The organism is Marinobacter sediminicola (assembly GCF_031157525.1).
GTDB lineage: Bacteria > Pseudomonadota > Gammaproteobacteria > Pseudomonadales > Oleiphilaceae > Marinobacter > Marinobacter sediminicola.
In genome coordinates this window covers 403,194-460,864 of sequence record NZ_JAVIXR010000001.1, presented here as the reverse complement: position 1 = coordinate 460,864, position 57,671 = coordinate 403,194, and the positions used below count along the sequence as shown (strand labels likewise).

The 57,671-nt window shown below is 51.4% G+C and carries 44 protein-coding genes and 1 riboswitch (2 of these 45 cut by a window edge); of the genes, 17 read left to right on the top strand and 27 right to left on the bottom strand.

Annotated elements, in window-relative coordinates:
* The 3 genes in view from RG807_RS02045 to RG807_RS02035 are tightly spaced (at most 20 nt apart) and all read left to right on the top strand, a layout consistent with a single transcriptional unit that may run on beyond the window.
* Positions 1 to 289, top strand: partial view of a D-hexose-6-phosphate mutarotase gene (locus tag RG807_RS02045; RefSeq protein ID WP_309043363.1) — the 3' end only. It extends 638 nt beyond the left edge of the window; only the last 289 of its 927 coding nucleotides appear in the window; its start codon lies beyond the left edge, outside the window; the stop codon is at positions 287 to 289.
* 20 nt (positions 290 to 309) lie between these two features.
* Positions 310 to 1,125, top strand: a complete 816-nt coding sequence (locus tag RG807_RS02040; protein WP_309043362.1) for a lysophospholipid acyltransferase family protein — start codon at positions 310 to 312, stop codon at positions 1,123 to 1,125.
* Positions 1,125 to 2,084, top strand: a complete 960-nt coding sequence (locus RG807_RS02035; RefSeq protein WP_309043361.1) for an SDR family oxidoreductase — start codon at positions 1,125 to 1,127, stop codon at positions 2,082 to 2,084. Before RG807_RS02040 ends, RG807_RS02035 begins: the two co-directional genes overlap by 1 nt.
* Positions 2,085 to 2,147: 63 nt before the next feature.
* Here the strand turns inward: RG807_RS02035 and RG807_RS02030 are convergent, their stop codons facing one another.
* Positions 2,148 to 2,864, bottom strand: coding sequence for a PEP-CTERM sorting domain-containing protein (locus RG807_RS02030; protein ID WP_309043360.1), 717 nt, complete (start codon positions 2,862 to 2,864; stop codon positions 2,148 to 2,150).
* 250 nt (positions 2,865 to 3,114) lie between these two features.
* Between RG807_RS02030 and prsK the strand changes: the two genes are divergently transcribed.
* The 10 genes from prsK (at position 3,115) to RG807_RS01980 (ending at position 19,180) form a co-directional block, all read left to right on the top strand.
* A complete protein-coding gene (prsK, locus tag RG807_RS02025) occupies positions 3,115 to 5,247 on the top strand; it encodes an XrtA/PEP-CTERM system histidine kinase PrsK (protein ID WP_309043359.1) in 2,133 nt (710 codons plus the stop codon).
* Positions 5,248 to 5,349: 102 nt separating this feature from the next.
* Positions 5,350 to 6,723 carry a PEP-CTERM-box response regulator transcription factor gene (gene prsR / locus RG807_RS02020; RefSeq protein ID WP_309043358.1) on the top strand — a complete coding sequence of 458 codons (1,374 nt, stop codon included), beginning with the start codon at positions 5,350 to 5,352 and terminating at the stop codon, positions 6,721 to 6,723.
* Between the two features lie 50 nt (positions 6,724 to 6,773).
* Positions 6,774 to 9,413, top strand: coding sequence for a tetratricopeptide repeat protein (locus RG807_RS02015; protein ID WP_309043357.1), 2,640 nt, complete (start codon positions 6,774 to 6,776; stop codon positions 9,411 to 9,413).
* A 191-nt stretch (positions 9,414 to 9,604) separates the two neighbouring features.
* Positions 9,605 to 9,687: riboswitch (cyclic di-GMP riboswitch) on the top strand.
* A gap of 40 nt (positions 9,688 to 9,727) precedes the next feature.
* Positions 9,728 to 10,471 carry a PEP-CTERM sorting domain-containing protein gene (locus RG807_RS02010; RefSeq protein WP_309043356.1) on the top strand — a complete coding sequence of 248 codons (744 nt, stop codon included), beginning with the start codon at positions 9,728 to 9,730 and terminating at the stop codon, positions 10,469 to 10,471.
* 118 nt (positions 10,472 to 10,589) lie between these two features.
* Positions 10,590 to 12,026, top strand: coding sequence for an exosortase/archaeosortase family protein (locus RG807_RS02005; RefSeq protein WP_309043355.1), 1,437 nt, complete (start codon positions 10,590 to 10,592; stop codon positions 12,024 to 12,026).
* On the top strand, positions 12,023 to 13,471 hold the full coding sequence (locus tag RG807_RS02000) for a lipopolysaccharide biosynthesis protein (RefSeq protein ID WP_309043354.1): 1,449 nt from the start codon (positions 12,023 to 12,025) through the stop codon (positions 13,469 to 13,471). Before RG807_RS02005 ends, RG807_RS02000 begins: the two co-directional genes overlap by 4 nt.
* Positions 13,472 to 13,570: 99 nt before the next feature.
* Positions 13,571 to 15,787: an RIFT barrel domain-containing protein gene (locus RG807_RS01995; protein ID WP_309043353.1), complete on the top strand. Its 2,217-nt coding sequence runs from the start codon at positions 13,571 to 13,573 to the stop codon at positions 15,785 to 15,787.
* A 375-nt stretch (positions 15,788 to 16,162) separates the two neighbouring features.
* Positions 16,163 to 16,786 (top strand): acyltransferase, encoded by a 624-nt coding sequence (locus RG807_RS01990; protein WP_309043352.1) that lies wholly within the window; start codon positions 16,163 to 16,165, stop codon positions 16,784 to 16,786.
* On the top strand, positions 16,786 to 18,159 hold the full coding sequence (locus tag RG807_RS01985; protein ID WP_309043351.1) for a phenylacetate--CoA ligase family protein: 1,374 nt from the start codon (positions 16,786 to 16,788) through the stop codon (positions 18,157 to 18,159). The genes RG807_RS01990 and RG807_RS01985 overlap by 1 nt, the downstream gene beginning before the upstream one ends.
* Positions 18,160 to 18,217: 58 nt before the next feature.
* Entirely contained in the window at positions 18,218 to 19,180 is a 963-nt protein-coding gene (locus tag RG807_RS01980) for a glycosyltransferase family 2 protein (protein WP_309043350.1), read from the top strand.
* Here the strand turns inward: RG807_RS01980 and RG807_RS01975 are convergent.
* Complete coding sequence (locus RG807_RS01975; protein WP_309043349.1) at positions 19,149 to 20,324, bottom strand: hypothetical protein; 1,176 nt, start codon at positions 20,322 to 20,324, stop codon at positions 19,149 to 19,151. The two genes, RG807_RS01980 and RG807_RS01975, sit on opposite strands and share 32 nt — an antisense overlap.
* Before the next feature lie 556 nt (positions 20,325 to 20,880).
* On the opposite strand from RG807_RS01975, the gene RG807_RS01970 reads away from it, so the two are divergent.
* Together RG807_RS01970 and RG807_RS01965 are read left to right on the top strand one after the other, a co-directional pair.
* A complete protein-coding gene (locus RG807_RS01970) occupies positions 20,881 to 21,348 on the top strand; it encodes a hypothetical protein (RefSeq protein ID WP_309043348.1) in 468 nt (155 codons plus the stop codon).
* Positions 21,349 to 21,355: 7 nt separating this feature from the next.
* Positions 21,356 to 22,294, top strand: coding sequence for an aminoglycoside phosphotransferase family protein (locus RG807_RS01965; RefSeq protein WP_309043347.1), 939 nt, complete (start codon positions 21,356 to 21,358; stop codon positions 22,292 to 22,294).
* A 74-nt stretch (positions 22,295 to 22,368) separates the two neighbouring features.
* Here the strand turns inward: RG807_RS01965 and RG807_RS01960 are convergent, their stop codons facing one another.
* The 17 genes from RG807_RS01960 to RG807_RS01880 form a co-directional block, all read right to left on the bottom strand.
* A complete protein-coding gene (locus tag RG807_RS01960) occupies positions 22,369 to 23,361 on the bottom strand; it encodes a hypothetical protein (RefSeq protein ID WP_309043346.1) in 993 nt (330 codons plus the stop codon).
* 102 nt (positions 23,362 to 23,463) lie between these two features.
* Entirely contained in the window at positions 23,464 to 24,903 is a 1,440-nt protein-coding gene (locus RG807_RS01955; protein ID WP_309043345.1) for an oligosaccharide flippase family protein, read from the bottom strand.
* 9 nt (positions 24,904 to 24,912) lie between these two features.
* Positions 24,913 to 25,824 (bottom strand): glycosyltransferase family 2 protein, encoded by a 912-nt coding sequence (locus tag RG807_RS01950; RefSeq protein WP_309043344.1) that lies wholly within the window; start codon positions 25,822 to 25,824, stop codon positions 24,913 to 24,915.
* On the bottom strand, positions 25,817 to 27,163 hold the full coding sequence (locus RG807_RS01945) for an O-antigen ligase family protein (protein ID WP_309043343.1): 1,347 nt from the start codon (positions 27,161 to 27,163) through the stop codon (positions 25,817 to 25,819). The genes RG807_RS01950 and RG807_RS01945 overlap by 8 nt, the downstream gene beginning before the upstream one ends.
* A complete protein-coding gene (locus RG807_RS01940) occupies positions 27,156 to 28,352 on the bottom strand; it encodes a glycosyltransferase (RefSeq protein WP_309043342.1) in 1,197 nt (398 codons plus the stop codon). The genes RG807_RS01945 and RG807_RS01940 overlap by 8 nt, the downstream gene beginning before the upstream one ends.
* Positions 28,349 to 30,244 carry an asparagine synthase (glutamine-hydrolyzing) gene (gene asnB, locus RG807_RS01935; protein WP_309043341.1) on the bottom strand — a complete coding sequence of 632 codons (1,896 nt, stop codon included), beginning with the start codon at positions 30,242 to 30,244 and terminating at the stop codon, positions 28,349 to 28,351. Before asnB ends, RG807_RS01940 begins: the two co-directional genes overlap by 4 nt.
* Entirely contained in the window at positions 30,244 to 31,416 is a 1,173-nt protein-coding gene (locus RG807_RS01930) for a glycosyltransferase family 4 protein (RefSeq protein WP_309043340.1), read from the bottom strand. Before RG807_RS01930 ends, asnB begins: the two co-directional genes overlap by 1 nt.
* Positions 31,413 to 32,600 (bottom strand): glycosyltransferase family 2 protein, encoded by a 1,188-nt coding sequence (locus RG807_RS01925; protein WP_309043339.1) that lies wholly within the window; start codon positions 32,598 to 32,600, stop codon positions 31,413 to 31,415. The genes RG807_RS01930 and RG807_RS01925 overlap by 4 nt, the downstream gene beginning before the upstream one ends.
* Positions 32,597 to 33,712, bottom strand: coding sequence for a FemAB family XrtA/PEP-CTERM system-associated protein (locus RG807_RS01920; RefSeq protein WP_309043338.1), 1,116 nt, complete (start codon positions 33,710 to 33,712; stop codon positions 32,597 to 32,599). Before RG807_RS01920 ends, RG807_RS01925 begins: the two co-directional genes overlap by 4 nt.
* Complete coding sequence (locus RG807_RS01915) at positions 33,702 to 34,808, bottom strand: GNAT family N-acetyltransferase (protein WP_309043337.1); 1,107 nt, start codon at positions 34,806 to 34,808, stop codon at positions 33,702 to 33,704. The genes RG807_RS01920 and RG807_RS01915 overlap by 11 nt, the downstream gene beginning before the upstream one ends.
* 42 nt (positions 34,809 to 34,850) lie before the next feature.
* On the bottom strand, positions 34,851 to 36,677 hold the full coding sequence (locus RG807_RS01910; RefSeq protein WP_309043336.1) for a carbamoyltransferase family protein: 1,827 nt from the start codon (positions 36,675 to 36,677) through the stop codon (positions 34,851 to 34,853).
* The gene (locus RG807_RS01905; protein WP_309043335.1) at positions 36,674 to 37,669 is read right to left on the bottom strand and encodes a polysaccharide deacetylase family protein; all 996 of its coding nucleotides are present in this window, start codon (positions 37,667 to 37,669) and stop codon (positions 36,674 to 36,676) included. The genes RG807_RS01910 and RG807_RS01905 overlap by 4 nt, the downstream gene beginning before the upstream one ends.
* Before the next feature lie 59 nt (positions 37,670 to 37,728).
* The gene (locus RG807_RS01900; RefSeq protein WP_309043334.1) at positions 37,729 to 39,090 is read right to left on the bottom strand and encodes a hypothetical protein; all 1,362 of its coding nucleotides are present in this window, start codon (positions 39,088 to 39,090) and stop codon (positions 37,729 to 37,731) included.
* A gap of 4 nt (positions 39,091 to 39,094) precedes the next feature.
* Complete coding sequence (locus RG807_RS01895) at positions 39,095 to 39,973, bottom strand: P-loop NTPase family protein (RefSeq protein ID WP_309043333.1); 879 nt, start codon at positions 39,971 to 39,973, stop codon at positions 39,095 to 39,097.
* Positions 39,973 to 41,550: an XrtA system polysaccharide chain length determinant gene (locus RG807_RS01890; protein ID WP_309043332.1), complete on the bottom strand. Its 1,578-nt coding sequence runs from the start codon at positions 41,548 to 41,550 to the stop codon at positions 39,973 to 39,975. Before RG807_RS01890 ends, RG807_RS01895 begins: the two co-directional genes overlap by 1 nt.
* Positions 41,550 to 42,188 (bottom strand): XrtA/PEP-CTERM system exopolysaccharide export protein, encoded by a 639-nt coding sequence (locus RG807_RS01885; protein WP_309043331.1) that lies wholly within the window; start codon positions 42,186 to 42,188, stop codon positions 41,550 to 41,552. Before RG807_RS01885 ends, RG807_RS01890 begins: the two co-directional genes overlap by 1 nt.
* Before the next feature lie 49 nt (positions 42,189 to 42,237).
* The gene (locus RG807_RS01880) at positions 42,238 to 43,644 is read right to left on the bottom strand and encodes a TIGR03013 family XrtA/PEP-CTERM system glycosyltransferase (protein ID WP_309043330.1); all 1,407 of its coding nucleotides are present in this window, start codon (positions 43,642 to 43,644) and stop codon (positions 42,238 to 42,240) included.
* A 302-nt stretch (positions 43,645 to 43,946) separates the two neighbouring features.
* Here RG807_RS01880 and RG807_RS01875 point away from each other — a divergent pair, with 302 nt between their 5' ends.
* Both RG807_RS01875 and RG807_RS01870 read left to right on the top strand, forming a co-directional pair.
* Positions 43,947 to 44,855: an XrtA system polysaccharide deacetylase gene (locus RG807_RS01875; protein ID WP_309043329.1), complete on the top strand. Its 909-nt coding sequence runs from the start codon at positions 43,947 to 43,949 to the stop codon at positions 44,853 to 44,855.
* Between the two features lie 31 nt (positions 44,856 to 44,886).
* A complete protein-coding gene (locus RG807_RS01870) occupies positions 44,887 to 45,924 on the top strand; it encodes an ExeA family protein (protein WP_309043328.1) in 1,038 nt (345 codons plus the stop codon).
* A gap of 16 nt (positions 45,925 to 45,940) precedes the next feature.
* On the opposite strand, the gene prpD is transcribed toward RG807_RS01870, so the two are convergent.
* The 8 genes from prpD to mdoH all read right to left on the bottom strand — a co-directional run.
* Positions 45,941 to 47,425: a 2-methylcitrate dehydratase gene (prpD, locus tag RG807_RS01865; RefSeq protein ID WP_309043327.1), complete on the bottom strand. Its 1,485-nt coding sequence runs from the start codon at positions 47,423 to 47,425 to the stop codon at positions 45,941 to 45,943.
* A 98-nt stretch (positions 47,426 to 47,523) separates the two neighbouring features.
* Positions 47,524 to 48,702: a 2-methylaconitate cis-trans isomerase PrpF gene (prpF, locus tag RG807_RS01860; RefSeq protein WP_309043326.1), complete on the bottom strand. Its 1,179-nt coding sequence runs from the start codon at positions 48,700 to 48,702 to the stop codon at positions 47,524 to 47,526.
* A 17-nt stretch (positions 48,703 to 48,719) separates the two neighbouring features.
* Entirely contained in the window at positions 48,720 to 51,332 is a 2,613-nt protein-coding gene (gene acnD / locus RG807_RS01855) for a Fe/S-dependent 2-methylisocitrate dehydratase AcnD (protein WP_309043325.1), read from the bottom strand.
* Positions 51,333 to 51,356: 24 nt separating this feature from the next.
* On the bottom strand, positions 51,357 to 52,487 hold the full coding sequence (gene prpC, locus RG807_RS01850) for a bifunctional 2-methylcitrate synthase/citrate synthase (protein ID WP_309043324.1): 1,131 nt from the start codon (positions 52,485 to 52,487) through the stop codon (positions 51,357 to 51,359).
* Positions 52,488 to 52,504: 17 nt separating this feature from the next.
* On the bottom strand, positions 52,505 to 53,392 hold the full coding sequence (prpB, locus tag RG807_RS01845; RefSeq protein ID WP_309043323.1) for a methylisocitrate lyase: 888 nt from the start codon (positions 53,390 to 53,392) through the stop codon (positions 52,505 to 52,507).
* A gap of 32 nt (positions 53,393 to 53,424) precedes the next feature.
* Entirely contained in the window at positions 53,425 to 54,105 is a 681-nt protein-coding gene (locus RG807_RS01840; RefSeq protein WP_309043322.1) for a GntR family transcriptional regulator, read from the bottom strand.
* 122 nt (positions 54,106 to 54,227) lie between these two features.
* Positions 54,228 to 55,814: an OpgD/OpgG family glucan biosynthesis protein gene (locus RG807_RS01835; RefSeq protein ID WP_309043321.1), complete on the bottom strand. Its 1,587-nt coding sequence runs from the start codon at positions 55,812 to 55,814 to the stop codon at positions 54,228 to 54,230.
* Between the two features lie 55 nt (positions 55,815 to 55,869).
* Positions 55,870 to 57,671: the 3' portion of a glucans biosynthesis glucosyltransferase MdoH gene (gene mdoH, locus RG807_RS01830; RefSeq protein ID WP_309043320.1), read on the bottom strand. Its footprint extends 304 nt past the window's final position; the window shows 1,802 of its 2,106 coding nt (coding positions 305-2,106); the start codon falls outside the window, past its right edge; its stop codon occupies positions 55,870 to 55,872.

The window sequence follows — 57,671 nt, the reverse complement described above, 5'->3', positions numbered from 1 at the left end:
GGACGGCCCCGTCTATTTTGATGGTGAAATCGACCGGATTTACGAAAGTGGTGAATCGCTAACCGTAGTGACACCCAACGCAAGCCGCAAGCTTACCGCCATTGGTAGCGACTCTACTGTGGTATGGAACCCCGGCCCGGACAAAGCCATAAAGCTAAGCGACTTCCCCGACCCTGCCTGGCAGACAATGCTGTGTGTCGAAACTGCCAATGCAGCAAGCGATTATAGAGTGCTTAATAGTGGTCAGAGCCACACACTTGGCGTTCTCATCGGGCGTGGCAAAAACTGACAACAATAAAGGGAGTGCGCATGAGCTTGTTGTCCTTTGTGAAATCCCTACTGATCTCATCGGAACTGGACGAGCAAATAAACCGCATCCGAAAACCCATAGGCACACTGGGTTACGACCCCTGGGGCTATAATAACGAGGCCGTCAAATTCGGGTTCTCGCTGGTTAAGCCGATTTACGAAAAGTACTTTCGCACAGAAGCCCATGGCGTAGATCACATTCCTGCCGAGGGGCCTGTTCTGATTATAGGCAACCACAGCGGGCAACTCCCGATTGACGGCATACTTGTTGGTTATGCCCTGGCCTCCCGCAAGAAAAACCCCCGCATCCCCCGCGCCATGATCGAACGCTTCTTCCCGACAGTACCGTGGCTGGGCAACCTGTTGAATGAAGTAGGCGCTGTACTGGGCGACCCGGTTAATTGCGCCAGAATGCTTGCCAACAACGAAGCCATCATAGTGTTTCCGGAAGGTGTGCGCGGCTCTGGCAAGCTCTACCGGGATCGTTACAAACTCCAACGCTTTGGCTCCGGGTTCATGCACCTGGCCATGAAATACAATGCGGCGGTCGTGCCTGTTGGCGTAGTGGGCTGCGAAGAAACCATACCGGCCATTGCCAACATCAAGCCCTTGGCCAAAACCCTGGGTGTACCCTACGCTCCGCTTGCGCTGCCGATCGTACTGCCGGCCAAGGTTCACCTGAACTTCGGCCCGCCCATGTACTTTGAGGGCGGAGACCTATCAGATGCCGAAATAGACAAACGAGTTGAGAAGGTAAAAACCCAAATCAACCGCCTTATTGAAAAAGGCCTGACAGAAAGAAAAAGGTTGTTCTGATGAAGGCTCACACTAGCCAGCCACCCAAGCCCAACGTTCTGGTGACAGGCGCCGCCGGGGCGCTCACCCAGCAAGTGATTGAGCGGCTACGGAATACGTGCAACCTAGTGGCAGTAGACGCCCGTAAACGAGTTGAACTTGGCGACGACATTCCAAGCTACTGCATCGACTTCAACAAGCGCACATTCGAAGACCTGTTTCGCCGTTATAAATTTGATAGCGTTATCCATTTGGGTCGCATCCGCTCAAGCCAACTCTCCCGCATGCGGCGCTACAACGCCAATGTGCTGGGCACGCAAAAACTGCTGGACCTCAGCCAGAAGTACGGCGTACGCAGGGTTGTTGTGCTTTCCACTTACCACGTATATGGGGCCATGGCCTATAACCCGGCCTTGATTAACGAGTCCGCGCCCCTCAAAAGCGCAGGCTTAAGCGCCGATTTGATTGATTCGGTAGAGCTCGAAAGCCTTGCAAGCATCTATTTGTGGCGCTATCCAGAGTTGAACATCAGCGTTCTGCGCCCTTGCAACATTGTCGGGCCCAGCGTGCGCAATACAATGGGCAGGCTACTCGCCAGCCCTCTGGCACCAGTAATGGCCGGCTTCTCCCCCATGATGCAATTTATCCACATAGACGACATGGCAGATGCCATAGTGTTGGCGAGCCAAAAGCCAACCCGGGGAATATTCAACGTGGCACCCAGCGATTGGGTAGCCTACCAACGAGCACTGGATCTGTGCGGCTGCACACGAATCCCCATCCCGTCTATTCCCCCGGTATTGCCTCGATTGATACTGCGCACCATGGGGCTAAAACGCTTCCCTGCCTACCTGATGGACTTCTTCAAGTATCCGGTGGTGATAGATGGCAGAGCCTTTGAGAAGGAGTTTGGTTTTACGCCAAAGCGTTCACTTAAGGAGATTTTCCGGTTTTACAGAGATAACAAAACGTCTTTATAACCAGTGAGCCACAATGCAAAAAGCCACCATAATTTGGTGGCTTTTATCCTTGAACCAAAAATGTCAGGCTTTTTTACGGCGCGCAACCAGCCCCGCCAAACCCAGTCCCAGAAGGGCGAGAGTGCCAGGCTCAGGCACACTTACTGGAGGCTTTGGTGTGAACACCAACAGGTCTTGGGAATCCTTACCGTCGGGAACGGTAACCGCATCCAGAACATACATTACGTAGTCCTCAGACTGGCCCGCCAACCCCGCTAGCCACCCGTCAGCCATTGTGCGGGAACCACTAAAACCGGTATCAGCCTGGAAGTTACCGTTTTGAAGGCCATAAGAACCACCTGTCTCATAGATAACTTCCCACAAAGCGAGCTGGAAAGCCGCAGATGAATCTTCATCAACGACGCTGCTTTGGTATCCGGTATAAAGCTTGCCGATAGAGGACACCAGGTTTGCGTTATTGAAGTAACTATCAGCTGTTTTGAGCTCGTAAGTTCTGTTGGTCTTGTCCAAAAACACATCAAGATCGATACAAAATGCATCGAGTGCACCTGTCCAAGCAACTGGCGAGGCTCCGACAGCATTGCTGGTCGTGAAGTTAAACATACCCGCGTTATAGTTGCTGTAGGTGCTACTGGTAGCCGTGTTCGACATGCTTCCGTTATTGAAACCGTGCGTGGCGCCCTGATAATCCAAATCAATGGTGGGGCCGGCGGCCACATTACCCGTAAACATGGCTCCAGACAGCGTAACAATAGCCAGACACTTCATTTTTATTTTCATAGCGCGATCCTTTGGCGTCCCGTTCATTTATCACAGCCTTAACTAAGCAATCGTCAAACCACACCGGATAAACTGCCCGCTTTTCATTCGCATAGAATGAACCAAAAGACGAAAATCATTCGAAACCCATCAAAACTGTAAGAATTACTGACATATATTAATTGATTGCATGTTAAGCATGCACTCATAGGAGTTGCACAGAACCGCCGCCCACCTCAAACTACACGTATCCATGGAATAGGTAGATTGCATGCTTCCAGATATGAGCGTGATAAGCCACGGCGCGGCGGCTGTGGTATTTGCAATACTTTCGGTGCTTGTAGGCACTCGCTACCTGCGTCGCGACATAGATCGGGCCTTATTCCTTGCTGCCACGGTCACCACTCTTTGGGCATCAACCCTGGTTACCCAAAGCCTGTGGGGCCACCCCGGCTTCTTTATTCGCTATCTATTGGAACTGCTCCGCGACACCGCCTGGATCCTCCTTCTGTTCGCCATGTTGCGAGACACCTTTCGCCATGGGCGACTTAGTGGGCAATTAAAGAAATTCCTTGGGGGCGCGACAACGGTCCTGCTCATCACACTACTGCTCCTTGGAAGCCTGGAATTCATATTTGGCATCGCCTTGGTGGATGGTAAAACCAAGCTCATCGGACAGATTGCACTGTCGCTTCTCGGCCTCTCCCTGGTGGAACAAATCTGGCGCAATGCACCCGCGTTCGGGCGCTCCAGCATGAAGTACCTGTGCATCGGCACGGCAACTATATTTATCTTCGACTTCCTGATGTACGCCGACGCATTGCTCTTTGGTTCAATTGCCGATTCCTTCTGGAACGCGCGAGGCTTCGTTAACGCTGCACTGGTGCCATTGTTTGCAATCAACGTTGTCAACACGCGCAAACAACCGATCGATTTCCAACTATCCCGCTCAGCAGTATTTCATGCCGGCACGCTAATCATGGCCGGCGCTTATTTGCTGCTTCTATCTGTGAGCGGATATTACGTGCGCATTCTCGGTGGCGACTGGGGCGAAGCCTTACAAGTGCTCCTGTCTGCCGTTGCTCTGGTGTTCCTGACAACGCTCGTCCTCTCCCGTCGAATTCGGGCAAAACTTATGGTTCTGATCAGCCAGAACTTCTTCGATTACAAATACGATTACCGGGAAGAATGGCTAAAACTGACCAAAGAGTTGGCGTACCTGAGCGATGAGCCCCCGTTGGCGCAACGCGTTATCCGCATTCTGGGGGGGCTGGTGGAGAGCAACGCCGGCGCTATCTGGCTTAAAAGCGACCAGGGCTCCTACACATTGAGAGAGTCCGCCAATCTGGCCACGCCCAGATACACCGTTATCGATGAAGATGCCGAACTGGTGCGCCTGTTTAACGAGAAAGAATGGATCGTCAATCTCGACGAATACAGAGCCGACCCAGTGAGCTACGACCTGCTGGAAATTCCTGACGCCATTGCCAAAACTCCCGACGCTTGGCTGATTATTCCCTTATATCTCAGCAACGAGCTCTACGGCATAGCAATGATTGGCCGACCTTATGCCCGGGTCGACCTTAACTGGGAAAACTTTGACCTGATTAAAGTGGTCGCCCGACAAACCTGTAACCTATTGGCTCAGGCCGATGCGCAGAACCGACTATCCCGTGCCATGCAGTTTGAGGCCGTCAGCAAAGCGTCTGCATTCATGGTGCACGATCTGAAAACGGTCGTCGCGCAACTGACACTGCTGGTCAACAATGCCCAGAAACACAAGAACAACCCTGCGTTTATTGAAGACATGATCAACACCACAGATCATGCGGTTCGCAAAATGTCCAATCTGTTAGCCCACATTCGTAAACCAACAGCAGATGACATGGAAATTAACAACAAGCTGGATCTGACAGAGTTGGTAAGCGGACTTGTTGATCACTACAGCAAGCAACAACCAGCACCGGTACTTGATGGCGCCCAGCCACGAATAATTGTCAAAGCCGACCCCGAACAACTAAGAAGCGTGCTGGGCCACCTTATTCAAAACGCCCAAGATGCCACCCCTCCAGACGGGGAAGTCAGCCTGTCGCTAAAAATTGCCAAGGGCAATGTTGTGCTATTTATCCAGGACACCGGATGCGGCATGAGTGATGACTTCATTAATGGCCGACTGTTCAAAGCATTTGAAAGCACCAAAGGGCTTACTGGCATGGGAATTGGCGCCTACCAGGCCAGGGAATACATACAAAAACTGGGCGGAACCATAGATGCCACTAGTGAACCAGGCGTGGGCTCATGTTTTTCTGTGCGCATACCCCTGGCGGAAAAGTCGGAACACGGTAATCAGACCAATAAACACCTGATTATCGACCTACCGAACCCGCCGGAATTCGTCAATTAAATGGCGACCAGACACAACAACTGAATCGATCATTGCAAAGTGTCAATGTTCAGTTAAGAATCAGATATATTGGAACATTAAAACAAAGGACTTGTTGCTGTTGTGACTAGACGACTACTGATAGTAGAAGACGACCCGGGCCTACAAAGCCAGATGCGCTGGTGCTTCAGCGACGATCTGGAGGTGACTGTCGCTTCAGACAGGGAAGCCGCCCTCACCGCGCTCAGGCGCGAAGAACCCCACGTGGTAACGCTGGACCTCGGCTTGCCGCCCGACCCCGGCGGCGCAACAGAAGGATTCGCCCTACTGGAAGAAATTCTGCGGCTTGCGCCTTTAACCAAAGTGATTGTCGTCACCGGTCGAGAAGACAAAGAAAATGCCGTCAAGGCGATCGGCATGGGCGCATCCGACTTCTATCAGAAACCCCTGGAAGCCGACATCCTCACCTTTGTGGTCAACCGCGCGTTTCGTTTAGCTGAATTGGAACGGGAAAACCAGGATCTATCACAGCAAAACAACGGCACCAGCATCAAAGGCATCATCGCCGCCAGCCCGCAAATGATGGCCGTATGCCGCACACTGGAGAAGGTTGCACCTACCGATGTAACCACCCTTATTATTGGTGAAACCGGCACAGGCAAAGAAGTACTCGCCCGCGCACTGCACGATCTAAGCCCTCGGTCCGGCAATGTGTTTGCCGCTATTAACTGCGCCGCCATTCCTGAAAACCTTCTGGAAAGCGAGCTGTTCGGTTTCGAAAAAGGCGCCTTCACCGGGGCTACGCAAGCCAAAAAAGGCAAAATTGAAAGCGCCAACGGCGGCACCCTCTTTCTTGATGAGATTGGCGACATGCCTATGTCGCTTCAATCCAAGTTGCTGCGTTTCCTGCAAGAGCGTGTTGTTGACAGGGTGGGCTCTGTAAAACCCATACCCGTGGACGTACGGGTAGTGTGCGCCACCCACCAAAAGCTTGCCCAACTGATTGCCAGTGGCGATTTTCGTGAAGATCTATACTACCGAATCAGCGAGATAACCCTCGATGTTCCCGCTGTGAGGGAAAGAGAGGGAGATGCATTGGTTATTGCGCAATCCCTGCTCAAATCCCTTAGCAAACAGATGGACAGACAAAACCTGTCCTTTTCAGACGACGCTGTGAACGCCATAAGCAGCTACTCGTGGCCAGGCAACGTTCGGGAAATGATCAACAAAATAAAGCGGGCCACCATCATGGCGGATGGTAAGCGCATAACCGCCGGAGATCTTGAGCTCCCAGGGTGCGATGAGCCTGCCGTAAGCCACCTGAACCTGCGCCAGGTTCGGGAACAGGCCGAAAGCCGAGCAATAATGCAGGCGCTTCAAACGAGTGGCTTCAACATGACTCAGGCTTCCCGGCTTCTGGGCATTACCCGCCCCACTCTCTACAACCTTACCGACAAATATAAAATCGACACATCGGCAGTGGCCCCGGAAGTATAAATAGCCCTCCGGCACACGATGGCAGCGCAAAGCTCAAGGAGCAGTTTTACATGATCACAAGGCACACAAAAAAGAAAACACTTCCCGGGCTGGTACTGGCAGGCAGCCTTATGCTTGCAGTACCGCTGCTAATATCCGGCTGCAACAGTGGGCCAGATACATCAGAGGCGCTCTCTCACATTACGCGTGCAGAGACATATTCCAACCAGGGCCAATTCCGATCGGCCCTGCTGGAAATCAAAAACGCCATACAAAAAGATCCGGACAACGTTGAGCACATTGTGCGCCTTGCCGATCTGTATCTGGAACTAGGCGCCGCCAAAGAAGCCGCTGAACTCCTTGCCCCCTGGGTAAAGGAACAGCCCAACGCGGTAGGCCTCACCCTTGCCCGCGCCTATGTAGAACAAGGAAAACATCTCTCAGCCATTGAAACTCTGGCACTGCAAACCCCAAGCTCCCCAGAAGACCAGCTGGAAGCATCGTTGATCCGCGCAGAAGCCTTGCGCAGATCCGGCGAAGTAGCCGAAGCCCTTGCGCTGTACACCAGCCTGGCCACAAGTAACGGCTCTAATATCCCGGCAATCACCGGTGTTCTCCAGGCTCAGATCAATCTGGGTAAAAACCAACAAGCCGTAGAGGCGGCCAGGAATTGGCTTGCAAAAAATCAAGCAGCTCCAGAAGTGCTGTACTGGAAAGGACAGGCTCAATACCGGCTGAATCAACTTGACCAAGCGGCCGCCACATTGACGGATGCGGTTGGCGAACTACCAACATCGGATATTTTCCTGCCCATCCGGCGCAATGTACTGACCACCCTCTCTCGAGTACTTACCGAGCAAGGGAAAATAACCGAAGCCCAAATTTATAACCGGATACTCGCCGAAAACATCAACACCGGCGCCCGGGAACAGGCTGAAGCCGCGGTTGCGGCCCTTAAAGAAGGGAATTTTGAGGAAGCTAAAGCCATATTGCGAGACACGCTGAAGCTTGATCCTGAAAACGAACAGGTCGCCCTGATGCTGGGTGCAATATCCGCCGGCACCGGCGATCTGGATGAAGGTGCCCAGTTACTCAAAGAAAACCTCGACCCGGAAACAACCCCCGTACAGTTCATACGGGCCGCCACCATGGCCCAGATTGATACCGGCGACAGAGAAGCTGCCCTTAAAACCTTAACCCGTGCGATAGAAGCTCGCCCCAATGACAACGAGCTGCTGGCCATGCACGGCATTCTGGCCCTTAGCCTGCCCGGCCACGAAAGCGCGGGTATCGCCAGCCTCAGTAAAGCCATTGGCAACGAACCGGGGCGCGTAAGGCTGCGCCTCGCCCTTGCAAGGCACTATCTACAGAACGATCAGCCTGAGCAGGCCCTAGGCCAATTGCGCATGGCATTCACCTCCGACCCTTCAGACTGGTCGACCACCAGCACCTATCTGAACGTGCTGATCCAGCAGGATGAAAAGCTGGAAGCGGCAGAAATCCGCGACTCACTCATCAACGGTTATGCAGATCAACCCAGGGCAATATTACTAGCAAGCCTTGCAGATGCCAGGCTTGGAAACCCCGATGCTGCAATAGCAAGGCTCGAAAAACTATCAAAAGAAAGCCCCGACCTACAGGCTCCGAAAGTGGCGCTAGCAAGCCTCTATGCGCAAACCGGCAAACGCAATGATGCCGTTAACCTGTTGGTAGCAGCTGCTGTCATGACCCCCGACGCAATACGTCCGTTACAGCAAGCCGGCCAAATTTACATGCAGGACCACACAGTGCCGGAGGCCAAAAACTGGTTGGCCGATGTCGCAAAAACGCACCCGGAACTCGAACGGAACACAGACACACTCACCGCACTGATCGAAATAACCCAAGGCGAACTGGCATCCGCCAGAGAAACTCTATCGCAATGGAAAGACAGCGACTCCATCACCGTAAAGCGAGCTCACGGTCAGTTGCTGCTGGCAGAGGCAAAGGCTGCCGCCGACAAAAACGACTGGACAAAAGCCCGAGCGAAAGCGGCCGAAGCCATAGCTCTTGAGCCAGAGAACATAGGCTTTGCGCTCCTTCCCGCAGGCATCGCACAGATGGAAGGCAAACTCGACGATGCGTTTACCGCGCTCGATGGTGTAGAAAAGATACACGGCGAACTGCCCGCGACAATTCTCTCGCGCACCAGGCTTTTGCAACAACAAAAGGGCCCCAAAGGCGCCTACGACTATCTTGCAGACAGATGGCAAGCCACCAAAGATCTTAACTTGATGCCATCCCTCATTGTGCTTGCACAAGCGAGCGCACCCGACTCAATGGATGGTTTAACCCAAAACTGGGTACAGGAAGCACCGCAAAGCCTTGCCGCACACATGGCGCGAGCTGATTGGCTACTGACTAACGGCCAGGAGGCAGCTGCTGTAAACCATTACGAGCAAGTGATAGCCAAACAGCCAAACAGCGTGGCTGCACTCAACAATCTGGCTTGGACCCTTCGTGAAGAAAATCCCGAACGGGCACTCAACATGGCCAAGCGAGCCAGCGATCTCGCACCAAATAGCCCAGCCGTATTGGATACCTATGGCTGGATACTGCACCTGACCGGAAAGCATGCCGAAGCCAAAACAGTGATAGAAAAAGCACTGGATCTCGCACCAGGCAATGCAGAGATTGAAGCCCACCTTGAGACTGTAAAAAAAGCAATGTAAAGAACCTCGACAGCCCTGTCGGGTTCGAATACACAAAAGGCCTGAGGCAATAGCGCTTCAGGCCTTTTTTTAAAGCGCTCGTCGATTTTTTTTACATATCGCTGACGCCGATTACGAAATAGACATACACATCAGTACCTTAAAAACTTGGCACGCGAATCGCTTAGTATTACCCATAGGATCGGGTACTACCGGTCGTATGCCAAACCATCTGTGAGGGTGGGACGGAAAGCCAAGGATCTCGAAAACAACAAGAGACAGCCTGGTTGCAAGCAAACTACAAGGAATTAGAGCTAGACAACCGGAGAATTATTATGAAAATTAAACTCTTAGCAGCTGCTGTTGCATTATCGGCCAGCGCATTCGCAGTAAACGCGACGCCTGTGGATGTTAGTGGTGCCAATGGCGAAGCAACTTTGCAAGACATCATCAACGGCATTACCGTTGGCGGCGTTTCTTCGATCGACGTAAACCTAAATCAGGCTGCTCCAGACGAAGTTTGGGTAAACACTGACTCAGGTCAAACGCCTACTCGTTTTGTCGCAGAAATAGCCGGCAACGCTGCAATTAACAGCTTTGGCATATACGACCCCAACGACATCACGAAGAACTACACTCTCTTCGGTGGCAGCGCTACTGCCGGTGCTATGACTTCTTTCGGTATCGACAGTGATGGCAGTGTATATGCCGACATCGGCGGATTCTCTGATACCGGCATTGACTTCTCATCGACATCCTTTGGTTTCTTTATGACCAATGGCACCGACACCTTCTACTCTGAGAAGAGTAAGAACGGTGGTGAAGACCAGATGGTTGCCTTCCAAGGCACTGGCGCCGATACCATTAACCTTCCAGGCTTTGGTGGTGACGCAGCATGGACGGCCGGCGGTTGGTTGCTAGCGTTCGAAGACCAGCTCTATAGCAATTCTGACAAAGACTTCAACGACCTTGTAGTCTTCATTGAATCGGCTATGCCGGTACCAGAGCCCGGCACCCTGGCCCTCCTCGGCCTTGGCCTTGCAGGACTTGGTGCAGCTCGCCGTCGTCAGAAAGCCTGATTTCGGTTGAGTAATGAAAAGCCAGCTTCGGCTGGCTTTTTTTTGTTTTGAATTTGAGTTCTATGTAGTAGCTATACACAGTATCCTGTCGATTGGTCAGTAGTGCGGCGGAGAAACGATGTTAAGGAAGACATTAGACAACCTACCTCTTTCCAGGCCTTACTTGGTCGTTACCGCTATTGCGGTGCTTATTTTTTATCCGACCTGGATCCGGCTCGCACAAGCATGGCTGGAATTCGAGCAAGTTCTCGCCCATGGCTTGGCTACTGCCCTGATTTTTATCGGGCTACTACTAATCCACCCGCCCAAAAGCGCAACCAACCACACACAGCTCAAGCCCTATCATCTCATAGGTGCCATTCTGCTGGTTGTAACAACACTAGCGTGGGCACTGCTCGAACTCGTTCGCATCGACACCCTTGCCTACCTGATGCTCCCAGCTGGCGTAATAGCAGCTGCCTGGGCACTGCTCGGGCTCGCACGAACCCTTAGCTTCCTCCCCTACGTTTTGCTTTTGTCGCTATCACTGCCTATATGGGCAGACATGGTTCCCGCACTGGTAGACCTGGCCAGCATAGTAGTAGGAACCTGGGTTAGCTGGTTTGGTATGACAGCCCTGATTGAGGGCAACAGCATCACCCTACCCTACGGCCGTCTCCTCATTGCCGATGGCTGCTCCGGCATCCGGTATTTTGCAATTTCCATATTACTGGCAATGATGACCTCCATTCTTAACGACTATCGCTGGCGTGATTGGCTGACCACTCTGCTGATAGCCGTGACACTCGCCCTTATCGCGAATTGGGTGCGCATTACGATTCTAGTGGTGGTTGCCTACGAAACCGACATGCAAAGCGACATGCTTTCCGATCATGAAACCATGGGCTGGGTTGTGTACGGATTATTCGTTTTGCCGGCGCTGTACTTCTCACCCGTCCGTAAAAGAAATTCAGAATCGGCTGAGCCCCATACAAAGCTCGGCTTTCAAAAGACTGGCATCGCCGCCGTAATTATCGCCATAGTATTAGGCCCCATCGCCCTAACCATCATTCAGCCTTCAAATAAAGCAGTTTCCCCCTGGATCCTTGAACTAGCCAGCACCACACCGGCAAGTGCTGACAAGATGCCAATACCGCTCACACTGCCAAGCACGCTTACCCAGCAGGTATGGAATTTCGATGGAGCTTGGATATCCCTCGCCCAAAGCCAGAAAACCACCGCTAAAGAAAAGCTTGTGCCCTACTTGCGGCCACCATTCGACCACTCACTCTGGCAGATTCAGGAAACCTACGCCCCAGGGCTAGTGCGCGTTCGGAATATCCTCAACAGGAAGCAAGTTATTGTTGGGCAGTGGTATCAGGTTGGTTCATATCGCGCTTGGACATACAGCGAGGCAAAGCTATTACAGGTTTTAGCAATGCTGAAAGGAGAACAGCGGTTTGCCCTTGTGACGCTACAGGCTGAATGTGGACAAACAGAGTGTGACAGAGCGGTTGCAAAGCTGGATCACCAAATGCCGCTTATCAATAGTCGCCTGACACCCAGCAAGCAATGACAACCAGCTTGAGAGTGCTTAAAAGCGCTGGCCTGTTGCTAGGCATGCAACTTGTGCAGCGCGGCCTCGGCATAATCAGCACCCTGATTCTCGCCCGACTACTCTTACCCGAGCACTTCGGTGTTGTCGCCCTCGTTATCATTGCGCTGCAGTTCTTTGAGCTGCTGGTTGAGATCGGCAACCAGCAGTACATCATTCAAAAAACCGATGTCACAGAAGCAGACCTCAACACCGCATGGAGCATGGACATTGTTATCAAGTCCACCATGTTCGCGTTAATTCTCATTTTGGCGCCCTTTCTAGCCGATTTCTTTGGCACCCCGGAGCTCTCAACAGCATTAGCCGTTGCCGCAATTACGCTGCCGCTCAGAGCCCTAAAAAGCCCTGGCATGATGTTGTTAGCACGAGAAATAAACTATCGCCCAATCTTTAAGCTCACACTTTGGCAAAAAGGACTCTCGTTTATCGTTGTGATCGGCTGGGCTTTCATCAGCCCAAGCCACTGGGCAATCATATCGGGCACCGTTGTATCAGGGCTGATCTTCACCATAGGGTCGTATGGTGTTCACGACTTCCGCCCCCGCTGGACTCTCATTCACTTTCGCCAACAGTGGCAGTTTTCTCAATGGCTGCTTTTGCGAGGAATCGTTGGTTTTACACGATCCCAAATAGACAACTTGATGGTTTCACGCCTATTTGGCACCGCACAACTTGGTGGGTACAACCTGGTACGCGAGGTCAGCCTCCTGCCAGCACTGTCAGCCATAATTCCGATGAGCGAACCGTTGCTCGCTGCCATATCAGAAAGCAAAGCGGACAAGCAGGCACTTGCCTACCGTATACGGTTGAGCCTTGCACTTATGATAACCGTGCTCACCCCGATAACTGCTTTCATAATGATGTACCCAGAACTCATCATTCGTGTTCTTCTGGGACCAGACTGGAATGAATTCGCTTCTTTACTGGAACCCTTCGGATTGTTCTTCTTTACCTTCTGTCTTTTTGCATTGATTAGCGATGCCATCATCGCTCAAGGACGAGTAAAACTGCTCTTCTGGTTTGATGTCATCTCAACTGCCATCATCATTGTAACCCTCTGGTTAACGGCCACAGGTGGTCTGGAAATCATGGCTTGGGCCCGGGGTTGGTTGGCTGTCGCAACCACTATCGCACTGCTACTCATCCTGGAACAACAAACCGGATTCTCATCCGCCAAACTTCTGTTCTTGTGCATTCCCGCTCTTACAGGAACATCGCTAGGGATTTTGGCAGTTCAGTCAATAGACCTTTCCGGCAGTCATTTCCTGGTGCAGTTTATAGCGTTAGGCACCCTGCATGTCACAATCGCGGCACTCGTTACAGGTATTACCGGACTGGCTTTACTTAGAGGAACTGAAGAGTGGGGGCAACTCCGCTATCTTCTGAATCAGGCCCGCGGTAAATGAGTGGAAACAAGTTCCTGCACCAGCAAAATGGGGCTTTATGTTACTTCGCGGGCAGATTATTCTAGGCATCAAACAGGGAGTTAAGCAGTAGGCAAGCTTATGGAAAAAGTAGCCATTCAAATAAGGGAACAAAACGGTACGACTCGTATTAGAGAGCCTGTTGGCCTAGGCATCCCTCTGCCTAAAGGCACCGTGAGAATTGCACAGCAACTCACACTGATGGATGGTGATAAGCCTCTTACTGTGCAGCTACAGCCCCTTGCCCATTGGCCAGACGGCAGCATACGCTGGGTTCATGTAAGCACTTTGGTAGATCTGACCCTAAACAACCAGAAAGACTTGGTGCTTGCCCACCTGCAAACACCCTCCCCCAGCCCAACTAAACCAGTTAGCAACCAAACAGCAGGTGGTCTTCAGATTACTACAGCAACCGGCAGCATTATTCTGCAACCGGGCAGCTTGGCTTGGCAGGTTCGTAACCCAAACGATGAAGTCGTGCCCTCTTCGGTAATCCTCAGTGACGACGCAGGAGCGACCTGCACAGCAAAAGCCGAGTCCAACTGGGAAATCACCCACAAAGGGCCCGTTTTTGTAGCGGCCACATTGAAAGGCCAATGGCTAAAGCAATCCAGCCAACCGCTTGCAAGATTCGAATGCGAACTGCGTATTTTTCTGGAAACCGGGCTAGTACAAGTTGAGCTGATAACACACAACCCCAAGCGGGCGCGCCACCCTGGCGGATTGTGGGATTTGGGGGATCCAGGCTCCGTACACTTCCGTGAACTCGCTGTAGAAACAATAATTCCAGGCTCCAGTACCGCCAAGGTCACACCACAGGCAACAGATGTAAGCCCAAGCGTTTTAAATCTTGCTGACTTCAACCTTTATCAAGATTCTAGCGGCGGCGAAAACTGGCAAAGCCGAAATCACGTAGACGCGAACGGTGAAATCACTGCCCAATTTTGTGGTTACCGTCTCACTAGCGCAGGCAAACTCGAACTCGAAGGTAAGCGCGCCAATCCACTAGTGAGCATTGAGCACGATTTTGGACAGCTACAGCTTGCAGTACCTCACTTCTGGCAGAATTTTCCAGCAAGTCTGCGAAAAGAAGGAGGCAAAGTAACTGTTGGACTCTTTCCGAAAGATTCCATGAGTTCCTACGAGCTACAAGGCGGCGAAAGAAAGACTCTGCGCTGCCTTATGAGCCACCAGTGCAACACCAGCTTATCTACATTGGCCTACACACCTCTGACACCAATAATCGCCCCAGAGTGCTACGAGCGAGCTGAGGCTTTCCCTTGGTTTAAAGCCAATGCACAACCCGGCCCACTAGACCAACTTATTGCCGAGGGCCTTGAAGGCGAATCCAACTTCTTTGCTAAAAGAGAAGTAATTGACGAGTTTGGCTGGCGCAACTTTGGCGATATCTTTGCAGACCATGAAACCCTTTACCAAGCCGCAGGTGAAGAATCGTTTATCTCCCATTACAACAATCAGTACGACGCCATATACGGCTTCGCACGACAGTTCGCGCTGACCAGAGATAGGCGCTGGTTCGAGTTGATGGACGACCTCGCCAGCCACGTTTCAGATATAGACATCTATCATACTGAGGAAGACCGAGCGGAATACAATAACGGCCTGTTCTGGCATACCGACCATTATCTGGATGCCTACACAGCTACTCACAGGACCTTTTCCAAGCACAATGACACCAGCTCAACGCCCGGCCAGACCGGCGGCGGGCCAGCGGCTGAGCATTGCTACACTACCGGATTGCTTTACCACCATTACATGACAGGCTCGCAAGCCTCACGGGATGCAGTTCTGCAACTAGCTAATTGGATTCGCACTTCCCACGAAGGCCAAGGCGGGCTATTGGAGCAGATCCTGGCCCTGAAGAAAAACGAACTGCCAATGCTGAAAGCTCTACTGAAAGGACAGCGCCCCTCCGCACACCAATACCCGTTTACCAGAGGCACTGGTAACTATCTCAATGCCTTGCTGGACGCATCACTACTGGAACCTGGCAAGGACTGGCTGAAACAGGCAGAGGTGGTCATTAGCAAAACCATCCATTCAGCAGATACTATAGAAGATCGCAACTTGTTAGAGGTGGAAACTGGCTGGTCATACCTGATACTGATGACAAGTATTGCACGCTACCTGCACATCAAAAGGGAATTCGGCGATACTGATACCCACTTCACCTATGCGTACGATGCGTTCATGCATTATGCGAACTGGATGCTGGAGAATGAGCGCCTTTTCTGTCCGATCCCGAGCAACTCGAATTCCCCAACGACACATGGGTAGCCCAGGATATACGCAAAGCGATGCTGATGTTTCAAGCAGCAGAGCTAAACCCGGCAGACGCAAAAAGCTTCCAGAATAGAGGGCGGCTGTGGTTAACAGAGACCTGTGAAACTCTAACCAAAGGCGAACAAAAGCACTATTCACGGATACTGATTATATTGATGCAGAATTATGGGCCTCATCAGTCGTGTTACAGGGAAGGCGTGTCCGAAGCACTAACAGGCGAGCGTTCAAAAGCAACGCCCAATAAGCTTCCGGTACTTACATTGGGGGAGCTGCTAGCTAGAGTAGTAACCAGATTAGTAAGAGGCGCACTCACGTTCAGGCCTGCAAAGGAGCGCGCTTGGATTCAAGCTCGATTGGATCGTACTTAATATGCGAACTTTAAAACGTTTCCTGAAGCTAGCCTTTCTGGCACTTGCATTCCCGCTGTATTTGCTCTTCTTGCTGTTCGCTCAACTGGGCAGCATCGATAGCGTGTTCATGTCATTTTCGCAGGGTCTAAGCCTTATACCCGGAAAATTCGGAACCTACGTCCGCGCTGCGTTCTACCACCTCTCCTGCCCAGCCACCTCTGACGAAATCTCAGTTGGCTTTTTGACGATACTGTCCCACCGCAACACCAGTATCGCCAAAGGGGTGTATATCGGGCCACAGTGCAATATTGGCATGTGCTCCATTGGGGAAAACACTTTGATTGGCAGTGGCGTGCATGTTCTTAGCGGTAGTCGCCAACATGAGTTCACAGATATTACAAAGCCCATTCAGGAGCAAGGCGGCACTTTTGAAAAAGTCCGGATAGGAGCAGACTGCTGGTTGGGAAACACTGCACTAGTGATGGCGAGCCTAGAAGACCACAGTATACTTGCAGCTGGCAGTGTCCTGACAAAACCTTCTGCCAAGGGAGATATTCTCGTGGGCAACCCCGCGAAATGTATCAGCAATCGATTTAAGCCCAGCTCACCCTCTGCACACCAGCAATCAGAGGTGGCCGAATAATGAAGGGCATCATAGAAGCAATTTACTACCGCTCACCGGTCTTCCTACAGAACCTATTGGTGTCTGCGTATGGATACAAGCTATATCATAAACGCTACTCAGGACCACTCTATCGCGAGATTATGGAGAAGGTTCGCCTCTGCCGTTCCTGGAACTCCGAAGAGATCGAGGCATATCAAAGCGAACGTCTGCATGAAATGGTAAAGCACTGTCGGCTAAACATCCCTTACTACCAGCAACAATTTGCTGAACATGGGATCCACGAAAATGATATTACTTCGACAGAACACATTACACGCTTGCCCATTCTCGAAAAACAGAAGCTAAAAGAACACTCTCAGCTATTTACCGAACCCGGCACAAAACCCTTCATGCTTCAGCACACAAGCGGTAGCACCGGCACACCTCTTGCATTAATGGTCAACGAAGAAACCTACAAGCTTGCAATGGCGTTGCTCGTGGATCATGAAGAACACCACGGCGTTCCATTTGGCGCAAAGCGGGCAACCTTCGCTGGAAGAATGATTCAACCAGCAACCGATATGACGCCACCGTTTGCCAGGATGAACCGGGCAGAAAACCAGAAGTTGTTTTCCAGCTATCACCTCAACAGCCAAACCTTTCCTTGGTACCGAGCAGAACTGGACCGATTTCAACCTGCTGAACTTATTGGCTATCCCTCAGCAATCTGCGATCTTGCGACACGGTACAGAGAAGCAGGCGTTTCGCCAGCGTTCCGCCCTGCCGCTATCGTTACTAACTCAGAGACCCTCCTCGAATGGCAACGAGCAGTCATTGAAGACGTATTCGGCTGTAAAGTCAGCGACTATTATGGCACCGCGGAATACGTGCTTTTTGCTGGCCAGGACAAGAATGGGATTTATCTCTTAAACCCACTAATAGGGATAACCGAACTCCTAGCGCAACCTGGCGATAGTGAGGCAAAGAGACTAATTACAACGACCATAACCAATACAAAAATGCCCTTACTCCGCTATGACCTTGGCGATACAGCTGAAAGCCCATCAGAACACCATTCAGGAACTGTCGTTCATCAACTCAGAACCATCAATGGCCGGATAGATGATTATGTTGAAACTCCAGATGGAAGAAAGATTGGCCGTATAGACCACATTTTTAAAGGGTTAGGGGGTATTTCGGAAGCCCAGGTTATTCAGGATGCCCCAGACCATTGCACCATTAAGATCACCAGCCAGTCAGCCTTATCGGAGATGGATAGAGAGGCCCTAAAAACCAACTTTTCAGCCCGTACAGGTGGAGCATTTAAGCTTACCGTAGAGACTGTTTCCTCAATACCGCGGGGGCCCAATGGGAAATTCAAAAGCGTCCTTAGAAGTATCTCTCCGAGTTAGTTGAACAAACCTTATATCGACCACAGGTCCGAAAAAGAGAGCATTGTAGGATTAAAAAATGGATTTCAAATTTATTAGTGTCATAGTACCTGCGCACAATGAAGAACAATATATATCACATTGCCTCAAGTCTCTTGCTGCTCAAGATTACCCAAAACACAAATACGAGGTAATTGTTGTAGATAATAATTCAACCGATCAAACCAGTGAAATAGCAAATAATTTCGAAGTTAAAGTAGTACAGCAGACATCTGGGCCTGTCGGCGCGGTAAGAAATACTGGCGCGAAGTTGGCTAACGGCGAGTTGCTGGCCTTCATTGATGCAGATTGCGTTGCGCCCGTTGATTGGCTTTCTAAAGGAGCCAACCTACTAAATACGCATGGCACGGTGTACGGAGGTGATTGTGATCTCCGAAAGCAACCTCACTGGATAGAAAAAGCTTGGTTGTTGGAAAACAAGTCGCCACCCAAAGATCTCTTGGGATGTTGCATTTTTATAAGAAAAATTGATTTTTTAAAAGTAGGATTATTTGACGAGAAAATCACATCCGGTGAAGACACCAAATTATCTAATTATTTAAAAGCTCAAGACTACAATGTAATAATGACAAAGGAAATTAACATTATCCATCTCGGTAATCCGAGCACTCTCAAGAATTTTTTATTAAGGCAAGTATGGCACTCAGAGAATTACCTACAAAACTGGAGTGGAACTAGATCAGATCCAACATTCTATTTTATTATTCTATTTCTAATAGCTATAATGTCATTTATTTCGAGCTTAATTGATCGAAACATATCCAACGCTCTAATATCAATGCCTTTTATTTTCGGCATTCCTTTAATCTTTACACTTAAGAGATTACGCAGGTCAAAGAACTTAGAGAAAAACCTGCGTAATCTATTGGCTATCTACTTCCTCGACGCTGTCTATCTATCTGGTCGTATTCTTGGGCTCTTCAAAAGCTTATGGAAAACAGCCTTACAATTCACCTCACGTCAAAGCCAGCGGGTGGATTAGGGGGAACAACAATGGTACCGCTTCCAGAATCAACATAATCGGGTATATCATTGCGGATAATCAGATCGTCTATTGAGTACCACTCCTCATGGCGCTCTTCATTGGGATAGGTTTGGAAAAAATCATTGCCGCCGATTGCGACTAAATTCCACTTTGCATTTTCGTCACGAGTCTCCGACGGACGAATCCAAGGAATCTCAGTGCTCACAAATATTTGCTTATCATTCAGCCATTGGCGGAAAACACCGTCCTTTACACCGGGAGCCGAGTTCATTTTTACGTAAAACGCCATCTTCGTCCACGAGTCGCCGGGGCCAAAAATCTGATCATGCCCCACCAAACCTGACGTATTTTTGGTTATAAAACCGCCGTTAAGACGATCAGCAATAACAGGATCGGCTCCAGTGGGCCCCCTCCCCGCCAGGCTACTGGAGAAGTTCAAATTAAAGTCGCCCAGACTTCCGGAGATAATGGAATTTCCTACATCCGGGATGTCAGCGCCGGTGAGTTTGTAATTATCACTGTGGGGGCCCCCTCTGAAGGCCAATGCGTTACGAAGGCCGTATTTGTTAACCGAGTGATCCCACAACGCAATAGGGCCAACATTACCGTCGGAAAATGCACCATATTCTTCCCCATCACCACTCCAACTGGATACCCTAAACATTTTTGAGGCAGCGCTGGGTCTGCCAGGGACTTGTTCACGCGTCCAGTTAGGGTCGAATCTAATCCAAAACTCAACGTAAAGCTCGTCATAACCCTCTGGAAAATATTTGAGCAAGATTGACTCAGAGGCCCAGTAATTCCATCCTCTATCATAAGAGTCTCGCCAACTCACAAAACTTTTACCTTTACCCCCACGGGCCTTGTTAGCATTGGACGCAAGTATCTCGATTGTTTCATGCTTGTCTTGATAGCCTTTGGATGGTGCCCATGTCGGGTCTTGCCGAATGGAGTACCAACCTTCTGGAATTGTGTGAGTTGTTGCCCTCTGTACGGTGTCCGTACTATGCATGGCACTAGTCCAATCTGGCTGGCCGTCGAAACTTTCTTTAAAAATCACTTCTGAATGCAGCACCGGAGATACCAGAAGAGCGCCAAACGTTAAAAGCCCATGAACAAAATGCTTTTTCAACAAGAGCATAGCTATTTCCTTTACCAAGCTTTCAGCCGAACTCTTGAATGGGATTATCTCCCCCATTTCTTGTCCGATACGGAAAACTCATCAACCAATGTAATGTTGGGCACAACACAGTAGGATACCGCCAAACCCAACCAATATGTACCAATGCTAGCAGAGAACCCATAGGCAATCATATTGTAAAATAGCGTCAAATTGCGGGGAATCGTTTCAGTAATGATGGTGAGTCGCATCCTTTAGTAACATTTCGTTATAGCATCATCTGTACGGACAAGTGTCGATAGGACATTTTGATGCATTTCCGGATGTGAGGTGTTCTGTTGCAAGCGCAGAGCTTGGGGTTCACAAGCCTGAAATGGCTGAATGATTCCAAACGTCAAGCCAGCATAGAGGTGATACTACCAAATGTAATCCCCCCAGTATCAAGGCGGGGTTATACTTTCTATCTATAACTTAACAACTGGAACTGGAGATGCGGTGAACAAGCTTCTAGTATTGGCGATACGACAAAACGTCATATTTTCCATTCCTTTTCAAAATTTCATATTTCGAGCTCTCTATGCCTGACCACACTGCAAAGGAAGAGCAGTTTTCCCAACTTGAAGATGTATTACAAAGCCCTGTTGTAATGCTGCAACTCGCTGATTCTGCGGCAACTACTCTTAAAGTCCGACAACTTCTTCAAGCTTCCAAGCGCTGCTGCATCATTACTAATACCAGTACGAGCAACCGGAAATTAAAAAACATCAAAACGCTCTACCACAGTTTGGCTACGCTCAACAAGCTACAACAGGATTTTTCTCACGAAGACCCCCTGACGAATGCAAACCTTGTTGGTATTTATCCCTCACTGGATTACCCAGCATGCGTTTATGAGCTTAACACCAGCGCAGATCTGTATGTTTCAGCCAACATTTTGCCGTACGATCATTCTAACTTGGCAAGAATGATCAGAAATGTGGTCGCGAAGCTTCTCGGAGCCAATCCAGCAATTGGCGGCTTAGGCCTCATTTTGAGCAGGGAATAGAATAGCCATGTATTTCATTAAACATCTGCTGTCCACCGCTGGCTTGCTGGATGACCATGCAGATACATACTCAATTGCGTGCGTAAGTACCAGTCGGCCAATTTATCTGGTCTTCAATATAAATTCTGACTATCCAGCCTACGTAGTTCGTAAGCTAGACGACGCCCACGCTTTCCACTCCAACCATATTCACAGCGAACTCTATAGCCTAGTGGGCAACCTAGTTCCCGAGCCTGTGGGAATTTATGAACATGCCAGCGAAAAGTATGATGTGCAACGCGGTGTAAAAGGTGCCCCCTGGTTTCAAGTAAAATCAAAAATCCGTTCTGAGGATGAAAGGAAACTCCTCGAAACAAGAATGTGGCAAACACTTACGAACTTTCACGCGGCGATTAGGGCGAAAGAGAAGATCGAGAACAAAACCAACAAGCTCAAGCCTCACGAAGAACTACGTAAAGCCTTTTTGGAATATCAGAGCACGGGCGAGACGGAGAATACCGAACTCGAAAAGCTCGTCGAACTTGCGATTAACGATCTCTCACAAATGCCCAATTGCTCATCGATACCTCAACATGGCGATTTTTGTCTGAACAATCTGATTATCGACACTGGTCATATCACTGTGATTGATTTTGAGGATTTCGCCATTACGGCAATGCCAATGTATGACCACTTTACCCTGGCTCTATCACTTCCCTCATGCGGACCATCGCCATTTAGTGCGGCTCAAGTTATCACAAACAGAAATCTGGTCAACAATGCGCAAATTATTGATATTCCAGAGAACACTATAAAATGGCATTTCCTTCACCACCTTCTGCTGAGACTAGGCCCATGGAGTACAGGGGTAAAAAGAAAGTCTTATCGCATATGGCTTATAAAGGTACTAGAAAGCTTTCTCTTCAATCAAAAATATGAGAAAAATGACTTGACCAACGAGCTTTAGAAGTGCGTCAATATATACGGCCAACCCAGAAAAAAATTCAGGCCTTGGTGTTCGCAATTGGATTTAAAGATCGCTTATCGAAACACTTCCTTAGCGATCTTTCCGTATAGCCCACCTCTGTGCTTACAAATAAAATGTATATATTTTGCCTTATTCAAGTCGGGCATAAAATTATTTTTCTGATAATACGGAGTAATTAAGGGATAAAGATCAAATGAAAGTGGCTCAGAAGGAATTAATGAGCATACAGCCCTCCAAAAGCACTCATCACCAAGAATTGGATAATCTTTCTCTGAAATCAACTTTCTCACAACATCCATCAAGAATTCTGAACTGACATCTTCCTTTTTGTAGCCGTACAACCCGCCATTAAAGCTATTAACAGGCGTTCCGTTTGGAAAAATTCTGCTGAAATTTTTGGGCTCTACCTTCAGGTTTGGAAATTGTGGAATAGAGTAAAACGCACTACTTTTCTCAGATTTTATCCAATCAATTAGTTCATCCGGCCGCTTAACAAATAAGATATCAGAGTCCATAACAATTATTTTCTTTGCTTCTGATAGAACATGAAAGTCAAAAACCTTTAATGCCCAAGCTCTGCGCTGCTTCTCATATCCTGGAGGCAGCTCAAATCTTCCAGCAATCTTTTGCCTTAACTGGAAGACATCAGTGTTTGGTTTTATTATATCCTCTGCGCCTTGATAGCTGATGCACCTCGATGAAGGGATTGCGGATTTTATCAAATCAGACATGCTCTCATCTAAAGACTCATCACCATGAAACACTACTGATATATCGGGATAATACCTTAAAAAAGACTTACAAGCAGCTATCGCCATATATAAATCTCTTTCACAGGTTAGCATATGCAATTCGGTATCCGCGTTCTTAGCACACGCTATAGGTGGACCGTCAGAAATATCACGTAAGATTTTGGTTAGCCGATTAGCGTATAAAAGTTTTTGGTAACGATGCTCGATAGATATCGGAAGCCGCCTTTCGACCAAAAAAACACGATAGAGTTTTTGAAAGATGTTTTCTTCTTTTTCAATATCATTATTCAACATACTCTATTACCCCATACATTAAAGTAAAATTAGCGCAATTTAACAATTAATCTGGCCTAAGATTTTTCATAGATCTGGAGTTAATAATAGCTCACTTTTATTTTATGAAAAGTTATCAGGAAATGCTTTAATAAGCTCAGTTCGCAACGGATGCCTGAAAACAAATAAAGATAGAAGCCATATAAAAGGTAATAAGAAAATTATCTGAAGGAACGAATAAAATGGTGCTATCTCCCTGAAGGGCCAAGCGTACGCAATTCCCTGAACAGCCGACCAACAGCATATCGCAACCATTAAACTAGGAACTAAAGAGAGAAAGTGCTTAAAAATTTTAATATTTATTCGAGTTTTCACAAAAAATGCCGAAACTACAAAATCGGCAACACCACCCACTATAAAACCATAGGCAGCTCCCTGCATTCCATCTTTGTGGTAACCTAAAATGACTGCTGCTAAAAACACAATAAAAACGATAAGCTCTTTAGCAAACATTGAGCTTTCATAGCCAAGTGTAATGAGCGCCTGTGGAGCAAGAATGTGCGGTGCCCTCAGCATCGCCCATACTGCTACGACTGACGCAATCGGTGCCGCAGCATCCCACTGATCGCCAAACATCAGCCTTATCGCCGGGAGGCTGGCAACACTCCCAACTGCGAGTACAGGCCATAGAACACCGGTAATAAGCTGTGAAGCATTAAGATACGCTTTCACAACATCGCCACCGCGATTATTTATGTCCGCCAAATAGGGAGCCGCCACAGGATATATACCAGACATAATCGTTTCCGTCACAAAAACCATCAGCCCAAGTCCTCGCGAAAACATTCCGACCTCTGCTGGAGTTCCCATTTTTCCCAACACCATATCCGGGGCTGTTTGCTGGGCTTTTCGAATCACGTGCCCTAACGAAGTATATACACCTACTTTGGCAATAACTCTCATATTATTGAACTTTGGTCGATAGATGCTCACATCACGACTAGCGTATAGAAACAAGACAGCTTGAACAAACACTGCCGCCAAGTTACCAATCGCCAAAGAGTAAAAGCTAAATCCAAATAAAATCAATATTACCGTTATGGCAAACTGTGAAATTGACGCAGCGATATATACATTGGAAATCAAACCAAATTTGTATTTTCGGCTTAAAATAGCGTGGGGAATGCTTATGTAGGGTGCTATAAAAAAACTCACAGAAAGCAGCACAAAAAGCCCACCCAACTCTTCTATTTCGAAAAAATCTGACAGAGGGAAAGCTGCAATAACAATCGAAATACCCATAAACCATGAAACGAGCAGGGTAAGCCCATAAGATGACCGGATCTTATCGTTGGTTAGCTCCTTCTCCCTAACAAGGTAAGCGTTTGCTCCCAACACCCTGAACTCTGCCATTATCATAACTAAAGAACTGGCAACAGCAAAAACGCCAATCTCAGTGGGCGTTAATAGCCTTGCAATGACCATCGAACTGGCGAGTCCGATAAACATCAGGAGATACCGTCCAAGAGACGAAAAAATTACAGCACGCCTGACATTAGCCATTTATAACCCTTACTTAAGACCGCGTAGTAACTGGTTGCCTCGTTGGCCTAACAGGGTGCGAGCAAGGCGCATCCATGTGTCCTGATAAAAAAGTGAAAATCTCAGCACAGAAATAAACTCCTTCCTGGCTCGATGAAACTCCCCACCCGAAAAAAAGTGCAAACCCTCACGGTAGTGATAGTCTGCATGCGCCAAGCGAGAATAGCGGGCAATAACAGCATCCTTTGAGCCCAAATCACAGTGTTTCTCCATGATTTTTAGTTTTGCATTGAGCATCAACTGTGTGTCCCCGGACATGTTGTCACTATGAATCCTGTACTTGACCAGTGGTTCTGCTACAACTCGAGCTTGGGAAACCTTGCATATGCGCAACCACAGGTCCCAATTTTCAGCAGCTTTAAAATCAGTTGAAAACACCCCTACTCGATCCAGAACTTCTGCCGTAACCACAACCGTTCCACCTGTCATGCGGTTTTTCACTAATAACTGAGGGTAAATATCACCTGACATGCTTTCATCCGCAAACTCGACCCGAGTTGTTTGGCCGCCTTCGTCAATTATTTCTGTTCCGGAGTACACTAACCCTACGCCAGGCTCAAATAGAGGTATTTGACGTTCCAACTTTTCCCTTAGCCAAAGATCATCGCTATCGAGAAACGCAATATAGCTACCTTTGGCAATTTTTATTCCGTTGTTCCTAGCAACGATTTGTCCCTGATTTACCTGATCAATCACACGGATTTTTTCAGGAAACTTTCGCTCAAAGTCGTTTAGGATAGCTAAAGACCCATCTGTAGAGCCGTCGTTGATCAGAATAATTTCAAAAAAATGGTAGGTTTGGTCAAGAATGCTTTGAATGGTTGCTTGCACGAGGTGTGCCCGGTTATAGACCGGCACAATAACGGACACCAAGTTATTCATCTTCACCGCCTCCAACTGCACTGCGAGATTTCATGTTTTTTCGCTTTGGTTCCGTGAATCGTAAATAATAAATATTAGAAGCGATCGCTATAAAAAGAATTAACCAGTAAAGCATCTCAGCTCTTGCACGATTTATAAAACTCGCCGCAACCAAAAAACTTAGTAATGCTCCCTCTAGCGCCAACATTTTGAAGTATGCATTATAGCTCTTATTCGCTATTAGATGCTGCTTTGTGTTCCTGGACAGCCTGAACGTCGAAATAAGAAGCATTAATAGAAGTGCAAATCCAAACCAGCCAACTTCGCCGAGAGCTTGAAACCATGTCGAGTGAACTGCTTTTCCAGTTTTTCGACCTTCGAAATAGTGTTCGGGAAGGTAGTTAGGGCTTAGCTCAATATAACCTTGAATGCCTACGCCCATTGGATAGTCTTCTAACACATCAAATGTTGCAATCCAAAAATCGATTCGATGGGAGCCACTTTTAGATCCATCATCAATATTCTCGAGCGTCTCCATTCGTGACCAAAAGGCCTCATCGGCAACATAAGCAGTGCCAGCCATGCCGATAAGTATAATTAAAATAGCCATACCGCGCTGCCCTTCGCGCTGATGCCTTGAAAAGATCATAAAAAAGAGAAAGAAAAATGCTCCGACCACCACTCCAAGAAAGGCACCTCTACTATTAATTAGGACAATACCATTCGCAATAAAGGCACCACAAAAGATCGCAAGGAATTTTATTTTTTTGCTTCCCATCCAAGCCATGTAGGTCAAAATAATCAATGCGGGCGCCATCGCTGCAGCAGTCATGTTTCCATCACCGCCAGTATCTATCATACCAATACCTTCTACCCGTCCTTGCCCATCACGGCCTACTGAGTACGCGATATAGCCAAGATATGTTACACCCAGAACATAGGTCCAAAGGCACGCATCCAAAGCCTTTTCTGAGTTAACAAGTTTGTACACGGCAAGCATAATAATTATTAATTTCGCGAAATCATAAGTGAATGGTTTATGGACTTCTGGAACGATGGCAAAAAATATCATCAAACCATAAATTGCTAACAGCCCAAACATCCACTTGAATACAGGTTGTTTTCCCCACGGAGAAATTTCAGATAGCTCTTTGTAGCGCATCATTAACATAAACAGCATCAGTAGAGCTGCTATAAAAGAGTATTGCAGGCCAGGAATGCTTGCCGCCCACCAACTATTATCCGGGTTTACAAAATAGATTAATTGGTAAACAAGCACTGATAAGACAGGTGCAAAAAATAGAGCGCCGAAGATACCTGCGAAAAACAGAAAAATGAAAAGTAGTGCAAACTTACCCATTCTCTATTTCATCCGTACTGCCGTGTAGCGAATAGGGGGCTGAATCGGGGTCTCCGTATATTTTGCTGTATTGATAGACCATCGCGTTTGCACTAAACCGCTTATCAAAGCTCAGCCTTGCTGCCTGTCCCATACTCTGCCTGAGAATCGATTTTTGAAGAAGTTGCTCAATACATTCTGCAAAAGGGTATGCCATGTCTGGCTCGACCAGAATTCCCGTTACGTTATCCTCTATTATTTCAGGGTTTCCCCCCACCCGAGTAGCAACCGCCGGCATTTCTAGACTCATCGCTTCCAGCAATGTCATCGACGTGCCTTCTGTATGAGATGACAGTAGAAACACATCCATAGCAGCCAGATAGTGAACGGGGTTGTTAATGAAACCAGTAAATATAACCCTCTCGCTGATACCATACTCTTCCGCCAGCGATACCAACTTAGCCTTATCTGGGCCATCTCCAACCATCAACAAATAGCTGCCTGGCTCTTTCTCAGAAAACTGCTTAAACGCTCTGAGCATCATGGCTTGATTTTTAACCGGGTCTAACCTGGAGACAGTGCCAACGACAAAGGCATCTTTTGGGATACCCAAACTATCCCTGACCTTTTGCGCTTCCTCTTTGTCTCGCACCAACGGGGCAATGCCGTTGTAAATAACCTGGATCTTATGCCTTGGAATAAACTCATACTTTACGAGCGCATCCTTGGTCGCCTCCGAAATTGCGACGATAGATGGAGTGAACAGCGCCATTATGGGATTAATGAGCATGGCTTTATAGCGATACCTGTCCGGATAAAAACGGCCGTGCTCGGTAAATACCACTTTGGCGCGTGTAGGCAATGCCGCTAACCATCCATACATCCAGGGCGTGTACTGATGGCAATGCACCACATCAAACCGCCCTTCCCTCAAGCGCTTGCGGATGGCTTTTATCAACGCCCAGTCAAACCCCTGCTTGCGTGCAAGTTTATGAACCAGAACACCAGACTGCTGAAGTGCTTCGCCAATAGGCCCTATGTGACCATCGATACATAGAATTTCAGACTCGACGCTTTCATTGGCCATTCCTTGGACAAGCTGGCGTATAACCTGTTCTGTACCGCCAATCCCCATATTGAAGGTAATGTGTAGTACCCGCAGCGGCTTTTTGGCTGGTTTTGTTGTTGGCTTGCTCTCTTCGACTGTCATACACCCACCTGGTACTGCTGCCACCAAAGCTCAAAGGCCAATAGCGACCATAGCTCCTGTGTGAACTGGTCGTCCCCTGCCAAGTGTTTTTGCCAGAGTTTGTGGATACCTGCAGGTTCAAAGAAGTTGGCCACACCGCTATTTGAAGACAGCAAAAGCTGTTCAACCGTAGGCCTCAGTTCATGGCGCAACCAATGGGCTAAGGGCACCGAAAAGCCCATTTTCTTTCTATACAAAATGTCTTCCGGCAACATCCGCTCAAAGGCTTTTTTCAGAATGTATTTTTTTTCTTTGCCGTTGAGTTTGAGCGCCGAAGGTATCTGGGCCGCGTACTCCACCACTCGGTAATCCAGCAGCGGTGCTCTGGTTTCCAGAGAGTTTGCCATGCTCATTCGGTCTACTTTCACCAGAATATCGCCGGGAAGGTAGGTTTTTATGTCGGTGTACAGAATGCTTGATAGGTGGTCGTCCGTGTCCGCATTCTTGTAATGGGCGCGGGTGATCTCCGCAGGGTCGTAGTCTTGGGTTTCTCGTTTCAGCTCCCCTGTAACTAGATCATTCCACACATCTCTACGAAAAAAACTGTTTGTTATATAAAATGCTTCGTCCGGGTCAAGCGCCAGAGTTCCGAGAAGGGATTTTGCTTTTCGCGTAGGGCCGGAGTTGATCAAGCCTGCCAGGCGGGCGAGCCCGGGGAATAGATTGTGGCGAATTCCGGCAGGAAACAGGCCCCTTAGTCGGTTTTCAACGTGATCTGTGTAATATTTGCTGTAGCCCGCAAAGTTCTCATCGCCACCATCTCCCGCCAGCGCCACCGTTACTTTTTGTCTGGCTAACTGCGATACAAAATACGTGGGTACAAACGAGGGGTCGGCAAAGGGCTCATCGAAGAACCGTGCAATGCTGGCAAGGCTGTCTGCGACATTGTCTTTCACAGTGAATTCGTGATGATCGGTTTTGAATTGCTGGGCAACCTTCTTGGCCCAGTGCACTTCATCAAACCGTTTTGAATCAAAGCCGATAGCGCAGGTTGTCACGGGTGTGCTGGTGTGGCCTGCCATCAAGCCAACCACAGCGCTTGAATCAATTCCGCCACTGAGGAAGGCCCCAAGAGGCACATCGCTCACCATGCGCAGGCGAACGGCATCGTCAATCAGGTTGTAGAGGCCATCCTGCAATTCATCCAGGCTGGCATTTGAAGGCGAACCGAAAGACACATCCCAGTACTGTTGCTGGTGTGTGTGGGTGCCATCTGTTTCCAACCAATAGCCGGGCGCCAGTTTGTGCACGTTTTTGTAGATGGTTTTGGGGTCTGGCACGTACTGGTAAGCGAAAAAGTCCTTGATGGCATCGTGCCGCAATTCGGTTTTAACGAAGGGGGCGGGTGTTAGAGCTTTTAACTCCGATGCGAATACAAACTGCCCATTGGCTTCGTAAAAGTACAGTGGCTTCTTGCCAAGGCGATCCCGTGCCAGGAATAGTTTTCGGGCTGAGCGATCCCAAATGGCCAGAGCGAACATGCCATTCAGTAGTTGGAGGCAATCGGGGCCATGAATCTCGTAGAGCGCGAGTAGAACTTCGGTATCCGTGCGCGTGCGGAAGCTATGGCCCTGGCTAACCAGGTCGTCGCGCAGTTCCTGAAAGTTATAAATCTCGCCGTTGTAGGCAATCACGTAACGCCCGGAGGTGGATACCATGGGCTGGGTGCCGGCATCGCTGAGATCAAGAATACTCAGCCTGCGATGTACCAGGCCTACTGCGTCGTCGAGCCACGTTGAGCCCGCATCTGGGCCCCGGTGAAGGATTGCCTGCCCCATGGTGTCGAGCCAGCCCTGATGGGCTTCTCTACCAGGTGTTGAAGCAGTGCGAAGGAAGCCGGCGAACCCGCACATTAGCCCACCTCTCGCTTTTCTGGGGACTGTGTCGCGGCTACGGGTTTGGCTTTGCCAGTCAGCTCTCGGAACAAGGCTTCATATTCATCGGCCATACGGGCAGCGGAGTAGCGCACATGCACCATTTCCCTGGCATTTTGACTAAGGGTGGCCGCCAGCGCGGGATCTTCCAGAACCTGTTTGCAGCATCCAGCCAGCGCAGCCTTGTCACCAAAGGGCGCCAGTAAGCCTGTTTTGCCATGCTCTACTAGCTGATCAACGCCGGGAATATCATAGGCGACTACAGGAATGCCCACTGCCATGGCTTCCATCATGCAGCGGGGAATACCCTCCAGTGAGGAGGTCATGACGAACAAGCTGAATTTGGAAAGCAGTTCCAGTCGGTCACTGCGAAAGCCCAAAAATTCTATGGCATTAACGCTCTTCAGTTGTGCGGCTTGCTGTTCCAATTCTGATCGTTGACTGCCATCGCCCAGCAGTTGCAATCGAAGGTTTGGCTGCGCTTGATAGATCCTGTCAAAAACCTCTATAAGATCCGGTATTCCCTTGCGGGGAATCATCTGGCCGATAAAGCCAATGACGGGGGTTTCTTTATCAGCGGTGTTTACCTGAGGCAGGGCTGCCAGAGCCGCATCAATCTCTTTGAGATCTACGCCATTGCGAATGAACGATGTTCTGGCTTCGGGCACTTTGAATCGCTTCATGTCGTCCATCAGTTCCTCCGACAGCGGGACAACCCGGTCGAAGTAGCGAAGCATGTAGGTGCCGATGCGAATGAATGTGGCGAGCTTGAAGCCAACGTTACCGGAGAATCCGTGTGGTGTGCTGACACAAGCAATGCCCGCCCGCTTGGCAGCCAGCAGCCCTAATATGTCGGATTTGTATCCGTGGGTATGGATAACGTCGATTTTGTTGTTGCGGATCACTTCGCACAACCTGCTAACTACCCGAAAATCAAAACGGCCTTTCATGTCCAGGTAGTTCACCTGCTGGCCATCGGTGCGTGGGTAGTATTCGGCAACGGAAAGATCCTGATCCGGAGATTCCCGGGTGACAGCAAGATCGCAGATCACATCATCGTGGTTGATGTTGTTGGCCAGCGCGAGAACCCAACGTTCTGCCCCGTAAAAACCCGCTGGGGTAATGAACTGAAGTACTCGTAGCTTACTCACTGGTCTGACACTCCGGAATTCCTTGTTTCGTTGTTTCTGGCGCTACTCCAGGTTACTTGAGTCTGCCCCTGTAGCGCCTTAACAATGCCTCGGACTGCATAGCCGTTAACCATTACGAAGTAATACGGCGTAGCAATCCAGGTTGGCAATTCGTTGCGATTTTGCGAAAGATGCCCCACGAGCGTGAGCACTAACATAAGTACCGTGCCTGCCGTAATGAGCTTGAATAAGCCCAGCCCTGAAAACGCGAGAAGTACACTGCCTGCGACACCTACTAGCAGAAACAAGGGAATCAGCCAGCGCAGTAATTTGTGAGAGATAACCTCAAAGGCAAACACGCCTGATTTTCCTGGGTTCATTACCCGCCCTACTCGCATCAACCCACGAATACTGCGGTTTACGATGCGTTCTTTGCGAGCCACTTCCCGATCAAAATCGCCGGCGGTTTCTTCAAAGCACTTTGCATCTGCATCGAACACGCCACGGTAGCCTTTGGCGATGATTTGCAGGGGGTTTACGAAATCGTTGATGTCTTGCTGCTGCAGCGGCTCCCACAGTTTGGTGCGAATAGCGTATATGGCGCCATCTCCGCCCACTACAGAATGCAGGCGGGATTCCATGGCTTTGATGGCCAGCTCGTAGCGCCAGTAGAGGTTTTCATTGCGGGCGCTGGCGCCCTCGTTGCCGTCGGTGTACAGGGCTGCGCCCACCACGTAACCCACATCGAGATCTGCAAAGTTGCGTACCAGTTTGCTGATGGCATCGCTGGCGTACATGGCGTTGGCATCGCTGAACACGGTGATGTCGGCTTTCACCTGTTCCATGGCAAGGTTGATGCCCATGGTTTTGCCCAATCGGCCTTCCTGACGGATCAAAAGGATTCGATCGTTTTCAAACTCTTTTACGGCCTCATCGGTGCCATCGTCTGAACCGTCTGACACCACTATGATCTGAAGCAGCTCTTGCGGGTAGTCCAGCTCCAGTGCGTTTAGAAGCTTCTCCCGAATTACGTCTGATTCGTTGTAGCAGGAAATAATCAGCGCCACTGAAGGTTTGTGCTCGCCCCGGCGGTGGGTGGTATCCGGCAGGCCCCGGGTGAGCAACCACAATATGGCCGGGTACCCGAAATACACGTACACGGGCACGGCAAGGCAAAGCAGAGTTAACAGCAGTACTAACGTCATAAGGTAATGTATCGTCTCAATTTTGGGCCAAGCCAGTTGGCAAACGACAGCGGTAGGCGTCGCCAGATATTTTCTATGAGGGGCCGCAGCTGGGAGGCAACGGATGCCCCGGTGCTATAAGATTCGTTGCCCGGCAGATTTACCATGCCGCTGCGGTATTCTGTCCAGATCAGCTCATAGGGCTGAGCGCCCCACTGTTTCTTGAATCGGTAGGTGCCTTCATTCAGTGTTGAGCGGCCAAAGTCGAACCGGGTGTATCCCAGATCGCACACATGGCTTAACAAGGTCCAATACAGCAGCATGTTGGGCGCAAGCCGGTTGAACTCCTCCAGGGTGGATGCCCAGGGAATGCAGGCTTCTTTACCCCCCAGCAATACGATGCCCGCGCCCACGGGCTTATCGGCCTGGAAAACAATACCAATCAGCATGTGCTCGCCGTAGGCGGCTTTCAATTCCTGAAACCACTGCAGGCTATGCACTGGTGAGCCCAGCCTGCGCATGTTCTGGGCGAATACCTCATAAAACAGATCGACCGCATCCGCTTCTGTGCGCAATTCAGCTCTCAGCCCATTTTTCTCAGCCTTGCGAATCTGGCTCCGCAGCTTGGGTTTGTAGCTTTTGAACAGGGCTTCGCTGTTTTCCGGTAAGTCACACAGCATTCGTACTTTTGTGCTTCCGGGCAGAGCATCAACGCTCTGTTTTTTTTGTTCGCCAGAGGCGTCTTTGTCAGCGTTCAACGCTTCACCACCCTCACGCATTTCGAGGATTTTAATGCGGTTTGTTTTAGTCAGGGTTCCGGCTTCGGCAATCAATCGTTCCCGGATTTCTGCGCTGTCTGCCAGTGCACCGCCAAGATCGCAGAATGGCAGTGTCACCAGGCTGCTGGTGCCGATGGGTGGCTTTACTTCCACCAAGGGCAGTACACCGCACAGTATTTCGTTCTGGTGCGCGCTGATCACCCAGCCCATGTGGCCATAGGCTTGCTCAGTCGCTCGCAACCAGCCGCTTCGGTGATAGGGCGTGGCTGCAGAATGCTCTGCAACGTACCGGTTGTACTCATCTGCAGGGAATGCGTTAAACCTGGAGGCCCGGATATGAAGTTCAGCGCTCATTGTCGGCACTTGCCTCCCCAAGCCAGCGGTTTCTTGCTCGCCTTGCAACATCCTCAAGCTTCAGTTTGAAGCGGGGCCGCTGTAAAGCAATCTGCACCAGGTTGCGATGAAAATGGCCAAGGTTGGACTTGTAACGCTCATCGCCGCCCATGAAATCGTAATAGTCGAACCCTTGATCGCGGTAATCTTCAATACACAGCGCGTGGCCCAGTAAACCAGGCTTGAGGCGGTTATCAGTCTCAACGGCCATACCGCCCAAGTAAAAATACACCACCTTGTTGTGGAGCAGGTTGTAGAAAAAAGCAATTTCCTCATCGCCTGCCATCACGGAAATCAGATCAACGCCTCCCTCCGCCCACTGTTCACGGATAAGCTCCCGGTGGAATCGCACGAAATCCGGGTTGGCAAACCCGCTCTGGTCCGGCCCTTTGCCCCAACGTTCGAGGTGCCTGGGGCCGATGGCATCGAATACGGCCAACGCTTGGTCTACGGATTCAGGGCGAACCAGGGTGACTTCACCTCGCTCGCTGTAAAGCCGGTGCGCACGATTTATCTGGTGGCGAGTGTTGCGCGAAAGGGTAGCGAGATAGTTTCCTCCGCTTTGGCGCAAGCCATCAAGATCGACCCCAAAACAAGGTGCTTCCCAACGCAGATGCTTGTACAAGCCGGTGATTTTCGCATAGCGGTCGGCTTCGTCGGCGTCAATGGCCCCCAGAATAAACTCGTCCCAGCCAGGCATGGTACGGCACAGGTGCTCCAAGCAGGCTTTCGCAACGGCGTCTTCTTTACCGCGTTCAGCCAGAAAACCGTTGTACTCGATCCAGATTTGATCAAGCAGCTTGTGGCCGGTTTGATGCAGGCGCAGGCAGCGGGATTTCAGCAGGCCATGTCGGCGCTCATCGCTCTCTACCACCAATCCCAAGCCAACCAAGCGCTCGCCTTCCATTACGCGAAGTACCAAGGCACTTGGCTTATAAACGTTCAGCCAATGCCCCAGCCATTGCCAGGATAGAAACACCGTGGGTTGTGCACGGTGTTCCAGATCCAGCCAGTCGCTGCGCAAGGTTGCGCATTGGCTGGCTGGTTCTGTTGTCACGGTCAGCCGTCCTGCTGTCATGGTGCTACGTCCGTTGCCTGTTCAGTGCCCGGGGTTCGGGTGTTTTACCAGGAATGGGCCTATAGCGAGATAGTCCAGAGCACCCTGAATGAAGGCTCTTACCCCGTCTTCCGGAGAGTTGACGATGGGCTCTTCGTGCATATTGAAACTGGTGTTGATCAGGCTTGGGATGCCGCTGAGCTTTTCGTATTCACTCAATATGTCGTAATAGCCGGGGTTGGCTTCACGCTGGATAAGCTGCGGCCTGGCTGTGCCATCTACGTGCACGGCCGCCGGGCAGTTTTCTTTCATGAAGTCGGTGCAGTCAAATGTAACCGTCATGAATTCAGCTGCATGCTCAGCGCCTTTGATATTGAGGTAGCACTTCTCGCGGGCTTCGTAGAGCGTAACCGGTGCGAACGGCATGAACTCGGTGCGACCAAGGCGCTTGTTCAGCCACTGGTTCACTTCCGGTTCGCGGGCGTGGTACAAAATGGAGCGGTTACCCAGGGACCTTGGGCCATATTCCATGCGGCCATCGAACCTTGCGACCACTTCGCCGCCGTGAATCAACGCGGCGACTTCAGCCGCCAGATTCTCAGGCCGGCGATACTGCAGGTTTTCCGCCTTGAGCGCCTTTTCCATTTCGGCTTCGGAATAATCCGGGCCCATGTAGGCATTCACGATGGAGGGTTTAACCCCACCTGGCCAGCTGTGATAGAGCGCAGCGCCTGTGCCACAGCCACCATCGCCCATGTTCGGGTACACGAAGATGTGGTTAACACCCTCGATTTCAAAAATACGCTGGTTCAGCTTTACGTTTGCCGTTACACCGCCAGACAGCACGATGGTGTCAATACCGGTTTTTTCCACCCAGTAGCGAATGTAGTTGGTCGCTACCTTCTCCAGCACATACTGGTAAGCGGCTGCCACATCGATTTTCGGGAATTTGGAGGCCAGATAACGGGAGAAAAATACGTTATTTGCTTCGTAAATCCGGAAGTCACCCGGCTTCTGCTCAATGCGGGAGAGAAGAATTTCGCCGAGGATTTCTGGGTCGCCGTAAGAGGCCAACCCCACAATTTTACCTTCGTGACGGCTGGGCTTGAAACCAAGGCTGGATGTCACGTGCTCGTAGAGGGTACCGAGCGAGTTCGGGAATGGCAGTCCATGCAAGCGGTGGATTTTACCATCCCGCGCTTCGCTCACCGAACCGGCCAAGCCGGAGCCGTAGCCATCCAGAGTCACGCACAGTGCACGCTCATAGCCACTGCACAGAAAACTGTTGGCAGCGTGAGACAGGTGGTGATCCATGCGCTTGACTGGCTTGGTCCAGCCCATTTCACTCAAGCCTTGAACGAGTTCGTTTTCCCACTGTTGGAACGATTCGGTTGCACCCTCACCCCACTGCCGGGAGGATTTCAGAGCCGCGTTGTTAGACGCCAGCTTCTGCACACCAGCCATGTTGTAATAAGAGTTATGCAGAAACCCTTTTTCCATAATGGCGTTGGGGTGCTGAAGGCCGTGAATCGGCTGATTGCGATCTGGCACTCTGCCCAATGCATCTTTGATCTGTGGGCTTAGATCCTTGGGTTGAAAACCTTTGATAAAGGTCTTCTCATCTTCCAGGTTTTTTGTGAACAGCTTCTGTTCGTTCTCCCAGGTGAGGAACGGATAGCACACCAGGTCGAAGTCGCTCATGGAGAGGCCGGTGTACGCAAGTGCTTTCTCCAGTGCCAAGCGCGGGAAACCGGATTGCTGCTTGGTTCTGGTAAACCGTTCTTCACCCGCGGCGAAGAGGATGTTGCCATCTTCAACAATTGAAACTGTTGAGTCTTTGTCTAGCGGGGATATCCCTAGCACCTTCATGCCTTACTCTCCATATACTGGCGAACGCGGGTGGGCGATGAAGCCTGACCGCCTAATTCGTTGAAAAAGAAATCGAAAAACTGTCGAAAGCTGTCCAGAAACGCCTTTAATTGGGCCTCGTTCTGTACATAAGTCGTGTTACCCGGCACTACGCTGGGGCTATGGAAGCTCCAAGTGAACGTGCGTACGCCCTGATTGTAGAGTGCCCTTGTAAGCTTGATGTGTTCGGCCGGTGTGAACCCTTCCGGAGAAAGCATTAGCCTATCTACCGCGCCGGCCCGAGCGAGAATGCCCGGAGCCTTAAACTTACGCAGCCGTTGCGCCGCCTCGTACAGCGGGACAGCCACAGGTTGGGCCCAGCCGATAAAGCCACCGGTGCAGGGAATCTCCAAAATGGGTTTATCGGACCCACCAAACCAGAACGGGTGTGCGTTGTACCTGCGATAGTCCGGCCCGCCATCCTCACGGGAATCCAGGGGTGGGCAAACAGATAAATCAATAGTGAACCCCAGTTCCTGAAGAATGCCCGTGGTATTAGGCCCAAAACCGTAACGCCCGGCTTTGTAGGCAACAGGGGCCTTGCCGAAGTTCTTCTCGATCGTGTCGCGTAACACGCGAAGTTTTTCCCGTTCAAGACCTTCCGGCAAATTACCCGGGTACATGTTCGAGCGGGACAGTATTTCTTCCTGGGGCGGGTTCACCCAGGGGTGGAGATGTGCCCCAATTTCACACTGGTTTTTCTCGGCAAACTGTTTGAGCAACCCATAACCACGCGGCTGGCTGGCGACCGGATAATCAATGACGTAACACGGGCGAATGCCATACTCATTAAAGATGCTTTGAGCACGGTCGATGTGGGCCATGGCGGTCACCCGATTTGCCTTGGCGTCTGGCTCGGCGCTCCAATCAAACTCTTCTTCGGTATCAATCACCACGATAAGTTGTGGTGGTGTCTCCGGTGGGAGCCGTATTTCCTTCTTTTGTTCAAACATGATTCCATTCCTGACTGTCGTATCGCCGCGCTACTGTGCATAGCTCTATTGGCCAGCTATCAACGCTGCCTGCTCAGTGCAAAACCGTGAGTCAGCACAAAGCGCAGTTCAAATTGTTCTTCATCGCTTCGGGCCAGGCGCGTTCGCAAGTACGATTGGTTGAACTCCACACCAAAGGTTGTATTTTCAGCCAGCTGCCTACTCCAGCTAGTAGTAAAACGATGAATTTGCTCAATAATTATGTTGGCGTCTTCATCTGCTTCGGCGTTCCAGCTGTATCCCAGGGTTAGCCTTTGAAGCGCCGTCAGCTGAAAACCAAGCGTGGTACCGGCGCGGTATTCATGGGTGGTAGCACCGGAAACCTGGGATTCCAGAATTGAACCCTCTGCATAGATGCCAAGATCACATACATCGCAAACCCGTTGGTTGTTGTGGGTAAATAGCAGTGCGTCGGTAACAACCAGTTCTCGCAACCGAATGGTCTCGGGCAGGAATGAAAACTCCGGTGGGAAGCCTGTAGAAAGATCTGTGGCGCTGTCAGACATGCTGCGGTCGTATTTGATGGCTGTACGCCAATCGGACGTAACCCAGGAGCGTTCCAAAAAGCCGGTTATCGCTTCATTTTCGCTGAGTGTACCGTCTGGGTATTCCGAATTTGCTTTGCTACCGCCGCCTCCAATACTGAAAAAGCCACCTTCCGCATCGTAGCTGTATACCAACTGCACTGTGTCGATGGTGATATCGGTACGCTGCTCCTCAGACCAGCTTCGACTGGCGTTGAGACTGCCAGTGGAGCGCTCAGTGAGCCTACGTGATAATTGGCTACTGGCGGTTACCGATTTCTGGTCGTTCAGAGTGTCTTCGCCAAACGTGCGGCCAGCCTGGCCGGAGAATCTTAGTGTTGTGAGTTCGCCCGGGTAAAACCGCAGCCCTGCGCCTGCGCTGAGGCTGTTCTGCACGTCGTAACTCGACGGGTTGATTACAAACCCTGTGTCGTTACGCACTGAGTTGACTGTATGGCCGAGGTTAAAGTCTAACCGGCTACTGGGGTCTTGATGGGTGTATCGGGCTGCGCCATTAATAGTGCTGTTGTCGGACTGATCCGAATCCGCCGATTGCCAACTGGTATCAACCGTACCGCCATACTGAAGCACCAGCGCATTGGCGCCTTTCTCCAGAGAGCCTCCTATAACCCCGGATACACCCACTCCCGGCTCCGTATTGGTATCCGTATACGTGCCTTGATCTGTGCGGGTGTGAGTAACAGCGGTGAACACAGAGGCAGAACCGGAGAGCACTGAAATGTCGTCACTGGGGTCCTGCGCCGTTGCTGCGAATGACCAGACAACACCGCAAGCGCCAACCAATATACTGGCGAGGCGGTAGTTGTTTGCAATCCCTGTCCCTGCTCTTCGCTCCACTGTGCTACTCCTGAAAAATCAGGCCGGAGAATTTGTCAGATCCAAGCGCATCCACGGAATCTTCAATGATTTCCCCTGTGACTTCACCAAATGGAACGCCGAATACTATCTGGTCTGCGAAACGCTCAAGAATCCGCGCCTCGGTATTTTCTCTGAAAGGCGGCGCATTGAGGACAATGCAGCGATCAGGATAACGAGCCTTCAATTCAGTAATCAGTTCCCGCATACGAACGGCGGAGAACAACTCAACCGCAGAAGAGGCCTGGGTACCTGCCGGAATCACTGTGAGCCGCTCTACACCGCTGGAATATAGGATGGATTTGATGGCCATGGAGCGATCGGCAACGAAATCCGTCACACCCGCATCCATAGGGCTGGAAACCAATCCTGCCAATTCATTACTGTAAGGATCACAATCCACAAGCAAAGCAGAGGTTTGTGAGTCCAGAGCAAACGCGGCTGCCAGGTTGTAAGCCGTCAGCAGGCCACCGGGGCCGCTGCCTAAACTGCTGAACATAACCGTGAAGCTTTTCCCCTCACCCGCCCGGTTGCGCAGTTGTATACGCAACTCCCGGTATGCATCCATGACTTCTTTATCGGCCATACCCGAGAAGATTATTTTGCGCTCGCGTAACTGCTCACGACTCCAGGGCCGCGGATTACCAATCAATGACAAAGAGACCGATGCATCGTAAACCGTGGGAGGGTGATCATTCCGATTGGTATCCACCCGGGTCCAGTTTGGCTTTTCTCTGTCGGAGCCTGCGTAGGGGCGCTCTGTGCGGAAGTTGTCGTCCGCATTTGCTTCACCACGACCATGCTTGAGTTGGCGTTGTTCTTCCTGGCTTTTAAGCAGGGCATTATAGAGTTTGTTGTCTTCCATTAGATGCGACCTCCCCCCAGCCCGGTTAACTCGCCCGCTTTGTTGATCAATTGTTCGGGGGTAATGCCCATCACGCTGAACACAAGCACAGCCAGATACGCTGTCATAAACACCGCCAGCATCAGCAGAATCGACAACACATCTTTGCGCAGCAAGCGATCTTTCCAGGTACTTCTGTAATGGGGAATGCTGGTCAGCACGGGAATGGATTCCGGCAGGGCCAATTGCAGTGCGCGGGGCGAGCGAACACGCTGATCAAACATCACGAGCATTACCAGCAGACCCAAAACCATGGCACTACCCAGGAACGGGCCCGCAAGACCGACCTGATACAATTGCAGGCCATCCCAGTGAGTAGGATATGTGGCTGGCTCCTGAATCTTGTAGCTTACGCCTTCACCCTGAACGTCCAACGTCATCGACAACCGGGCTTTTTCCCGGCGCTGCAGCATGTCTTCGTAAACACCACGGGTCACGTCGTAATCCCGGGTTAATTCTGAAAGCTGTGCTTGGTTCTCTGCCACGCGTTGCGAGCGAACAAACGATTCTTCGAGAAGTCGCTCCAGGGATGCCAGGCGGTTTTTCTGAACGGCCAACCGGGTTGTGCTATCGGAGAGTTGAATTTTAAGGTTTTCGTATACCGGATTTTCCATCACCTCGGTAACACCACCATCCCGATCATCATCGGTTTGCGTGGATACGCGCTTCTCGAGATCGGCAATCTGATCCTGAACGCTGACCACATCGGGGTGACGTTCATGATAACGCAACAACAGCGAGTCCAATTCCTGCCGCATAGCGACTAACCGCCTCTCGGCAGAGGACTTGCCTGGGTCTACAGTGATGCGGCGTACCGGCTGCTCGTTCGCCAGCTGACTGCGGGTAAGCTTTACCTCAGATTCGGTTTGCTGGATCTCCAACTTAAGGTTTTCAATATCCCTGCGCAGATTTTCTATTCGTGCGAGAACGCTACTCTCAGTGCCATCCTGGTTACCGGATTTGAATTCCTTCAACCGCTGCTCGGCTTCTTCAAGCTGGCGCTGGTAGGACTTAACCTGGGAATCAATAAACTCAAACGCCCCCTGACTTTCGGAACGCTTCTTTCGCACGGTGCGCTCGATAAAACGGTTCAATACCGCGCTGAGAACCTGGAAGGATTCGTCTGGGCTTCTACTGGTATAGCTCAACTCAAGGAAATTTCGGTTGGATACCCGAATGCCGACCTGCTTTCGCAAATCGCTGATTTTTCCGTTCCGAATTGCGTCCGTTTCACCGCCCCTGATCAGCCCGGTATCCAGAGCAACCTGCTCAAGAAATGTCCGGCTCTGCATCATCTCGCGAGCTTCGTTAATACGATCAAGCTGAGTCACTTCTGCCTGGCCCCGTAACAAGGGCTGCAGAATATTGGATTGGTCGGCGTACAAAACTGCTTGGGAGGTATAGCTTTTAGGTGTTACATAGCCCAGCGTCAACACTCCTGCAGTCACGGCCATAAAAATGATGACCGCAGCCAGTCTGTGCCGGTAAAGCTCAAGCTTTACCGCACGAAGGGTGTCGAGAATGAACTGTATGTCCATTAGAGCTCGCCTCGAAACAGCTGTTTCCGGGGTACGCTGATGACATCCCCAGGCTGCAAGCTATGGTTTGTGCGCATGTCGCCATCGGTCAGAATGGCCTCAAGATCCAGCCCAAAACTTTGATATTCGCCGTTGATCTGGCGATGCAGAACAGCACGGCTATCGGCTGCAAAATCAGTAACACCACCTGCCATCAGTACAACGTCGAGCACGGTCATGCCTGGCTGAAAGGCCACCGATTGTGGCGCTCCCACCTGTCCGGTCACGCGAACCCGGTTACGGAACTCTTTACTGAGCGGATTGGTAACCATCACGGTTACTTCGGGCGTGCGAATAAACTCGCCCAGGTTGTCACTGATTTCAGCCGCCAGCTGCTCGGGCTTTTTACCTTCAGCTTTCACGTCGCCCATCAGGGGCATGGAGATATACCCGTCCGGGCGAACCACAATGGATTGCCCCAGCTCGGGGTTACGCCATACGTGAATAGAGATGGTGTCGCCCACCCCAATCTCATAGGGCTCGGCCTCCAACTCGGATGCCGGAGGCATGTCGGCGGAAGACGGCAAACCTGCGCAGGCCGTAATAAACAGACCCAGAATTGCAATCAAACCCATCCGCATAAACGTGAAGCTAGTCATAAATGCCCTCCAATCCCTTATTGTTCTGTAGTTCAGTATGGCAGAACCGTTACCGTACGCCTTTACCCAGGAGGATCACTTCCACTGTTTGGATCATGATCAGAAAATCCATCAAAAGGCTATGATTTTTGGAGTAGTAAAGATCGTACTCCAGCTTACCCCGGGCGTCTTCAACGGATGCACCATAGGGATATTTAAGTTGCGCCCAGCCCATCAGGCCAGGCTTTACATAATGTCGGGTATCGTAAAACGGAATTTTCTCTTTCAGTTCAGAGACAAACTCTGGCCTTTCCGGGCGTGGCCCAACGATGCTCATTTCACCTTTGATCACGTTATAGATCTGCGGCAATTCATCCAGGCGCGTGTTGCGTATGAACGCACCTACCCGGGTAACACGGTTGTCATTCGCTGACGCCCACTGGGCTTTGCCATCTTTCTCGGCATCTTGCCGCATGCTCCGAAACTTGTAGATTCGAAATTCCTTACCCAGCATACCTACACGGTTCTGGCTGTAGAGGATAGGTCGGCCGGTTTCCAAAAATACGGCAATCGCGGTAAGAATAATAAACGGTATCATGACGGCGAGAAGCGTGAGGCTGATCAACAGATCCAAAGATCGTTTTGCAAAAGCACGTGACTTTGATGCCTTAAACCCTTCGGAAAACACAATCCATGATGGGTGAACCATATCGAGCTTGGCTTTCTTCAGCTCCCGCTCGTAAAAATCTATGCCGTTGGTAATGGCAATACCGCGAAGTTTGCACTCCATCAGATCCGGAACAGGAAGCCATCCGCCCTCATTACGGCGGCGCTCTTGTTGCGCGATAACTATTTCCGACACTTTGTTTTGCCGACAGAACTGGTAGAAATCGTAAGGCGTAGGCAATAATTTGTCGGCATCGACCGCTCCGTTCGGATTATCCGAAATACAGCCGATGATTCGCACGCCCAATGCGCGCATATTGCGCTCGTACTCATCAAGAAGATTGGCTGCAAAATCACCAGCCCCGAAGATCACTACACGGCGCACCAGCGTCTCCGAATCCACCACTCGTAAAAACGTCAGCCGCAAAATAATGACAACCAATGATGCGCAAATAACCGCCCAAAACAGATTTGTGCTGCCGGGGTTTGCCGTTGGTACGATTAGATAAAGCAGTTTCAGGCCGATTCCGCCGACAAAGCAATAGGCAACCAGGGTGCGAAAAAACAGGGCTGAAAAGCTTTCATGAACCATGGCAAGGTAGCCGCCCATGGCAAGGGTTCCGCAACTCAGGATCAGAGCGAACAGGCTCGCTGAAAGGATATTTGTGTCAACCGATGGGTAACCGACCCCCGCAATGGAGAGCAGCAATCCCAGAGAGGAAAAAATCGCATAAAGAACGATAAATTCCAGCGCAGCAAGCGCGAGATAGGGAATATGAAGATAGTGTTTTCTGAACCGTATATACGTCACGCCGAACTTCCTTGTCGTCTGCACAACAACCTGCGCCAGACCAACATCAAATTCTCCAGCAGATCACGCTCACTTAGCTTTGAGCGACACCCTTTCCACTGGTTCCTTTTTAATTTAGTGGCCCATTTTGCGCTGGCCAGCAAGTAATCTCAACACATTGTATCTTTTGGTTACACAGTTTTACATTGTTTTTCGTTGCAAGCAGACTTTACTTGCATCAAGAATTGTATTTGCGCGGGCAGTGAGTGAAAATTAAGGCCTAGGTACTGTTTTTTTATTGGTACCACTGGAAAGGAGCACCCATGCCAAGTCAGGATAGACCCCAACCTTTGCACGCCATGAGCATAGACGTAGAAGATTACTTCCACGTTGCGGCTCTTTCTGGTGTGATCCGCCCAGAGCAATGGGGCTCGCTACCCTCCCGGGTGGAGCAGAACACCGAACGGCTGCTGGCGCTGTTTGAAAAGCACGATGTGAAGGCGACCTTTTTTGTGCTTGGCTGGGTTGCCGAACGATTTCCTGCCCTGATTCGAACATTATCCGACCATGGCCACGAAATCGCCTCCCACGGGTACAGCCACCAACTCATCTACAACCAGACTCAAGATGTGTTCCGGGAAGAAACGGTTCGCTCCAAAGCACTCTTGGAAGATATCACTGGCAAATCTGTTGACGGTTACCGCGCTGCAAGCTATTCCATTACCCGTGAGTCTCTCTGGGCGCTGGATATATTAAGCGAAGCAGGATTTACCTGGGATTCGAGTATTTTCCCTATTCGGCATGATAATTACGGCATTCCCGATTCTCCAACCGCACCCTACTCTATCCAAACCGCCAGCGGGGCGATTATCCGTGAGTTCCCGTTAACCACGGCGCACATCATGGGGCTTTCTATTCCCGCTGCAGGGGGTGGCTATTTTCGCCAGTTCCCTTACCCGGTATTCCGGTATCTGTTTCGCAATGCGTCCGGTTTTGGGGCGCGACCGCAAATGTTTTACCTGCACCCTTGGGAAATAGACCCGGACCAGCCACGTTACGATAACGCAAGCTGGTTTTCCCGCTTCCGACATTATACTAATCTGGACCAATGTTACGGTCGCCTTGAGCGCTTGCTTGGGGATTTCCGATTCGGAACTGTGAGTGAGAGCTATAATGCCTACGAACCAGACAAAACCCTGCTGCGCAGCGATCAGATGATCCGCCTCGCCTGATTCAGGGCAATGAGCTGAACAGGAATTGACTATGTATCTGGAATTTTTCGGTCTCCATAGACATCCCTTCCGTATTACGCCGGAAGACGATTTCATTTACATGAGCCAGCAACATTCACGGGCTTATGTATACATGTCTTCAGCGATCTGGAGTTCTGAGGGCTTTGTGGTTATCAGCGGTGAGATTGGGTCTGGCAAGACAACCCTGTTGAAAAAGACCATCCGCAACCTTGAAGGTAATCTGAAGCTGCTCAACATCTCTTACACCAACCTTGAATCCAAGGATCTGTTTGGCCTCATTCTTCGCAAGGCGGGGATGAAGGTGGAGGACGAGAGCAAAGTAGCCATGCTTTTCCAGATCTCGGACTACCTTGAGCAAATGGCCAAAGCGGGTACCCCGGTGGTATTGACCATTGATGAAGCCCAGAACCTCACCCGGGAAAACCTTGAAGATATTCGTATGCTGGCCGGTATGGAAAGCATGGGCGGGCCCTCAATGCGGGTTATTCTCCTGGGCCAGCCAGAACTCAAACAGGCCGTACTGGATATCCCGCAGCTGGCCCAGCGGGTAAAGCTGTTCTTCCACCTGGAAGGCCTCTCTCCAAAAGAAACCGCTGAATATATTGATTACCGGCTCCTGGTTTCCGGCCACGGCGGCAACAAACTGTTTGATGGGGACACGGTTCGCGAGATTCACAAGCTGAGCAAGGGCATCCCACGTCTGATTAACAAGCTGTGTGACGGCATGATGATGTGTGCTTACTCGGAAGACCGGCCGTTTATTGATCCCCATGACTTGAAATCCATTCGTAAGGATTTGCTGGGTGATGATCTGCCGGTGAACACGCCGAAGTTGACTGGCCTGAAGAAGCGGGAGCACGCGACCCCAGAACAAACCGGGACCTCTGGCGATTTGGCGGGTGTGGGCCAGGCGCTCGTCCGCATGGCGGAAGCACTGGAGCGTATTGATAGCAGGCTAGCCAACATTTTCCCCGACGAGCAATCTGCCCGCAGGGAAAACCATGGTGTGCCGGATAATGTAAAACCCCTATCTCCGGGCAGAAAGTAGACGCTGTTCGACCCGATCAGATAACGAACATGCCCACAAACTCGTGAACCGGGATGTTTTCCAGGCTCTTCTGGTTTTTGCAGGCGCCGAAGATCTGCTCGCATCTTTGCGCCGGAAAACGGGTTGCCAGATTAGCCCGGAACTTGTCAGATAGAAGTGGAATGCTCTCCTCTCTGCGCCTGCGGTGACCGATCGGGTATTCCACAGCCACTTTCTCCGTGCTGGAGCCATCCTTGAAGAACACCTGGATGGCATTCGCTATAGAGCGCTTATCTGCCTCGAGATACTCACGGGTATAGCGCTCATCCTCAACGATTTCCATCTTGTCTCTGAGCTCATCGATGAGTGGGTTGGCTTCGTGGAAGCTGTCTTCGTAATGCTCAGCCACCAGATCACCAAAAATAAGCGGCACAGCTGCCATGTATTGCAGGCAGTGATCTCTGTCTGCAGCATTCGCCAGTTTACCGACCTTGGAAATGATGCGAATGGCAGATTCGTGTGTGGTTATTACGATTCGGTCAATCTCTTCGAGACGACCTTTAACCTGTGGATGAAGCGTTACCGCGGCTTCGGCTGCCGTCTGGGCATGGAACTCTGCGGGGAAAGATACTTTGAAAAGTATGTTTTCCATCACATAGGAACCAAACTCCTGAGGTAACGAAAACTGGCGCTTGTCTTCCGGTTTCAAAGCCTGGTCTTTGTTGGTTTTGCTAAATAGCACATCGTAAAAACCCCACTGAGGCGCGGTCAGTGCGCTTGGGATACCCATTTCCCCGCGCATGGCGATGTCTGCAAGTCGAACGGCACGGGACGTGGCATCACCGGCAGCCCAGGATTTCCTCGAACCGGCATTGGGTGCGTGGCGGTATGTTCGCAGGGCCTGACCATCAACCCAGGCATGGGAGAGCGCAGACAGCATTTGCTCACGAGTGGCGCCCATGAGCTTCGCGGTGACGGCTGTTGAAGCCACTTTCACCAATATAACGTGATCCAGACCCACGCGATTGAAGGAGTTTTCCAAAGCGAGCACGCCCTGGATTTCGTGGGCCATAACCATGGCTTCGAGAACGTCGCGCATGGTTAGCGGTGCCTTCCCTTCCGCAACGCGCTTTTGCGACAGGTGATCCGCTACAGCCAGTATGCCACCGAGGTTATCCGAAGGATGCCCCCATTCCGCCGCCAGCCAGGTGTCGTTATAGTCGAGCCAGCGCACGATACAGCCGATATCCCAGGCTGCTTTTACAGGATCGAGCCTGAATGAGGTACCGGGAACCCGGGCGCCGTGGGGAACAACCGTGCCCTCCACAATCGGCCCAAGGTGTTTGGTGCAATCCGGAAAGCGTAAAGCCAGCAGGCCACAGCCAAGGGTGTCCATAAGACAGTGGCGCGCCGTGTTCCAGGCTTCCTTGCTCGTTACTTCATAGGTGAGGACGTAATCGGCGATCTTCTGGAGGGCTTCGTCGTAATCGGGGCGTTCGTTGAGATCGAATGTGGCTGACATAGCACCGGCTCCTTCGATTTGAGTGTCTGCTTACTACAGCCTAGCAAACTTAGCGCTCAATGACCGAAAGGAGCCGGTTACCCGTTTTTCACTTACTGTTAGAAGCTATCTCCGGGCACCCTCACCCATCCTTCCATCAGGATGCGGGCACTTCGGCTCATGATGGCCTTGGTGGCTGTCCACTGGCCGTCTATTTCTTTGGCTTCTGCGCCAACTTGCAGGGTGCCTGAGGGATGACCAAAGGTGACTGAGGTGCGATCACCGCCGCCTGCGGCCAGGTTCACCAGTGTTCCGGGAATGGCCGCTGCGGTTGCGATAGCCACCGCGGCTGTGCCCATCATGGCGTGGTGTAGCTTGCCCATGGAGAGCGCGCGCACTAGTACGTCGATATCACCTGTAGCAATCTTCTTGCCACTGGACGACGTGTACTCCGCAGGCGGCGCTACGAAAGCCACTTTTGGCGTGTGCTGTCGGGCGGCAGCTTCTTCGATATTCTGAATCAGCCCCATCTTCACAGCGCCATGGGCACGAATGCTTTCAAACATCGCCAGGGCTTTGGGATCGCTGTTGATGTCGTCCTGCAGTTCCGTGCCGTTGTAGCCGACAGCGTCGGCGTTGATAAACACCGTGGGGATACCGGCATTGATCATGGTGGCTTGCAAGGTGCCAACACCGGGAACCTCCAGTTCGTCCACCAGGTTTCCGGTGGGGAACATGGAGCCTTCGCCATCGGCTGGATCCATGAATTCCACCTGCACTTCGGCTGCGGGAAAGGTTACTCCATCCAGCTCGAAATCACCGGTTTCCTGCACTTCACCGTTGGTGATGGGCACGTTGGCAATGATGGTCTTGCGGATATTGGCCTGCCACATGCGCACCACCGCCGTGCCATTTTCCGGAATGCGGTCTTTTGCGACAAAACCACTGTTAATCGCAAAAGCGCCGACAGCAGCAGTCAGGTTGCCGCAATTGCCGCTCCAATCCACAAAGGGCTTGTCGATGCTTACCTGGCCGAACAGGTAATCCACATCGTGGTCTGGCTGAGTGCTTTTACTCAGGATCACGGTTTTACTGGTGCTGGATGTGGCGCCGCCCATACCATCGGTTTGCTTCTGGTAGGGGTCTGGACTGCCGATTACACGAAGCAACAGGTTATCCCGCGCCGGGCCCGGTGTACGGGCCCTCTCGGGGAGATCGTCCAAACGGAAAAACACACCTTTACTGGTGCCGCCACGGATGTACGTGGCGGGGACTTTGATTTGCGGTGCGTGACTCATTTCATTGTCCTCATTGTTCAAACCGCACCTTCAGACTGCAAAAAGTCCTCAGCAAACCGCTGTAACACGCCACCTGCAGAATAGATGTGCAACTCCTCTGCGGTATCCAATCTGCAAAGAACGGGCACCTTCTCAGAGCTACCATCTTTGCGGGTGATAATCAGCGTTAGCTTGCCGCCAGGTGCTGGCTTGCCTTCCACATCAAAGGTTTCAGTGCCGTCAATTTTCAGCGTTTTGCGCGTAGTGCCTTCCTCGAACTGCAGGGGCATCACGCCCATACCCACCAGGTTGGTACGGTGAATACGCTCAAAGCCTTCAGCTGCGATAGCTTCAACACCCGCCAGCGCAACGCCTTTCGCGGCCCAGTCACGGGAGGAGCCCTGACCATAGTCGGCACCGGCAATGATGATCAGCGGCTGCTTGCGCTCCATGTAGGTTTCAATGGCTTCCCACATGCGGGTGACTTTACCTTCCGGTTCGATCCGAGCCAGAGAGCCCTGCTTCACCTTGCCGTTTTCGTCCAACACCATTTCGTTGAACAGTTTCGGGTTGGCAAAGGTAGCGCGCTGAGCTGTCAGGTGATCGCCACGGTGGGTTGCATAGGAGTTGAAGTCCACTTCCGGCACACCCATTTTGTGCAGGTATTCACCGGCTGCGCTGTCCATCATGATCGCGTTTGAAGGCGACAGGTGATCCGTTGTGATGTTGTCTGGCAGAACCGCCAGCGGGCGCATACCTTTCAGCTGCTTCTCACCAACCATGCCACCTTCCCAATATGGCGGGCGACGAATATAGGTACTCATCGGGCGCCAATCGTACAGTGGACTAATGTTGGCGTGGGCTTCCTGGGTTACATCGAACATCGGAATGTAGGTGCTGCGGAACTGCTCGGGCTTCACCGATTCTTTTACGATGGCGTCGATTTCTGCATCATCCGGCCAGATGTCTTTCAGGGTGACAGCATTGCCGTCCTTATCGTAGCCAAGCACATCTTTCTCGATGTCGAATCGGATGGTTCCGGCGATGGCGTAAGCAACCACCAAAGGTGGTGAAGCCAGGAATGCCTGCTTGGCGTAGGGGTGAATCCGGCCATCGAAGTTACGGTTACCGGAGAGCACTGCCGTCGCGTACAAATCGCGATCAACCACTTCTTTCTGGATAACCGGATCCAGCGCGCCGCTCATGCCGTTACAGGTGGTGCATGCGAAGCCCACCACGCCGAAGCCGAGATCTTCCAGCTCAGGTAACAACCCGGCATCGTTGAGGTACATTTCAACGGTTTTAGAACCCGGTGCCAGAGAGGACTTCACCCAAGGCTTGCGGGTAAGGCCTAATTTATTGGCATTACGGGCAATCAGGCCGGCAGCAACCATGTTGCGAGGGTTACTGGTGTTTGTGCAGCTGGTGATAGCAGCGATGATTACAGCGCCATCCGGCATTTTGCCTTCTTCCTGCTCCCACTCACTGGCAATGCCACGTGCCGCAAGCTCAGAGGTTGGAAGGTGCGCGTGAGGGTTGGAGGGGCCTGCCAGTGTGCGCACAACGGTAGAAAGATCGAATTTCAGAACCCGCTCGTACTCGGCTGTCTTCAGGGCATCTGCCCAGAGGCCTGTGTGCTTGGCGAACTTCTCTACCAAAGCGACCTGCTCGTCTTCACGGCCGGTCAGTTTCAGATAGTCTATGGTCTGGCCATCAATATAGAACATGGCGGCAGTAGCGCCGTATTCCGGTGTCATGTTGGAGATGGTGGCACGGTCACCGATGGTGAGGCTGTCTGCGCCTTCGCCGTAGAATTCGAGATAAGCACCTACTACGCGCTCTGTACGCAGGAATTCAGTCAGGGCCAGAACCATATCGGTACTGGTAATGCCTGGCTGCAGTTTGCCGGTGAGCTCAACACCCACAATATCCGGTAGGCGCATCATGGAGGCACGGCCCAGCATCACGCTCTCGGCTTCCAGACCACCAACACCTACGGATATAACACCCAGGGCATCCACCATTGGCGTGTGGCTGTCTGTACCTACACAGGTGTCTGGAAAAGCTACCTTCTTGCCTTCGCCATCTGCGCGGGCCTGAACTACCGGAGACATTTTCTCCAGGTTGATCTGGTGCATGATTCCGTTACCCGGCGGGATAACATCCACATTCTTGAACGCTTTTTTGGTCCAGTTGATGAAATGAAAGCGGTCGTCGTTGCGGCGGTCTTCGATTTCACGGTTCTTCTCGAACGCGTCTTCCTCGAAACCGGCGTGCTCAACAGCCAGAGAGTGATCCACAATCAACTGGGTTGGCACAACAGGATTCACTTTAGCGGGATCACCACCCTTCTCTGCAATGGCGTCGCGCAGGCCTGCGAGATCCACCAGAGCTGTCTGGCCCAGGATGTCGTGGCAAACCACGCGAGCCGGGTACCAGGGGAAGTCGAGATCACGTTTGCGCTCGATGAACTGCTTAAGGGAATCAGTCAGCGCATCGGGATCGCAGCGACGCACCAGCTGTTCCGCCAGAATTCTGGAGGTGTACGGGAGCTTGTCGTACGCGCCGGCTTGAATGTCTTCAACGGCCTGGCGGGTATCGAAATAATCCAGGTCGGTACCTGGTAGGGGTTTACGGTAGTTGGTGTTCATTAAGAGTACTCTTGTGTTCAGTGTTTAAGCCCGCTTCTCAATCGGCACCCACTCAGCATGCTCCGGCCCGGTGTAATCCGCACTTGGGCGAATGATCCGGTTATTTTCACGCTGCTCTTTCACGTGTGCCGTCCAACCGGATACGCGGGACATAACAAAAATCGGCGTGAACAGCTCTGTAGGAATGCCCATGAAGTGGTACGTCGATGCATGGAAGAAGTCGGCGTTACAGAACAGCTTCTTCTCGCGCCACATAACTTCTTCACAACGCACGGATACCGGGTACAGAACCGTATCCCCTACTTCTTTGGCCAGCTTTTCAGACCACTTCTTGATGATCACGTTGCGGGGGTCAGACACGCTGTAGATCGCGTGGCCAAAGCCCATGATCTTTTCCTTGCGGGCCAACATGCCCATCAGGCCTTCTTCCGCTTCCTCTGGTGTCTGGAATCTCTGAATCAGTTCCATCGCCGCTTCGTTGGCGCCGCCGTGCAGTGGGCCACGCAGGGTACCGATGGCGCCGGTTACACAGCTGTGGATGTCAGACAAGGTAGAAGCACACACGCGAGCCGTGAAGGTGGAGGCGTTAAATTCGTGCTCGGCGTACAGAATCAGGGAGACGTTCATCACGCGCTCGTGCAGCTCGCTGGGCTTTTTGCCGTGGAGCAGTTCGAGGAAATGGCCGCCGATGGAATCCACATCACTGTCGGTCTCGATGCGCACGCCTTCATGGGCGAAGCGGTACCAGTAGGTGATAATGCCAGGGAACAGAGCCAGCATGCGGTCGATTTTGTCGTCCTGCTCGCTGAAGTCCTTCTCGGTTTCCAGGTTGCCCAGCATGGAGGCGCCGGTGCGCATGACGTCCATGGGGTGAGCGTCTTTCGGGATCTGCTCAAGAACGGTCTTCAGTGCTGCAGGCAGTCCACGCAGGCTTTGGAGCTTCTTTTTGTACGCATCCAGTTCCTGCTGGTTCGGCAGCTTGCCGCGCAGCAGCAGGTACGCCACTTCTTCAAACTGGGCATTGTCTGCCAGATCGCTTACGTCATAACCACGATAGGTCAGGCCGGTTCCGGTTTTACCAACGGTGCACAATGCTGTTTCACCAGCTACCTGTCCGCGAAGGCCTGCGCCACCGAGTTTCTTTGCTTCTGCCATGGATGTCTCTCCTCTAATTATTTTGACTGCTGGAACAGTTGGTCAAGCTTCTGTTCAAAGTCGTGATAGTTCAGGTAATCGTAGAGTTCCATACGGGTCTGCATCAGATCAACTACGTCTTTCTGATCGCCCTTCTCAAGAATGTTCTGGTACACGGTAACGGCCGCTTTGTTCATGGCGCGGAAGGCACTCAGCGGGTACAGAACCATGCTCGCACCTGCTTCACCCAGCTCTTTGCGATTATAAAGCGGTGTAGCGCCAAATTCGGTAATGTTGGCCAGCAAAGGTACGTCGCCCAGTGCTTCCGAGAAGGCTTTGTAGTGTTCCAGCTCGGTAACGGCTTCTGCAAAAATACCATCAGCACCGGCTTCAATGCAGGCCTTGGCGCGATCGATGGCTGCTTCCAGGCCTTCTTTCTGGAAGGCATCGGTGCGGGCCATGATGAAGAAATCTTTGTCTACACGGGCATCGGCTGCCGCTTTGATTCGATCAACCATTTCTTCTTTGGAGACAATTTCCTTGTTCGGGCGGTGTCCGCAGCGCTTCTGGGCTACCTGGTCTTCAATATGAACAGCGGCGGCTCCTGCGCGTTCCATCTGCTGGATAGTGCGGGCAATGTTGAACGCCCCACCCCAACCCGTATCGATATCTACCAACAACGGCAGTTCGGTTGCTGCAGTGATACGGCGTACATCTTCTACCACATCGTTCAGGCTGGTCATGCCCAGATCCGGCAAGCCGTAAGAGGCGTTTGCTACGCCGCCGCCAGACAGGTAAATAGCCTGATGACCTACGCGTTCGGCCATCATGGCGGCGTATGCGTTAATCGTGCCTACAATCTGCAGGGGCTTGTTGTCGTTCAGGGCTTTGCGAAAACGCGCGCCCGGGGAGAGCTTGTTGGACATGATTATTCCCTCTCTTTAAATGATTGGTACGGTCAGATCGTTAAAACGCCTTCCTGGATTTTTTTCTCGATGTTTTTTCGAGCGGCGTTGATGTGTCTTTTCATCAGAAATTCTGCGAGTTCACCATCACGCTGCGCGATGGCTTCAACAATGCGGCGGTGTTCTCCGAGGGCCCGATGGGGGCGCCCAGCGGAAGTGCTTAACCGGTAGCGGTACATTCGCACCATGTAATAAAGATCGCCCAGCAGCATCTGAGCCAGCTTGACATTCCGGCTGCCAGTGGCAATACGGTGATGGAAGTCGTAATCCCCTTCTGCCTGATAATACGCCTGCCCGTGGGCTTCATCGATCATGGTTTCGTGAGCGTCGAGCGTGGCTTGTAGATCGGCAATCTCCTGATCGGTCATGCGCTCCGCAGCCTGACGTGCGGCGAGACCTTCCATGATTTCCCGTATGCGGTACAACTCCACCAGTTCCGTCGTGCTTAACGAGACCACACGCACACCCGCATGGGGGCGTCGAACTAGCAGCCCGCGGGACTCCAGCCGGCCCAGGGCCTCCCGGAGCGGGCCACGGGTCAGATCGAAGCGGGAGCAAAGATCCAGTTCGCCGATTTTGTCACCCGGTGCAAGATCTCCTTTTACGATTGCTGTTTGCAGACAATCAAAGGCTTCATCGGCTCGCGTATAGGTTTGAGGTGTAGTGTCCAGCATAGTTTGTCGACAATATGGGCTTGATAGTGTCGAAATCTACGCCGACCACGAAAGATTGTCAACAATCCAAGACATCTATTGTAAACAATCCGCCGTAATGTGGACTTGTGATTTCCGAGCTATCAGTACAGCTTTCGCTCTGAAGGCGGTGGCGGCGTGTATTGGTAGACCCAGGTTTCCGTGAGCGGCTCATCGCCCAAGCGTAGATACATTCGTATATTAACGGGCTCTTCCGACTCGCCCGGAACCAGATCGAACATGGCCCGATACCCGTCGATTGCAGACAATGGCCGCGCCGAGGTAATTTCAACCTCGCCCCGACTTACCGTGATAACCGGCTCTACCTCTGAGTTATCCGCCAGCATACTCAGCACGCCGCCAGCAAAATCCACCGCAAAGCGCCAGGAAAAATACTCACGCTTCTGGCCAATCACACCGCCAAGGCCCGTGCGGGTTGCCTGCACCGTTGCAAGTTCATTCGGGGTAACAGGAGCCTGCTCACCCCAATGCAAGCGATAGGCGTACAAGTACTCCTGATTCGGTCTTAGTGGCTTATCCGGGTGCCAAAACGCCACGATGTTATCGAAGGTTTCATCTACCGTAGGGATTTCCACCAAGTCGATACTTCCCTCGCCCCACTGACCTTTCGGCTGCACCCATACACTGGGGCGGCGCTCGTAGAACACGCCATCATCCTGATAGTGATCAAAGTTCCGATCCCGCTGCAACAAGCCAAAACCCTGGGGATTGTTATCGCTGAAGCTGTTGAAGCGCAGATGGGCGGGGTTTTCGAGGGGCCGCCAGAGCCATTCGCCACTCCCCGAAAGCATGGCCAAGCCATCTGAATCGTGAATCTCCGGGCGCCAGTCGTAATCCATGCGCCTGTTGTTTTCACCCACCTGATACATGCTGGTCAGTGGCGCAATGCCGGCTCTTTTCATTTCGGTACGAGGGTAAAGGGCAATGTCTACATCCATCACCATGTTCCGACCGGGGTCGAGAACAAAGGCGTATGCCCCCGTGATGCTGGGCGAATCCAGTAGCCCCCACACTCGTAGTACATGGCTGCCTGGCTGTGGCTTTTCCAACCAGTAGGCACTGAACCGGGGAAACTCTTCTTCACCGTTCATAGCGGTATCAATGGCCAACCCACGGGCAGACATGCCGTACTGCATCTCGGAACCCACTGCACGAAAGTAACTGGCGCCAAGAAAAGCGGCAAGATCTCGGGAAAAGTCGGTTTGATAATGGAGGCGAAAACCTGCATAACCCAGATTACTCGGGAGGTCGCCAAGGGGCTCTTTGCCTTCGTAGGCAAAATATTCCGGGTTGTATTGCAGTAGCCTGGCCTTTTCGTTGATTACTTCATGGATTTTCACAGGGGATTGAAAATACAGCCCCAAATGGAAGAGTTGCGCTTGAAACGCAGAGTCACTGTCAGCCCAAAGGGCATGATCTTTACGAAACCGGATGGCTTGATAATCGTCCCAGGATATCTGCTTAAGGCTCTGGGGCAGTTCGCCTTCATGAGAGACATAGGGCTGGCTGGCAAGCTCACGGGCGTGGCCTTTCAACCATGCATAGCTGAATGGTTTGTCACTGCTACCGCCTTCCAGCTTTTGCTCCCGCGCAAATACCAAAGGGGTCAGCGGCAGCGCACTGGCGCCAAGCCCTGCTATCAGGGTTTTCATTAGCGTGCGTCGATCCATAGCGTTTCTCCTTCTGTAACTGCGAGTGGGCGCGGGCAACCAGCACTGGCCGAAGTTACGGGCCTTTCGCTTGAGCGCTCAGCCGAGCGATAGAGTGCCCCCAAAAACTCCCGGGCAATGCTCGCCAGGCACCATCATGGAGAACCTTTAAAGACTCTCGATCTCGAACAATCTGACTCATTTCGGAACGTGACAGCGCATCAGGGCCCAGTTCAAGGCACCGTGCGACACAGGATTCCAGCTCCGCCTTACGGGAACCTCGCCGGTGATTCCATGCCAGCGCCTGATGCAAACGGTTGTGATCAAGCCTCAGTACAGCTTGCTCCAGAGGTGTGAGGGGGGAATTTTCTGGCTCTTGCGCCCGATACCAAACGGCGTCTTCAAGCAACGCCATGGCAGTGTTTTCTTCCGGTATAAGCAGTAATCGGCGTTTCTTCAAAGCCTGCCCTAATGAGTTCCGGCTAAGGAACACGGCGGTAGGTGCTGCAAGAATCAAGGGCAAGGCCACAGGCAAAGACCACAGGAAAAACATAGTGTCCAAGCTCCAAGCGAAGGCGGACCAACCAGCGCCCAGCACCATGCCCGGGAGCTGGGTAATCAACGCCTCTTTCCAGGTGGTTTCCTCGGTGCGGTTCTGCCCCGCCCACTGCAAGGACACATTCAATAAGGCTGAAACCACATAACGGCTGTGGGCCCACATTCGCAGCGGCGCCAACAGCACCGAAATAACGATTTCCAACATCACGCTGCAGAACAGGCGCCACAACCCGCCAAAATCCTTGGTAAACCGATGCACTACGGCATCAATAATGGCCAGAAATTTTGGAAAAAACAGCAGAGCCAAGGTACTCAGAGCCAATCCGAGGGCCCACTCTGGCCGCCATTCCGGCCACAACGGAAACAATCCCTGGTGCCCATCTGGAAAGTATTCGATGGGCGACAAGGTCATGTTAGCGGCAGCGATAGTGGTAAGAATCAGAAAACCAAGCCATAAAGGTGATGCCACATAGGCCATGATGCCATTGAGAAACGCCATTCGGTGGGCAAAACGTAACCCTGGCTCCCGCAGCATGACCCAAAGGTGCTGCAGATTTCCTTTGGCCCATCGGCTATCGCGGGCGAGTTCGTCTGCTAGCGTTGGAGGCGACTCTTCATAGCTGCCACTCAATCCCGGCTCCAACCAGACTTCGTAACCGGCACGCCCCATATAGGCCGCTTCAACAAAATCGTGGCTCATGATGGGGCCGCCAAAAATACCAATGCCTGGCAACTTGCGCAGGCCGCAATGCTTCATGAAGGGTTCTATGCGCAGGATGGCGTTATGACCCCAGAATGCGGCGTCTCCCATCTGGATAGCCGCCAGGCCGGTGGCAAACAGTGTGGAGTAAAAGCGGTTCGCGAATTGCTGAATGCGAGCGAACAATGACTGACCGTTTATGATATTCGGGTTGGTTTGCAGGATGCCTACGCCGGGTTCTCTCTGCATAAGCTGTACCATGCGAACGATGGTGCTGCCGGTCATCAGGCTGTCTGCATCCAGCACTACCATGTACTTGCATCGCTTACCCCAGCGACGAAGAAAATCTGCTACGTTTCCGCTTTTGTAGTTGAGATTCACGGGTCGCCGGCGATAGAAGATTCGACCCTCACCTCCCAGCTCTTTTGCAAGCTTGTTCCATGCCACCTGCTCCTCAAGCCACACGTCGGGATCACGGCTATCGGAGAGTATAAAAAACTCGAAATGTTCTATCTGGCCCGTGCGCTCAATATCCCGGTACACAGCCTTCAAACCGCTCAGGGTCCAGTGCACAGGCTCATGGTAAATCGGAAGCAACACGGCGGTTTTCGCCAGCGCTG

What these genes read in the sequence shown, in the direction of transcription:
- RG807_RS02040 (WP_309043362.1), top strand. Translation starts at nt 310, where the DNA reads ATGAGCTTGTTGTCCTTTGTGAAATCCCTACTGATCTCATCGGAACTG.
- RG807_RS02035 (WP_309043361.1), top strand. Translation starts at nt 1,125, where the DNA reads ATGAAGGCTCACACTAGCCAGCCACCCAAGCCCAACGTTCTGGTGACA.
- RG807_RS02030 (WP_309043360.1), bottom strand. Translation starts at nt 2,864, where the DNA reads ATGAAAATAAAAATGAAGTGTCTGGCTATTGTTACGCTGTCTGGAGCC.
- prsK (WP_309043359.1), top strand. Translation starts at nt 3,115, where the DNA reads ATGCTTCCAGATATGAGCGTGATAAGCCACGGCGCGGCGGCTGTGGTA.
- RG807_RS02015 (WP_309043357.1), top strand. Translation starts at nt 6,774, where the DNA reads ATGATCACAAGGCACACAAAAAAGAAAACACTTCCCGGGCTGGTACTG.
- RG807_RS02010 (WP_309043356.1), top strand. Translation starts at nt 9,728, where the DNA reads ATGAAAATTAAACTCTTAGCAGCTGCTGTTGCATTATCGGCCAGCGCA.
- RG807_RS02005 (WP_309043355.1), top strand. Translation starts at nt 10,590, where the DNA reads ATGTTAAGGAAGACATTAGACAACCTACCTCTTTCCAGGCCTTACTTG.
- RG807_RS02000 (WP_309043354.1), top strand. Translation starts at nt 12,023, where the DNA reads ATGACAACCAGCTTGAGAGTGCTTAAAAGCGCTGGCCTGTTGCTAGGC.
- RG807_RS01995 (WP_309043353.1), top strand. Translation starts at nt 13,571, where the DNA reads ATGGAAAAAGTAGCCATTCAAATAAGGGAACAAAACGGTACGACTCGT.
- RG807_RS01990 (WP_309043352.1), top strand. Translation starts at nt 16,163, where the DNA reads ATGCGAACTTTAAAACGTTTCCTGAAGCTAGCCTTTCTGGCACTTGCA.
- RG807_RS01985 (WP_309043351.1), top strand. Translation starts at nt 16,786, where the DNA reads ATGAAGGGCATCATAGAAGCAATTTACTACCGCTCACCGGTCTTCCTA.
- RG807_RS01980 (WP_309043350.1), top strand. Translation starts at nt 18,218, where the DNA reads ATGGATTTCAAATTTATTAGTGTCATAGTACCTGCGCACAATGAAGAA.
- RG807_RS01975 (WP_309043349.1), bottom strand. Translation starts at nt 20,324, where the DNA reads ATGCTCTTGTTGAAAAAGCATTTTGTTCATGGGCTTTTAACGTTTGGC.
- RG807_RS01970 (WP_309043348.1), top strand. Translation starts at nt 20,881, where the DNA reads ATGCCTGACCACACTGCAAAGGAAGAGCAGTTTTCCCAACTTGAAGAT.
- RG807_RS01965 (WP_309043347.1), top strand. Translation starts at nt 21,356, where the DNA reads ATGTATTTCATTAAACATCTGCTGTCCACCGCTGGCTTGCTGGATGAC.
- RG807_RS01960 (WP_309043346.1), bottom strand. Translation starts at nt 23,361, where the DNA reads ATGTTGAATAATGATATTGAAAAAGAAGAAAACATCTTTCAAAAACTC.
- RG807_RS01955 (WP_309043345.1), bottom strand. Translation starts at nt 24,903, where the DNA reads ATGGCTAATGTCAGGCGTGCTGTAATTTTTTCGTCTCTTGGACGGTAT.
- RG807_RS01950 (WP_309043344.1), bottom strand. Translation starts at nt 25,824, where the DNA reads ATGAATAACTTGGTGTCCGTTATTGTGCCGGTCTATAACCGGGCACAC.
- RG807_RS01945 (WP_309043343.1), bottom strand. Translation starts at nt 27,163, where the DNA reads ATGGGTAAGTTTGCACTACTTTTCATTTTTCTGTTTTTCGCAGGTATC.
- RG807_RS01940 (WP_309043342.1), bottom strand. Translation starts at nt 28,352, where the DNA reads ATGACAGTCGAAGAGAGCAAGCCAACAACAAAACCAGCCAAAAAGCCG.
- asnB (WP_309043341.1), bottom strand. Translation starts at nt 30,244, where the DNA reads ATGTGCGGGTTCGCCGGCTTCCTTCGCACTGCTTCAACACCTGGTAGA.
- RG807_RS01925 (WP_309043339.1), bottom strand. Translation starts at nt 32,600, where the DNA reads ATGACGTTAGTACTGCTGTTAACTCTGCTTTGCCTTGCCGTGCCCGTG.
- RG807_RS01920 (WP_309043338.1), bottom strand. Translation starts at nt 33,712, where the DNA reads ATGAGCGCTGAACTTCATATCCGGGCCTCCAGGTTTAACGCATTCCCT.
- RG807_RS01910 (WP_309043336.1), bottom strand. Translation starts at nt 36,677, where the DNA reads ATGAAGGTGCTAGGGATATCCCCGCTAGACAAAGACTCAACAGTTTCA.
- RG807_RS01905 (WP_309043335.1), bottom strand. Translation starts at nt 37,669, where the DNA reads ATGTTTGAACAAAAGAAGGAAATACGGCTCCCACCGGAGACACCACCA.
- RG807_RS01895 (WP_309043333.1), bottom strand. Translation starts at nt 39,973, where the DNA reads ATGGAAGACAACAAACTCTATAATGCCCTGCTTAAAAGCCAGGAAGAA.
- RG807_RS01890 (WP_309043332.1), bottom strand. Translation starts at nt 41,550, where the DNA reads ATGGACATACAGTTCATTCTCGACACCCTTCGTGCGGTAAAGCTTGAG.
- RG807_RS01885 (WP_309043331.1), bottom strand. Translation starts at nt 42,188, where the DNA reads ATGACTAGCTTCACGTTTATGCGGATGGGTTTGATTGCAATTCTGGGT.
- RG807_RS01875 (WP_309043329.1), top strand. Translation starts at nt 43,947, where the DNA reads ATGCCAAGTCAGGATAGACCCCAACCTTTGCACGCCATGAGCATAGAC.
- RG807_RS01870 (WP_309043328.1), top strand. Translation starts at nt 44,887, where the DNA reads ATGTATCTGGAATTTTTCGGTCTCCATAGACATCCCTTCCGTATTACG.
- prpD (WP_309043327.1), bottom strand. Translation starts at nt 47,425, where the DNA reads ATGTCAGCCACATTCGATCTCAACGAACGCCCCGATTACGACGAAGCC.
- prpF (WP_309043326.1), bottom strand. Translation starts at nt 48,702, where the DNA reads ATGAGTCACGCACCGCAAATCAAAGTCCCCGCCACGTACATCCGTGGC.
- acnD (WP_309043325.1), bottom strand. Translation starts at nt 51,332, where the DNA reads ATGAACACCAACTACCGTAAACCCCTACCAGGTACCGACCTGGATTAT.
- prpC (WP_309043324.1), bottom strand. Translation starts at nt 52,487, where the DNA reads ATGGCAGAAGCAAAGAAACTCGGTGGCGCAGGCCTTCGCGGACAGGTA.
- prpB (WP_309043323.1), bottom strand. Translation starts at nt 53,392, where the DNA reads ATGTCCAACAAGCTCTCCCCGGGCGCGCGTTTTCGCAAAGCCCTGAAC.
- RG807_RS01840 (WP_309043322.1), bottom strand. Translation starts at nt 54,105, where the DNA reads ATGCTGGACACTACACCTCAAACCTATACGCGAGCCGATGAAGCCTTT.
- RG807_RS01835 (WP_309043321.1), bottom strand. Translation starts at nt 55,814, where the DNA reads ATGGATCGACGCACGCTAATGAAAACCCTGATAGCAGGGCTTGGCGCC.